The sequence below is a fragment of the Geomicrobium sediminis genome (assembly GCF_016908595.1).
In the GTDB taxonomy this organism is placed as follows: domain Bacteria; phylum Bacillota; class Bacilli; order Bacillales; family Marinococcaceae; genus Geomicrobium_A; species Geomicrobium_A sediminis.
In genome coordinates, this window is record NZ_JAFBEC010000006.1 from 230,687 (window position 1) to 279,315 (window position 48,629).

Annotated in this window: 52 protein-coding genes (1 of these 52 cut by a window edge); 37 read left to right on the forward strand and 15 right to left on the reverse strand. The window is 41.8% G+C overall.

Features of this window, described 5'->3' with window-relative positions; all coding sequences use genetic code 11:
• The 4 genes from JOD17_RS11705 to JOD17_RS11720 form a co-directional block, all read left to right on the forward strand.
• Positions 1 to 419 carry the 3' portion of a hypothetical protein gene (locus tag JOD17_RS11705; RefSeq protein WP_204697934.1) on the forward strand. The gene continues 25 nt to the left of window position 1, outside the view, so the window shows 419 of its 444 coding nt (coding positions 26–444); its start codon lies beyond the left edge, outside the window; its stop codon occupies positions 417 to 419.
• Between the two features lie 5 nt (positions 420 to 424).
• A complete protein-coding gene (locus JOD17_RS11710; protein ID WP_204697936.1) occupies positions 425 to 616 on the forward strand; it encodes a hypothetical protein in 192 nt (63 codons plus the stop codon).
• A gap of 89 nt (positions 617 to 705) precedes the next feature.
• Positions 706 to 2,264 (forward strand): IS3 family transposase gene (locus JOD17_RS11715; RefSeq protein WP_204697938.1). Its coding sequence is split into 2 segments (ribosomal slippage): positions 706 to 1,339 and positions 1,339 to 2,264, totalling 1,560 coding nucleotides; the frame shifts between segments, so codons are not numbered across the junction.
• Between the two features lie 142 nt (positions 2,265 to 2,406).
• Positions 2,407 to 2,859, forward strand: coding sequence for a VanZ family protein (locus tag JOD17_RS11720; RefSeq protein WP_204697940.1), 453 nt, complete (start codon positions 2,407 to 2,409; stop codon positions 2,857 to 2,859).
• Here the strand turns inward: JOD17_RS11720 and JOD17_RS11725 are convergent.
• Positions 2,841 to 3,467 carry a TVP38/TMEM64 family protein gene (locus JOD17_RS11725; protein ID WP_204697941.1) on the reverse strand — a complete coding sequence of 209 codons (627 nt, stop codon included), beginning with the start codon at positions 3,465 to 3,467 and terminating at the stop codon, positions 2,841 to 2,843. The two genes, JOD17_RS11720 and JOD17_RS11725, sit on opposite strands and share 19 nt — an antisense overlap.
• A gap of 79 nt (positions 3,468 to 3,546) precedes the next feature.
• On the opposite strand from JOD17_RS11725, the gene JOD17_RS11730 reads away from it, so the two are divergent.
• Positions 3,547 to 4,215 carry a peptidylprolyl isomerase gene (locus tag JOD17_RS11730; protein ID WP_338028788.1) on the forward strand — a complete coding sequence of 223 codons (669 nt, stop codon included), beginning with the start codon at positions 3,547 to 3,549 and terminating at the stop codon, positions 4,213 to 4,215.
• A 50-nt stretch (positions 4,216 to 4,265) separates the two neighbouring features.
• On the opposite strand, the gene JOD17_RS11735 is transcribed toward JOD17_RS11730, so the two are convergent.
• Positions 4,266 to 4,823: a TetR/AcrR family transcriptional regulator gene (locus JOD17_RS11735; RefSeq protein WP_204697942.1), complete on the reverse strand. Its 558-nt coding sequence runs from the start codon at positions 4,821 to 4,823 to the stop codon at positions 4,266 to 4,268.
• A gap of 86 nt (positions 4,824 to 4,909) precedes the next feature.
• Here JOD17_RS11735 and JOD17_RS11740 point away from each other — a divergent pair, with 86 nt between their 5' ends.
• On the forward strand, positions 4,910 to 6,121 hold the full coding sequence (locus JOD17_RS11740; RefSeq protein ID WP_204697943.1) for an MFS transporter: 1,212 nt from the start codon (positions 4,910 to 4,912) through the stop codon (positions 6,119 to 6,121).
• 60 nt (positions 6,122 to 6,181) lie between these two features.
• Positions 6,182 to 7,282 carry an oxidoreductase gene (locus JOD17_RS11745; protein ID WP_204697944.1) on the forward strand — a complete coding sequence of 367 codons (1,101 nt, stop codon included), beginning with the start codon at positions 6,182 to 6,184 and terminating at the stop codon, positions 7,280 to 7,282.
• Positions 7,283 to 7,297: 15 nt separating this feature from the next.
• Here JOD17_RS11745 and JOD17_RS11750 read toward each other — a convergent pair whose 3' ends face one another.
• On the reverse strand, positions 7,298 to 8,194 hold the full coding sequence (locus JOD17_RS11750; RefSeq protein ID WP_204697945.1) for a hypothetical protein: 897 nt from the start codon (positions 8,192 to 8,194) through the stop codon (positions 7,298 to 7,300).
• Entirely contained in the window at positions 8,191 to 9,372 is a 1,182-nt protein-coding gene (locus JOD17_RS11755; RefSeq protein ID WP_204697946.1) for a PstS family phosphate ABC transporter substrate-binding protein, read from the reverse strand. The genes JOD17_RS11750 and JOD17_RS11755 overlap by 4 nt, the downstream gene beginning before the upstream one ends.
• Positions 9,373 to 9,491: 119 nt before the next feature.
• Here JOD17_RS11755 and JOD17_RS11760 point away from each other — a divergent pair, with 119 nt between their 5' ends.
• Complete coding sequence (locus JOD17_RS11760) at positions 9,492 to 10,262, forward strand: GTP pyrophosphokinase (protein ID WP_204697947.1); 771 nt, start codon at positions 9,492 to 9,494, stop codon at positions 10,260 to 10,262.
• 17 nt (positions 10,263 to 10,279) lie between these two features.
• Here the strand turns inward: JOD17_RS11760 and JOD17_RS11765 are convergent, their stop codons facing one another.
• The gene (locus tag JOD17_RS11765) at positions 10,280 to 11,827 is read right to left on the reverse strand and encodes a Na+/H+ antiporter NhaC family protein (protein ID WP_204697949.1); all 1,548 of its coding nucleotides are present in this window, start codon (positions 11,825 to 11,827) and stop codon (positions 10,280 to 10,282) included.
• 160 nt (positions 11,828 to 11,987) lie between these two features.
• Here JOD17_RS11765 and JOD17_RS11770 point away from each other — a divergent pair, with 160 nt between their 5' ends.
• The 6 genes from JOD17_RS11770 (at position 11,988) to JOD17_RS11795 (ending at position 17,141) form a co-directional block, all read left to right on the forward strand.
• The gene (locus JOD17_RS11770) at positions 11,988 to 13,028 is read left to right on the forward strand and encodes a threonine aldolase family protein (protein ID WP_204697950.1); all 1,041 of its coding nucleotides are present in this window, start codon (positions 11,988 to 11,990) and stop codon (positions 13,026 to 13,028) included.
• Positions 13,029 to 13,033: 5 nt separating this feature from the next.
• Positions 13,034 to 13,468, forward strand: a complete 435-nt coding sequence (locus tag JOD17_RS11775; RefSeq protein WP_239575486.1) for a DinB family protein — start codon at positions 13,034 to 13,036, stop codon at positions 13,466 to 13,468.
• Positions 13,469 to 13,479: 11 nt separating this feature from the next.
• Positions 13,480 to 14,097, forward strand: a complete 618-nt coding sequence (locus JOD17_RS11780; protein WP_204697952.1) for a futalosine hydrolase — start codon at positions 13,480 to 13,482, stop codon at positions 14,095 to 14,097.
• Positions 14,094 to 14,930 (forward strand): 1,4-dihydroxy-6-naphtoate synthase, encoded by an 837-nt coding sequence (locus JOD17_RS11785; RefSeq protein WP_204697953.1) that lies wholly within the window; start codon positions 14,094 to 14,096, stop codon positions 14,928 to 14,930. Before JOD17_RS11780 ends, JOD17_RS11785 begins: the two co-directional genes overlap by 4 nt.
• Before the next feature lie 495 nt (positions 14,931 to 15,425).
• Positions 15,426 to 16,277: a putative RNA methyltransferase gene (locus tag JOD17_RS11790; RefSeq protein ID WP_204697954.1), complete on the forward strand. Its 852-nt coding sequence runs from the start codon at positions 15,426 to 15,428 to the stop codon at positions 16,275 to 16,277.
• 321 nt (positions 16,278 to 16,598) lie between these two features.
• Complete coding sequence (locus JOD17_RS11795; protein WP_204697955.1) at positions 16,599 to 17,141, forward strand: 5' nucleotidase, NT5C type; 543 nt, start codon at positions 16,599 to 16,601, stop codon at positions 17,139 to 17,141.
• A 157-nt stretch (positions 17,142 to 17,298) separates the two neighbouring features.
• On the opposite strand, the gene JOD17_RS11800 is transcribed toward JOD17_RS11795, so the two are convergent.
• Positions 17,299 to 18,372 (reverse strand): M24 family metallopeptidase, encoded by a 1,074-nt coding sequence (locus JOD17_RS11800; protein ID WP_204697956.1) that lies wholly within the window; start codon positions 18,370 to 18,372, stop codon positions 17,299 to 17,301.
• A gap of 104 nt (positions 18,373 to 18,476) precedes the next feature.
• Between JOD17_RS11800 and JOD17_RS11805 the strand changes: the two genes are divergently transcribed.
• The 5 genes from JOD17_RS11805 (at position 18,477) to JOD17_RS11825 (ending at position 22,752) form a co-directional block, all read left to right on the forward strand.
• The gene (locus tag JOD17_RS11805) at positions 18,477 to 18,680 is read left to right on the forward strand and encodes a hypothetical protein (RefSeq protein ID WP_204697957.1); all 204 of its coding nucleotides are present in this window, start codon (positions 18,477 to 18,479) and stop codon (positions 18,678 to 18,680) included.
• A gap of 69 nt (positions 18,681 to 18,749) precedes the next feature.
• The gene (locus tag JOD17_RS11810) at positions 18,750 to 19,601 is read left to right on the forward strand and encodes a sulfurtransferase (RefSeq protein WP_204697959.1); all 852 of its coding nucleotides are present in this window, start codon (positions 18,750 to 18,752) and stop codon (positions 19,599 to 19,601) included.
• A 72-nt stretch (positions 19,602 to 19,673) separates the two neighbouring features.
• On the forward strand, positions 19,674 to 20,210 hold the full coding sequence (locus JOD17_RS11815; RefSeq protein ID WP_204697961.1) for an N-acetylmuramoyl-L-alanine amidase family protein: 537 nt from the start codon (positions 19,674 to 19,676) through the stop codon (positions 20,208 to 20,210).
• A gap of 494 nt (positions 20,211 to 20,704) precedes the next feature.
• Positions 20,705 to 22,351, forward strand: coding sequence for an AMP-binding protein (locus JOD17_RS11820; protein ID WP_204697962.1), 1,647 nt, complete (start codon positions 20,705 to 20,707; stop codon positions 22,349 to 22,351).
• A 74-nt stretch (positions 22,352 to 22,425) separates the two neighbouring features.
• A complete protein-coding gene (locus tag JOD17_RS11825; protein WP_204697963.1) occupies positions 22,426 to 22,752 on the forward strand; it encodes an SCP2 sterol-binding domain-containing protein in 327 nt (108 codons plus the stop codon).
• Between the two features lie 26 nt (positions 22,753 to 22,778).
• Here the strand turns inward: JOD17_RS11825 and JOD17_RS11830 are convergent, their stop codons facing one another.
• A complete protein-coding gene (locus tag JOD17_RS11830; RefSeq protein WP_042359720.1) occupies positions 22,779 to 23,204 on the reverse strand; it encodes a CBS domain-containing protein in 426 nt (141 codons plus the stop codon).
• Positions 23,205 to 23,374: 170 nt separating this feature from the next.
• On the opposite strand from JOD17_RS11830, the gene JOD17_RS11835 reads away from it, so the two are divergent.
• Positions 23,375 to 24,460: a nitric oxide synthase oxygenase gene (locus JOD17_RS11835; RefSeq protein ID WP_204697964.1), complete on the forward strand. Its 1,086-nt coding sequence runs from the start codon at positions 23,375 to 23,377 to the stop codon at positions 24,458 to 24,460.
• Between the two features lie 11 nt (positions 24,461 to 24,471).
• Here the strand turns inward: JOD17_RS11835 and murB are convergent, their stop codons facing one another.
• Positions 24,472 to 25,383: a UDP-N-acetylmuramate dehydrogenase gene (gene murB / locus JOD17_RS11840; protein ID WP_204697965.1), complete on the reverse strand. Its 912-nt coding sequence runs from the start codon at positions 25,381 to 25,383 to the stop codon at positions 24,472 to 24,474.
• Between the two features lie 237 nt (positions 25,384 to 25,620).
• Here murB and JOD17_RS11845 point away from each other — a divergent pair, with 237 nt between their 5' ends.
• Entirely contained in the window at positions 25,621 to 26,727 is a 1,107-nt protein-coding gene (locus JOD17_RS11845) for an NAD(P)/FAD-dependent oxidoreductase (RefSeq protein WP_204697966.1), read from the forward strand.
• Between the two features lie 70 nt (positions 26,728 to 26,797).
• Here JOD17_RS11845 and JOD17_RS11850 read toward each other — a convergent pair whose 3' ends face one another.
• Complete coding sequence (locus JOD17_RS11850) at positions 26,798 to 27,478, reverse strand: universal stress protein (RefSeq protein ID WP_204697967.1); 681 nt, start codon at positions 27,476 to 27,478, stop codon at positions 26,798 to 26,800.
• Between the two features lie 605 nt (positions 27,479 to 28,083).
• On the opposite strand from JOD17_RS11850, the gene JOD17_RS11855 reads away from it, so the two are divergent.
• From JOD17_RS11855 to JOD17_RS11890, 8 genes are all read left to right on the forward strand, one after another.
• The gene (locus JOD17_RS11855) at positions 28,084 to 30,504 is read left to right on the forward strand and encodes a Na+/H+ antiporter subunit A (RefSeq protein ID WP_204697969.1); all 2,421 of its coding nucleotides are present in this window, start codon (positions 28,084 to 28,086) and stop codon (positions 30,502 to 30,504) included.
• Positions 30,491 to 30,913: a Na(+)/H(+) antiporter subunit B gene (locus tag JOD17_RS11860; protein ID WP_204697970.1), complete on the forward strand. Its 423-nt coding sequence runs from the start codon at positions 30,491 to 30,493 to the stop codon at positions 30,911 to 30,913. Before JOD17_RS11855 ends, JOD17_RS11860 begins: the two co-directional genes overlap by 14 nt.
• Before the next feature lie 2 nt (positions 30,914 to 30,915).
• Positions 30,916 to 31,254 carry a Na(+)/H(+) antiporter subunit C gene (locus JOD17_RS11865; protein ID WP_204697971.1) on the forward strand — a complete coding sequence of 113 codons (339 nt, stop codon included), beginning with the start codon at positions 30,916 to 30,918 and terminating at the stop codon, positions 31,252 to 31,254.
• Positions 31,247 to 32,731: a Na+/H+ antiporter subunit D gene (locus tag JOD17_RS11870; protein ID WP_204697972.1), complete on the forward strand. Its 1,485-nt coding sequence runs from the start codon at positions 31,247 to 31,249 to the stop codon at positions 32,729 to 32,731. The genes JOD17_RS11865 and JOD17_RS11870 overlap by 8 nt, the downstream gene beginning before the upstream one ends.
• Before the next feature lie 13 nt (positions 32,732 to 32,744).
• Positions 32,745 to 33,221, forward strand: coding sequence for a Na+/H+ antiporter subunit E (locus JOD17_RS11875; RefSeq protein ID WP_042359723.1), 477 nt, complete (start codon positions 32,745 to 32,747; stop codon positions 33,219 to 33,221).
• Positions 33,221 to 33,502 (forward strand): Na(+)/H(+) antiporter subunit F1, encoded by a 282-nt coding sequence (locus JOD17_RS11880; protein ID WP_169966102.1) that lies wholly within the window; start codon positions 33,221 to 33,223, stop codon positions 33,500 to 33,502. Before JOD17_RS11875 ends, JOD17_RS11880 begins: the two co-directional genes overlap by 1 nt.
• Positions 33,483 to 33,878: a Na+/H+ antiporter subunit G gene (locus tag JOD17_RS11885; RefSeq protein ID WP_204697973.1), complete on the forward strand. Its 396-nt coding sequence runs from the start codon at positions 33,483 to 33,485 to the stop codon at positions 33,876 to 33,878. Before JOD17_RS11880 ends, JOD17_RS11885 begins: the two co-directional genes overlap by 20 nt.
• A gap of 155 nt (positions 33,879 to 34,033) precedes the next feature.
• Positions 34,034 to 35,941, forward strand: a complete 1,908-nt coding sequence (locus JOD17_RS11890) for a 5'-nucleotidase C-terminal domain-containing protein (RefSeq protein WP_204697974.1) — start codon at positions 34,034 to 34,036, stop codon at positions 35,939 to 35,941.
• Between the two features lie 37 nt (positions 35,942 to 35,978).
• On the opposite strand, the gene JOD17_RS11895 is transcribed toward JOD17_RS11890, so the two are convergent.
• From JOD17_RS11895 to JOD17_RS11905, 3 genes are all read right to left on the reverse strand, one after another.
• Positions 35,979 to 37,163: a CynX/NimT family MFS transporter gene (locus JOD17_RS11895; protein WP_204697975.1), complete on the reverse strand. Its 1,185-nt coding sequence runs from the start codon at positions 37,161 to 37,163 to the stop codon at positions 35,979 to 35,981.
• A 71-nt stretch (positions 37,164 to 37,234) separates the two neighbouring features.
• Positions 37,235 to 37,840 (reverse strand): alpha/beta hydrolase, encoded by a 606-nt coding sequence (locus JOD17_RS11900; RefSeq protein WP_204697976.1) that lies wholly within the window; start codon positions 37,838 to 37,840, stop codon positions 37,235 to 37,237.
• Positions 37,841 to 37,902: 62 nt separating this feature from the next.
• Positions 37,903 to 38,337: a MarR family winged helix-turn-helix transcriptional regulator gene (locus JOD17_RS11905; protein ID WP_204697978.1), complete on the reverse strand. Its 435-nt coding sequence runs from the start codon at positions 38,335 to 38,337 to the stop codon at positions 37,903 to 37,905.
• A gap of 171 nt (positions 38,338 to 38,508) precedes the next feature.
• Here JOD17_RS11905 and JOD17_RS11910 point away from each other — a divergent pair, with 171 nt between their 5' ends.
• The 6 genes from JOD17_RS11910 to JOD17_RS11935 all read left to right on the forward strand — a co-directional run bounded on the left by JOD17_RS11910 (position 38,509) and on the right by JOD17_RS11935 (position 44,512).
• Positions 38,509 to 39,414, forward strand: coding sequence for an aldo/keto reductase (locus JOD17_RS11910; protein ID WP_204697980.1), 906 nt, complete (start codon positions 38,509 to 38,511; stop codon positions 39,412 to 39,414).
• A 17-nt stretch (positions 39,415 to 39,431) separates the two neighbouring features.
• A complete protein-coding gene (locus JOD17_RS11915; protein WP_204697982.1) occupies positions 39,432 to 40,724 on the forward strand; it encodes an amidohydrolase in 1,293 nt (430 codons plus the stop codon).
• A gap of 91 nt (positions 40,725 to 40,815) precedes the next feature.
• The gene (locus tag JOD17_RS11920; RefSeq protein ID WP_042359729.1) at positions 40,816 to 41,130 is read left to right on the forward strand and encodes a c-type cytochrome; all 315 of its coding nucleotides are present in this window, start codon (positions 40,816 to 40,818) and stop codon (positions 41,128 to 41,130) included.
• A gap of 110 nt (positions 41,131 to 41,240) precedes the next feature.
• Complete coding sequence (gene tatA / locus JOD17_RS11925; protein WP_042359730.1) at positions 41,241 to 41,462, forward strand: twin-arginine translocase TatA/TatE family subunit; 222 nt, start codon at positions 41,241 to 41,243, stop codon at positions 41,460 to 41,462.
• A 306-nt stretch (positions 41,463 to 41,768) separates the two neighbouring features.
• Complete coding sequence (locus tag JOD17_RS11930; RefSeq protein ID WP_204697984.1) at positions 41,769 to 43,154, forward strand: LLM class flavin-dependent oxidoreductase; 1,386 nt, start codon at positions 41,769 to 41,771, stop codon at positions 43,152 to 43,154.
• Positions 43,151 to 44,512 carry a sodium/glutamate symporter gene (locus tag JOD17_RS11935; protein ID WP_204697985.1) on the forward strand — a complete coding sequence of 454 codons (1,362 nt, stop codon included), beginning with the start codon at positions 43,151 to 43,153 and terminating at the stop codon, positions 44,510 to 44,512. Before JOD17_RS11930 ends, JOD17_RS11935 begins: the two co-directional genes overlap by 4 nt.
• A gap of 38 nt (positions 44,513 to 44,550) precedes the next feature.
• On the opposite strand, the gene JOD17_RS11940 is transcribed toward JOD17_RS11935, so the two are convergent.
• Positions 44,551 to 46,002 (reverse strand): gluzincin family metallopeptidase, encoded by a 1,452-nt coding sequence (locus JOD17_RS11940; protein ID WP_204697986.1) that lies wholly within the window; start codon positions 46,000 to 46,002, stop codon positions 44,551 to 44,553.
• 140 nt (positions 46,003 to 46,142) lie between these two features.
• On the opposite strand from JOD17_RS11940, the gene tatC reads away from it, so the two are divergent.
• Positions 46,143 to 46,868 (forward strand): twin-arginine translocase subunit TatC, encoded by a 726-nt coding sequence (tatC, locus tag JOD17_RS11945; protein WP_204697987.1) that lies wholly within the window; start codon positions 46,143 to 46,145, stop codon positions 46,866 to 46,868.
• A gap of 107 nt (positions 46,869 to 46,975) precedes the next feature.
• On the opposite strand, the gene JOD17_RS11950 is transcribed toward tatC, so the two are convergent.
• On the reverse strand, positions 46,976 to 47,167 hold the full coding sequence (locus tag JOD17_RS11950) for a hypothetical protein (protein ID WP_204697988.1): 192 nt from the start codon (positions 47,165 to 47,167) through the stop codon (positions 46,976 to 46,978).
• A 21-nt stretch (positions 47,168 to 47,188) separates the two neighbouring features.
• Positions 47,189 to 47,530 carry a hypothetical protein gene (locus tag JOD17_RS21315; RefSeq protein ID WP_239575458.1) on the reverse strand — a complete coding sequence of 114 codons (342 nt, stop codon included), beginning with the start codon at positions 47,528 to 47,530 and terminating at the stop codon, positions 47,189 to 47,191.
• 396 nt (positions 47,531 to 47,926) lie between these two features.
• On the opposite strand from JOD17_RS21315, the gene JOD17_RS11960 reads away from it, so the two are divergent.
• The gene (locus JOD17_RS11960) at positions 47,927 to 48,511 is read left to right on the forward strand and encodes a TetR/AcrR family transcriptional regulator (protein WP_204697989.1); all 585 of its coding nucleotides are present in this window, start codon (positions 47,927 to 47,929) and stop codon (positions 48,509 to 48,511) included.
• The last annotated feature ends 118 nt before the right edge of the window (positions 48,512 to 48,629 follow it).

A 48,629-nucleotide genomic window follows, 5' to 3' on the forward strand; every position in this document is an offset into this window, starting at 1 on the left:
CCACACACGAGCGCACGTTAACGTTGCGCGGTGGGTTTTACCTCATGTTGCTTGGGCTCGTATTCGTTTTGTTGACGCTGCTTAACCCAGTGTATGTACAAACCGACGCACTCTTGTTTTTACTAGGTAGTTACTTTCTGGTGATGGGTTCAATCTTCTTTTTGATTGTTGAGCCGTTATCTACACCAGAGCGAAAGGAATTACGTGCGCTCAACATTGTGAACGCGTTTGGTCTAGTTCTTACGATTGTATTATTTGTGTATCATACGATGACGTTTCAGGTGACAGGGTTTGGTATTACGGTAACGAGTTTACTCGTTCTTTTATGGATAGCTGCTTTTATGCTCATCCGCCGTCAAACTCATAACAAAGAAGAGTACATGAATGTTGAACGACAAGATCAAAGTGAAAGCAGGTGAGTACGATGAGTAGCTTTAAATATGAACTTGTGAACTTTACGCGAGAAGGCATGGAGCTTAAGAATACGTGGATTCGGATGTCTGAACAAGAGAAGTCGATGGCAATGAAAGATTATCCGTTTGATAAGCCCTTTGAAGAAGTGATTGACGATTTAATTCGTTGGCGTGAAACGCTCGATAAAAATGATAATTTGTAGAAGTAAAAACCGATCACTCTAAATGATATGCTCCCCAAAAGGTGGACAGATGAAATAAAAAATCTGTTTACCTTGAGGGGAGTATTTTTATGGCGAAAAGTAAGTTTACTGCGGAAGCAAAGTATGAAGTCATTCAAGCCATTGAAGAAGGCTATTCAACGATAAAAGAAGTCACGGAACAATATGGGATTAGTGTAGCGACCTTTAAACGTTGGAGACGAAAGTACGAGCACCTCGGTTTGGAAGGTTTACAACCTGCAAAGGGTCAAAAAACATACACCAAAGAGATCAAAAGACAAGCGGTTCATGAAGCTCTCTCTGAGCACTATTCATTGACGGAAATTGCCATCCGTTATGCCATCTCAGATCAATCCGTTTTACGAAAATGGATCCAGCAGTATAATGGTCAAAAAGGCGAGAAATCCACGGGGAAAAGAGTGAATCGTCCAATGACCAAGGGAAGAGCAACGACACACGAAGAACGGATCTTTATAGCGAAAGATTGTACCGAGAGTAATAAAGACTATCAAATGATCGCTGAACATTATAACGTTTCCTACCAACAAGTGTACCAGTGGACGAAGAAATACGAAGAAGGGGGCGAAGATGCTCTTCGTGATCGGCGTGGGAGAACAAAGACCGAAGAAGAACTCACACCTAAAGAAAAAGCGGAATTACAGACGAACAAGCTAAAGAGAGAAAATGAACGGTTACGTGCGGAGAATGCGCTCTTAAAAAAGTTGAAGCAGATCGAAAGGAGGCGAAAATAAGTGAAGTTCGTTCGGAAGATATCTATTTAGCCATTCAAGAGCTTCACCAATCCGAACACTTCTCGATTTCCTTATTATGTGAAGTTGCGGGTAGAGCTCGCTCGGCTTACCATAAATGGAAGAGCCGAAACCCTTCGGCCAACGAACAGTTAAACCAAACGATTCTGGATGAAATGAGTAAGCTCCATGAAGGTGTCAAGGGCATTTATGGTTATCGTAGGATGACGATGACGATGCGAAGAGTTTTCGAGATGCCTTTAAATGAAAAGCGGATCTATCGGTTAATGGGCCTCGCTGGGATGCAATCCGTGATCCGGCGAAAGAAAAAGCGCTATGTGAAGTCAAACCCGCAACACGTCGCTGAAAATGTGCTGAATCGGGAATTTAAAGCAGACCATCCAAATGAAAAATGGGTCACTGATGTCACCGAATTAAAATATGGTTCATCTCAAAAAGCTTACCTTAGTGCCATTCGGGATTTGTACGATGGGTCGATTGTAAGCTATGTCTTAAGCAGGGCCAACAACAATCGATTAGTCTTTGAAACATTGAATCAAGCGATCGAATCCTCCCCTGAAGCCAAGCCACTTCTACATAGTGACCGTGGCTTTCAATACACTTCACATGGATTCAAACGACTGCTTCAAGAGGCAAAAATCAAACCAAGTATGTCACGCGTGGGAAGATGCATCGATAATGGACCGATGGAGTCTTTTTGGGGAACGCTAAAATGTGAGAAGTATCGATTACATAAGTTCCAAACGTTCAATGAACTCAAACAGGCAATCGATGATTATATCTATTTCTATAACTGCGAACGCCTACAGAAACGATTAAACGGCCTTACCCCTAAGGAATATAGGAATAAAGCCGCTTAACCTATTTTTATTATTTCCACTGTCTACTTGACAGGGGGCAGTTCAAAATGATGGAGAGGTCGGTTTGTCTTTTGTCCATGTACATGAGTTGAGATTGCCAAGCATAAGCTAGAGTACAATCTCATTCGTGGAGTGGGTAAGTATGAGTCGGAGTTTTGTATGGATCATGTTTAGCCTGTATATAGTGGCTGTTCTGTATATTACGATGTTTGCATGGAACTACGGGGCTTCATTAGGTCCTGATGGTCCTGGTGGAAGGCATTACAACCTCATTCCATTTCGAAGTATCTATCGAATTGGTGTGTTTAGTCCTGATGTTATTGATCCGATCAAAATTCTAATTGGAAATGTTCTTCTGTTCGTTCCGTTTGGGTTTTTTGTACCTTATCTTTTAAAGAAATTACGATCACTTTGGAAAGTGATCGTAATTAGCGTTTTGTTCTCATTAAGTATTGAATTGTATCAGTTCACCTTTACGTTTCGAGTGGCGGATGTGGATGATCTGATCTTAAATACCGCAGGTGCAATCATTGGCTATGGTTGTTATCGAATCTTTACGTTTACTCAAAAACGTGTTCATGTTTTCAAAGTGTAGCGTACGAAGAAACGGTAGCCTGCATAGACGAGTAAAAGGAACAATCCATAGAAAATTGCAACATAAATAAGGCCGATAGGGTTCGTGACGATCGTGCTCCCTACCGTTGCAAATAGAATCATAGAAGGGATTTTCCCAATCGATGAGGCAATTGTATACGTAAGAAAACCGACGCGACTTAACGCACTATAGACGTTCACGATAATAGAAGGGACGATTGGAATGAGTCGTGTTAAGAAGATCGTCATAAAGGCGTTACGCTCAAATAACAAATTGAGCTTAGAAAGTGTCGTATAGCGATTTAGAATGCGTTGACCGAGGTCTTGATAGCCATAACGAATAAAGACAAACATGACGATTGAAGCAAGTGAAGATCCAATCCAAGTAACGAGACTACCAAGGTAAGGTCCATATATAGCACCTAGTATTCCTCCGATAATTGGGTAAGGAATGACTGGGAATAAGGAAAGTAATGTCGCAATCAATGCGGTGAGTAGAATTGATTCTGTACCGCCTGCATCCAGCCAAGCAGCGAACGATTCACCATATAAAAGGGCTACTAAGAATAGAGTTAAAAGTACGATAAAAACTAAAATTTTTCGTAACATGCGGTCACCTCACGTTTATTCTATCAAATTTTTGATAGAATAGATGCGTACGATCTAATGACAAATGAGGGTGAGTAATGTGCGGAAAAAATGGATGCAAGTAATGGGGATCGCGCCATTGTTGCTACTTGCGGCTTGTGGTAATGCAGATGAAGAAGGTGTTGATGAATCCTCAGATGAGGAAGACGTTGCACAAGATGAGATGGAACAAGATGAGAATGATGAAGCGACTGCTGAAACGGACGCCGAAGTAGATCGCAGTGACGCGATTGAGGCAGTTATGGTTATGGAAGATGGCGGTGAGGTTGTTCTCGAGTTGTATCCGAACAATGCACCAGCAACTGTTGAGAACTTCGTTGCGCTAGCAGAAGACGGTTTTTACGATGGTCTAACGTTCCATCGCATCGTCCCGACCTTTATGGTTCAAGGCGGGGACCCTGATGGGACTGGCCAGGGAGGGGCACCAGATACGATCCCTGGGGAGTTCGCTGACAATGATTTTGACAACCCGTTGAATCATACAGAAGGTGTGATCTCAATGGCAAGAACACCAGATCCAAATTCAGCGAGTTCACAATTCTTCATTATGGTCGGTGATCATCCATCCCTTGATGGTGATTATGCTGCATTTGGGGAAGTAATCAGTGGAATGGAAGTGGTTGAAGAGATTGCTGCCACTGAGGTCTCTGGAGAGACACCTGTTGAAGGTGAAGTTCCAGTTATTGAGACCATTACAATTGAATCGTAACGAACATGAACTCATAGGTCGAGCAGGCCTATGAGTTTTTTGTCATCAAGTTATAAACTTCGCAAGATCAGCGAGGCTGCTTTTCGGTACGTTTTTATACGGTCTTCGATGGATTCTTCACTCATATAAATCTCAACCCCGGTAAAAAAAGCTCCAGCTAAAAAGCTAATCTCAGCAGGGTCCTCCATTGTCCATTCACCTTGCTCATGACCGAGTCGAAGTAGATCTTCAAAACAACGGTTGTATTGATCATTAATTTCGATAACCTGATCATAAATCTCTTTGGACACAGCCATTCGTGCATAGAATTCCCCAGCAGCAACGCGGAGAGGATCATAAGCATCTTTTTTGGCGTTATAATCCGCAAAAGCAAATAGCTTCTCCTTCGCCGTCGTATAATTTTGTTCTTCTTTGTGCCATTCATCGGACCACAATTGATTGTCTTCTTTTAGGATTCTAAGGAATAAAGCGTCTTTGTTTTTGAAATGATGATAGAGATTACCTTTACTACTGTTCGAAGCTTTTACAATGTCATTCATTGACGTTTCTTTATAGCCCTTTTCGATAAAGAGCTGTTTCGCTGATTCGATAATAATTTTTTCTTTCATAAAATCTTCTCCTTGACGGTATTCGATTTCTGTCATATAGTATAGACCGACCGTTCGGTCTGTGTAAAGAGTAAGGAGTGAAAATAATGCCTGAAGAAATGCCTTTAATGCGCAATCGTACATTTGTATTAATGTTCATCGCGGGTATTTTTGCTGTTGTTGGTTTTAGTATGTTTTTGACCACTGTATCGTGGTTTGCAGTGACAGAGATGGATTCTGCAATGGCAGTCGGTTTAGTATTAATGGCAGCGACCATTCCCCGTTTAGTTATGATGGTCTTTGGTGGGGTTGTCGCTGATAAATATAAAAAAACGACGATTATGTTTATTACGAACCTAACTCAAGGGGTTCTTTTATTTGTTTTGTACTTGTTTGTGGCAAATGACAATTTGACGTTAACGATTCTATTAATTTTAGCAGGTCTATTTGGTATGCTTGACGCTTTCTTTGGACCAGCAAGTACGTCGCTCATTCCGAAGATTGTTGCCAAAAAACAATTGCAACGTGCCAATGCCGTTTTTCAAGGTGCAGACCAAATTTCATTTATTATCGGTCCAATCATTGCAGGGTTAATGATGGAAACCGTAAGTATTGCGGGAAGTTTTCTCGTTGCTACAATTCTTGTGTTCTTCTCAGCGATCTTTATATTCCCACCGCTCATTAAAGAAGCGGCTGTCGGGGAGAGAATTTCTCAAAGTCCATTACAAGACTTGAAAGATGGTTTTCATTATGTCCGTAGTTCGAACTTTTTACTAATCGGACTTGTCGTCTTAATTACCTTGAATTTCTTTGTGTTCGGTGCGCTTCACGTCGCGATACCTCTTCTTGTTGATACACATGGTGGTTCACCATTGAACTTGAGCTTTATGGAAGCAAGTCTTGGGATCGGGATGCTTCTAGGAAGTGTGATTCTTGGTGCGTATACGATTAAGCGGCGTCGTGGTGCGATGACCTTATATGGTTTACTCGCTTCTCTCGTCTTGTTTATCATTTTTGCACTCGTACCAAGCTTAACGTGGTTGACGATCTTTATCTTCTTCATCGGTTTCTCAATGGTGTTCGTCTATATTCCGTTCTTTACGGTTGCTCAGGAGAATACAGATGGCCATATTATGGGTCGAGTGATGAGTATTATTTTTCTAGCTATGAATGGGTTTGACCCAGTTTCATACGGTCTTGTGACTGGACTCGTTGCAACAGGCGTATCTGTTCAACTCGTCTTATTCGGTCTTGGTGTTGCAGGGTTACTCATTTGGTTCATCGTGTTCCTACGTGCAAAGCAGTTTAGAGAGGTTTAAAAGAATATAGAATCAGGTAAGGGAGTAGTAGAACCTTAACGAAAGCATAGGTGATGAGTAGTGTCCAAGTTATTCGATCAAGGAAAGATTGGTAATCATATTCTAAGCAATCGATATATTGTTGCGCCGATGACGCGTGTGAGCGCCGAAGAAGACGGAACGCCGAATGAACGAATGCACAAGTATTATGAGCGTTTTGCAAAGGGAGGCTTTGCTGCAGTTATTACTGAAGGAGTCTACCCTGATACGATGCATAGCCAAGCGTATCGTTACCAAGGTGGTCTAGCGACTGAGAAGCATGCAACTGCATGGGCACCGATCGTTAAAAGCGTCAAAGAGCATGGTGCTTTAATGATTGCACAGCTTATGCACGGTGGTGCACAAACACAAGGAAACTATTATACAGACGAAACGGTCGCTCCTTCGAAATTCTCGCCACCATCAGATAAGGTCGAAGTTTACTACGGAAGTGGACCATTCCCTACAGCAAAAGCGTTAACGGTTGAAGAAATGAAGCAAGTACGAGAGGGATTTGTGCAGTCAGCTCTTTTCGCACAACAAGCAGACTTTAGTGGCGTAGAGCTCCATGGCGCAAATGGTTACCTACTCGATGAGTTCTTGTCAGAAGTAAGCAATCACCGAGAAGATGAGTACGGAGGCAGTGTGTTAAACCGTGTTCGGTTTTTAAAAGAAATTATTGCCGACGTTCGTAAAGCGGTTGGTGATACGATGATGCTCGGTATTCGGATCTCTCAACTCAAAGCAACAAACGGTTCGTACAAGTGGCCAGGTGGCGAAGAGGATGCAAAGATCATTTTTAGCGAACTCGGGAAAACGAGTGTCGACTATATCCACATTTCTGATGATGATGCTTCTACACCTGGATTTGGAGAAGGTACGAAAACGATGGCAGAAGCAGCCAAACACTATAGCAACAAGCCTATTATTACGTGCGGTGACCTAGGTGATCCAAAGAAAGCATCGCAAGTTCTAGAAAAAGACCAAGCTGACTTTATCGGGATTGCTAGACAAGCACTCGCAAACCCAGATACACCAAAGCGTGTACAAAATGAACAGCCGCTCGATGAGTTTAATGGTAAAGAAGTTATGACACCGCAAGCGTATGTGAAGGATTTTGAACTTAATTATGAGGAAGAATAAAAAAAGCAAAGGCCTTTATGGTCTTTGCTTTTTTTCGAGTTGAACGCTAGTAATGATGTCAGGTACAGAATCGTTTCGTGCATAAAACGTTAGTCGATGCTCGTCATCTTCATAAGTAGCTGAATGTACGAGCATTTCATGATCATACGAGAGGCGCACGGGTCCGTACGCTGCAAAAACATCATCAAAAACGCTGTGAACGCCAACACCAAGTTTTGTTTGAGCACCACTTACTGAACTATAAATACTCGTCACATCGTTATTGCTCGTCACAATCGTTAACTGTCGATCCATGGCTTCATCTATCGTATCCGCATAAATGCGTGTTCCTTGTGACCATTCTTCATCTGGAATTTCAACTAAATGATCGTATGTTGTGATCTCTTCATATAAGGAATAGGATCCTAATGTATGCCCTGTATGTTGAATAGATAATACGGGATTTGTGACGTAGCTTGTGATCATAAGTGATGTTGCAATCATCAGGATACTTCCGACGCCCACTGGGATCATTCGAAATCGTGTAAACGTCGTAAAATAGACAGAACAGACGAAAGCAACGATTGGAATTGTAAATAAGCTACTTAGCATAAATAAATCAATGGAATAGTAAGGATCATAGGCAGTCAATGAATAGACGTACACACCAATCCCCGCCATCATTAGATACGAACTACTTCCTGCCATAGCCATCGCTAGGCGCTTAGCGGTCGGTAAAGACTGCCATTGACGGCGAAACAGCAACCAAACACGAACGCTCATGATGACCCCAACAAAGGCCCCAATTAGTAAAATGATCGGAAATAAGAAGACCGCCAATAGAATCGAAGTTAGCGAAACGATGATAAAAAGTACAGCATTTGCAAAAAACAAACTTAGAGATCTGATCATCGGTGTTCGCATCCGATTCATTGTTCCAATTCTCCTTCAACGAGTGGCACATAACCTGTTTTTTCAATCAGTTCCTGTCCCTCGGATCCTATCATCCATTCAATTAGTTGGTGCACTTCCTCTGTTTCTTCTCCTTGACGAGTGATGGCATAAAAATCAGCTGTAATCGGGTACGTCCCAGCAGCAATGTTTTCTTTTGACGGTTCAATGTCATTCACTTCAAGTAAGCGAATTCCGTCTGTTTTGTTCATTTCTGTCACGTAATAACGAAATGAGAAACCGAGCGCGTTTTGGTGATTTCGGTAATCCGATGTTTCTTGTAAGATGCCACCCATTCCGCTGATTAATTGTTCTGATGGTGGCTCCATTAGAACACGGTCACCCATTAGTCGTTGCAAAGCGGTTTGAGAGCCGCTCCCTTCTGATCGCTGAAAGGCTCGTATCCTACCATTCGCCGTGCTTACTTCATTCCAATTCGTTACCTCTCCTGCGTAAATATCTTGAATTTGTTCAAGTGTCAGGGATTGAACGTTTTGCTCTTGATTTACAAAAAAGACAAACGCTTCTCGCCCAATTGGTGTTAATTCAAATTCTACGTTTTGTTCTTCGGCTGTTTGTCGTTGTTGCTCTGAAGGTGCTGGAGTGAAAATAATATCAACGTCGCCGTATAGAAGGCTATCAAACGCGGTCGGTGTATTCGTCATACGTACAGCGCTTGAGTGTAAATCATACGTTGCTTCTGGGTAAACCGCTTCTGCGAAAGCAGCGTAAACCGGATAAAGAGCTGTTGAACCGTCTAGAACTGGAAGGTTTTGCTCAAGTGACAACGAGGATTCTTCCTCTAATGTAGCAAGTCGATCGTTATTGTTAAATGGCTGGTAAATCGAGACGTCCACTTCACTGTCTGAAATGGTCTCGAGTTGTGCAGTTTGATAAGTATTAAATTCGAAAATTCCGATGATTGCAAGTGCGATTACGAGCGATGCACCAAGCCCAATCCATCGAATTCTTGAGGTGAATAGATCAAAATACGTACTGATCGTTAATGCGAGAAATAGGACCATTGCTCCTGAAAATACATACCAATAAACAAGCGCTTGCCCCGTAACTAGAAGCAGAATGCTACCTATGACAGTAACGAGAAATGTTAAAAATAAAATGCCAATGACCGCCATAATCTTAGTAAACAGCTGTCCCATAGTGTCCTCCTCATCCCTCGTAAAGCACTCTAAGTGTAGTGTTTGGTGAAGCATGCGTCAATAAGGAAGTTGAACTTTCTAGAGGAGAACATTATTCTAGTAACAGGAGGACGAGCTAAATGGAACATTCACAACAGACATTTCCAGTCGACCCAGCTGTTTTAAAGAAAATGAAAACTGAACTTACTCGGTTTATGATGACGTACAAATTCGCATTGGATGAGATGGATACGAAAATTAGCATACTGCAAGAAGAATTCCAATATGTTCATGATTACAATCCAATTGAGCACATTTCAACGCGATTAAAGTCACCAGAAAGCATTCTAGAAAAAGCACAACGAAAAAAATTACCGTTAAACTTGGCAACGATTCGTAATGAATTAAACGATATCGCAGGCATTCGAATTAATTGTTCGTTTCAAAAGGACATTTATGAAATTAAAGACATGTTAAGTGCACACCAAGACTTGCGTGTCGTTGAAGTGAAAGATTACATTAAAGCCCCAAAAGAGAACGGGTACCGCAGTTTGCATTTGATTGCTGAATTACCGGTTTATATGTCCGATCGAGTTGAGCATGTCGCGGTCGAGATTCAGATCCGTACCGTAGCGATGGATTTTTGGGCGAGCCTTGAGCATAAGATCTTCTACAAATTTGGAGAAGTCGTACCGAACGACATGCGCCATGAATTAAAAGAAGTGGCAGATATTGCAGCACAATTAGATACGCGCATGGAAGGTCTTCATAGAAGATCTGAACAGCACAAGGAACAATACTATGCGCGTGAATCGATGAAGTCCCTTCAAGTCGATCAAAAACAGTTCGCTTTACCTGAACGGTTGCTACAAGCACTCTCAAACATAGACGAAACCCCGAAGGACAGTTAAGTCTTTCGGGGTTTTTATTATTCTGGTGTATAGCTAGGGATATTTTGTCCCCAAAGTTTGGTTAACGTATAGGCGGCAAGTGTCGTTAAGACAAGACCTGTGAGTAGGGCAATCCACCATGTACCGGTAACACCAGCAATAAAGAATGAGATGATCCCGGTAATTCCAACTGTAATCGCATATGGAAGCTGTGTGTTAACGTGGTCCATATGGTCACTGGCAGAACCTGCAGATGACAATACTGACGTATCCGAGATCGGTGAACAGTGGTCACCGAAGATCCCTCCACTAAGAACAGCAGCAATAGCTAATGGCAATGCAATATCCATTGAAACAGCAAGTGGAATGGCAATTGGAATCATAATCGCAAATGTTCCATAAGAAGTTCCGGTCGTGAATGCGATAATTGCTCCTGCAATAAAGATAAGAACAGGGAATAACGCCGGTGTTAGACTGGATTGTTCAGCGAGCTGTACGAGGAATTGGTCGGTTCCAACTTCAGCAGATACTGAACCGATAGACCAAGCGAGAATTAGGATAACAAAGACGAGCATCATGCCTTTAATCCCTTTCATCACAAGGTGAATCGCTTCTATAAATGTGAACATTTTCTGAGACACACCCATTAGTAAGGCAACGATAATTGCTGCAAATGCAGCCATCAGGATCGACATACCACCGTCGGCTTCACCAATCGCAACGACAAAGCTGTTTTCAGGATAGTTCCCTGTCCATAAGAAAAGTGGTGGAATGAGTGCAAGTAACACGAGCATTGGTACAACTAGGTTACGAACTTTTGGTGTGTCAGTAGCCGGTTGAGCAGCTGTGATTTCATCTGCTGCTGGAGGTTGTCCACCATCACGAATGAGCTTCCCTGTTTTTACAGCACGTAGCTCAGCTTTTGCCATCGGGCCATAATCAAAACGTAAGAAAATAACGATAAAAACAGTAAAGATGGCAAGGATCGCATAATAGTTAAATGGAATTGTAGCAAGGTACATGAGGTATTCGCTTTGGTCAATGTCCATGCGAACAAACTCAGTTCCGATCAGTCCCATAACGTAGACGACCCATGTTGAAACAGGTACAAGCAGGCAAGTCGGTGCAGATGTGGAATCAACAATATAAGCTAATTTCTCACGAGAGATGCGAAGCTTGTCTGTAATTGAACGCATCACGCTTCCGACTGTAAGTGCATTAAAGTAATCATCAATAAATAGAGAAATTCCTAACAATCCCGTTGAGGCTTGAGCCCCTTTACGTGAACGAATTCGATTCGCGAATGCGTTGGCAAGCGCTTGAGCGCCCCCTGTCGTTTGGAAAACAACAATTAAAACACCGAATAGTCCACAATAAATTAAAACATTGGCGTTCCATTCATCGCCAAGTGCTGGAATAATGAACTGCTCAAAGCTAGCATATAACCCGAGCAATGGGTTCCAACCATTTATCATCGTCGCGCCGACAAACACACCAGCAAACAATGCAGGTACGACGTTACGTGTAAGGATTGCAAGAATAATGGCCACAACTGGTGGCAAGAGTGCAAGAATACCAAACTCCATACGCGTGACTCCTAACTATCATTTTTGTCCATTAGTGCATTATAAACGACAACGACTCAAGATGCACGACAATCTTGATGGATAGCAGAACCTTCCTAATTAAGCGCAGATTTTACTGATGATTTTGAGTATAATGAGTACAAAAGTGAGGAGGGTTTCGATGATTGATTTAAGAAGTGACACAGTGACAAAGCCAACAGAATCGATGAGAGTAGCGATGGTCGATGCAGTTGTTGGTGATGATGTGTATGAAGAAGACCCAACCGTGAACGATCTTGAAGAATATACAGCAGAGCTTTTAGGGAAAGAAGCAGCGCTTCTCGTGACGAGTGGAACACAAGGTAATCAAATTGCAGTGCTTGGCCACTGTAATTTAGGAAACGAAGTCATTATGGAGCAAGAAAGTCATTTGTTTCATTATGAAGGAGCAGCTATCTCAGCGTTTGCTGGTGTTCAACCACGTACCGTATTAGGTGATCGAGGGTTTATTGCCCAAGCAGAGCTGGAAGCAGCGATTCGTTCTGAAGATGTCCATGCACCAGAGACCGGACTCATTTGTCTGGAGAACACACACAATCGCCACGGTGGAGCAATCATTACACCTGAGCAAACGAAAGAAATGACCGACGTTGCAAAGCGTTACGGCATACCGACACACTTAGATGGGGCAAGGTTGTTTAATGCGAGTGTTGCTTTAGGTGTCGATATAAAAGAGTTATCAGAGCCATTTACAAGTGTGCAAATTTGCTTGTCTAAAGGTCTTGGTGCACCGATCGGTTCCATCATCGCAGGAGACAAAGCCTTTATTAAGAAAGCACGAAAATGGCGTAAACGTCTTGGCGGTGGAATGAGGCAGGCTGGAGTAATCGCAGCGCCAGGTAAGATCGCCTTAACGAGTATGGTTGAGCGGCTGAAAGACGATCACACTCATGCGCAGTTTATCGCAAAAGCGGTGGAAGAAATAAGAGGATTATCTGTGGGCAATCAAGTAGACACGAACATTGTTTTACTCGATACGACTCAGTTATCATGTACCGCACAAGAATTTGTGAACCACTTATATACAGCTGGTGTAAAAGCGAACACGTTTGGCCCTCAAACCGTTCGTTTGATTACTCATAAAGATCTTTCTCAAGTAGAGATCGAGAAAGCGATTGATACGCTGCGTCAAGTAGCAAGCTATTTCGAAATGGAGGCATAATTGTGATGACAGAAGAGGGATATGTGTATGCAGCATCACTAAATGATGAGCTCACACACGTTATTCCAACCGAATCGTATGATACAATTTTAATTGAAAGCTTAGGGACGCCAAGGCAGTGGTTTCACCATTTAATACGTGTACGAGAAGTATACCGAAGGTCTTTATATACAGGTGAAGTCGTCTTTCCTGGTAAACCAATTCCAGATGACATTGACGTAACAACAATGTTAAAAGCAAGCAGTGAGCGTTTAGCAGAAGCGTTTATGTATTCAGAGCGGATGTCTGTGAAGTTTGGTGGCAAAACGATGTCAATCTCTGAGCTGATTTCGACTGCCATTCAACATGAAGGAATTCATACTGGACAATATTACGTCGCACTAAAACACGCTGGGTTCGATGTGCCAAAGCGTTGGCAAGAGGATTGGGCAATGAGTTAGGAGAGAACCAAATGCGCAAAATTTTAATAATGACTGCAGTTGACGCTGAACGAGAAGCGGTAAAAGCAGGGATTCATGAAGGTGTAGATGTGACGGTTGAGCTTGCGGGTGTAGGACCTGCACAAGCAGCAGCTCGTACTGCCATTCAACTAGCTAAACAAAACTACGACCTTGTAATTAACGCAGGCATTGCAGGTGGGTTTAGAGAGAAAGTACAATTGGAAGACATTGTCGTCTCAACGACCATTCAGGCGGCAGATTTAGGTGCTGACACAGGAGAGCAATTTATCCCGGTTGAAGAGCTTGGATTTGGCTCCTCAAGCATTGAATGTTTAGAAAATGAAGTGGATCGCTTTGCCGAACTGGAGAATGTTTTTACAGGTAGAATCATTACGAAATCGACGGTAACAGGTACAGATGAAGAAGCCAAGCGATTGCAAGTAAGGTATGACGATGCAGTTGCAGAAGGAATGGAAGGCTTCGGGGTTGCGACTGCAGCGAAAGAATTTGGCGTACCGGTCCTAGAAGTTCGTGCCATATCGAATTACATAGGAAAACGCGAGCGCGAAAAATGGAAAATCAAAGAAGCATTAGTTTCATTGAAACAAGTGATGGAGGTTGTACGATGAAAATTGCCTATTCACCATGTCCAAACGATACGTATGTGTTTCATGCACTCACACATCAGCTTATCGCAGATACGCCAACGTTTGACGTCTCCTATGCTGACATTGACGTGACGAATACGTGGGCGATTGAAGGCGACCCTCATGATCATGATGTGATGAAGATTTCTTTTGCGGCACTTCCATACGTGTTAGATGATTATCAATTGCTATCATGTGGGGGAGCGCTCGGGCGTGGGTGTGGACCACTTTTATTAACGAAAGAAGAGACAAGTCCACAAACACTAGCAGAAAAGCGTGTAGCAGTACCAAGTGATCGCTCAACGGCATACATGTTGTTTCGACTTTGGGCGCGTCAGAAAATCGATGCTAACATTAAAGAAATTGTTGTGATGCCGTTTCATGACATTATGCCAGCGGTACAAGCGGGAACCGTTGATGCGGGTTTAGTCATTCATGAAGCGAGGTTTACTTACCAAGAATATGGTCTGCACAAGCTCGTCGATTTAGGCGAGTGGTGGGAAGAAGATACAGGCGCCCCCATTCCATTAGGGGCGATCATTGCGAAGAAAGGACTAGATCATGAACAGATTGAGTCTTGGATTCGTCAATCCGTCGACTATGCTAATGAGTATCCCGAGTCTTCGAAAGACTATGTCATGGAACATGCGCAAGAAATGAGCGAAGACGTCGCACGTTCTCACATCGATCTGTACGTGAACGAATTTACGAAAGACTTAGGGGACGATGGTTACAAAGCGATACGCGAATTGTTGCTTCGGGCAGCGGATGAAGGAATCGTTCCTAAGCCAGATTTAAGTGAGATCAGCCGGTAAAGAAATGCAGAGTTGTAGTGGCTATGCTTGTCGCGGACATTGTCTCCGTGACCTTATGCTTACGCTACTGCGGCAGCATAAACCACGTTTGTATGTTGGGATTTTGCTCTGAGATTAACGATCAATCATTAAAATCCCAACATAAAACTTCGAAATCGCCACATAAAAGCGTATATGATGGGATTTTGCATCGAAGTTGAAGATAAAACGACCAAATCCCCACATACACGGCCAGTTCCCCTGTACCATCGAACCCGAACAAATCCATTAGCCTAAAAACAAGCCTTTCTCATAGTCGATTCCTTATGGATGACCATCCTGACCATGTGTTGGTATGAGGTACCCTGTTCAGTAAGAACGGTTACACCTTGATTAGAATACTAGTGAACAAGTATGTTCTGTTCCCAGAAGCTCTGGTCATTGATGACTGAGTAGTTCCTTAATTTACGAAAACATATGATATGATGATTTCAAACGTTTGAACGAAGGTGAACCATGAAGAAAATAGACATTGCAGCAGAGCTATATAAAAAAAACGCTGAGCTTTTTCGCTGTCCCGTTTGTCTTGAAAAAGTTGAGATGCAAGAAAGAAGTTTAGTATGCAAGCAACAACATTCTTTTGATCTTGCCAAAAAAGGGTACATTCATTTGCTCAAAAAGCCAATGGACAGCGATTATACGAAAGAGATGTTTCAGTCAAGACGATCGATCTATGATGTAGGGTTGTTCCAGCAAGCCTTAGATGAAATGGAAGCACTCATCACTACACATGTAGGGAAAGAGGAGCTAAATATTCTTGATATAGGTTGTGGAGAAGGTAGCCATTTAAGACGGATCATCGAGAAATTCCAAACGAGCGTTGGTGTAGGGCTGGATTCTTCGAAAGAAGGAATTGCACTCGCGACAAGTCAAATGGACCGCCTATTATGGACTGTTGCAAATGTAGAAGAACTACCAATTGCAACGGGGTCGATCGATGTTGTTCTAAACATCTTCTCACCACTGAATAGCCGTGAGTTTACTCGGGTTCTAAAGCCTGGTGGAGTCATTATTAAGGCGATTCCTGGTAAGAGGTATCTACAAGAGTTACGAGATGAATTGTACGGTGAAAAAGGGCGGTCATTGGATACGACAGATGCCATAACGAACTATGCAAAACGGTTTGAAGTATTGGAACATCGTTCGGTTAGTCAACAGGTTGAAGTGAAGCGGGAGTTTATACCAGCTTTAATTGATATGACACCTGCATCATGGGACGCGACTGACGAACAAAAACAAGCATTATTAACGTTTGAACAATTGAATGTAACGGTAGATGTAGAAGTATTCATTGCAAAAATAAATTGACATTGAGAATCATTTTCAATATGATAGACATACGGGGTGAATACTTAGGTTTATCGATATGAAATTTATGAACGTGCAAGCATAACATGAATGAGGTCAAATTGACTTCAATCGATCGCGTTGTTCATGAAGTGAGTCATGATGAATCGAAATAAACACAGTACGTCTTAGTGATGGCTGTATACAATAAAGTTCCTATCGAGTATTCGGTAGGAGCTTTCTTTTTTTGTAAATGTTGTTAAGAACAACTAAACATTGAATCAATTAATATATCTGTTAAAGAAGATCAGATACAATAGAAGGTGACGGAGGGTGATAAAGATGAAACAAAGAATAGCCTTTGATATGGATGAGGTCATGGCAGATCTCATTTCTGAACTGCTCGAGCGCTACAATGAGCGTTTTGAAGACACGTTGACCGTTCAAGATTTAAAAGCACAAAAACTTCGAGCGGTGCGTCCGCACCATACGAAAGAAATCTATGAAATTCTACAAGAACCAGGTTTCTTCGCATCGCTTAATGTGATGCCAGATGCCATTGAAGTCATGAAAGAGCTACATGATCATTACGAAATCTTTATTGCAACAGCAGCCATGGAAGTTCCGACTTCGTTTTCGGAGAAATTCTATTGGTTGCGCGAACACTTTCCATTTTTAAATCCACAAAATTTCGTCTTCTGTGGTGACAAGAGCATTATTCATGCCGATTACCTCGTTGACGACCACCCCGATAAGCTGGAGTCGTTCTCTGGTGAAAGCATTATGTACACGGCGTTTCACAATGTCAATGATTCAAGGTTTAAGCGCGTAGACAATTGGCAGGAATTACGTGCGTTCTTTTTACCTGCAACGGTTAACAGCTAAAAGATTATAATTAGGCGACAAGTTGTACTCGCTGGAAGGCATAGCTTTTATTGAGCTATGCCTTTTTGTGTTATCGATTGAGCTAATCGGATGCATTCTTGCTAACTCATTAAAAAACTCCGTCCAACGCAATGGACGGAGCATTATAAGCTTCTATTTATACGATTTGTAAGTTTTTCGGGTATTGTGTAAGAACGAGCGGGCCGTTATTTGTGACAATAATGTCGTCTTCAATACGTACACCAATATCTTCGAGTAGATAAATACCAGGCTCAACGGTTAACGCCATACCTTCTTGGAGCAGTTGGCTGTTTTTACCGTGCATGGAAGGTTCTTCGTGTACTTCAATGCCGAGCCCGTGGCCGAGTCGATGAGTGAAGTACTCTCCATAACCTGCTTGTGTAATGAGGGAGCGAGCGGCGTCATCCGTGTCTTGAATCGGTGCATCGACGACACATGCGTTAATGCCAGCAACGTTTGCAGCAAGAACGGTGTCGTAAACTTCTTGATGTTCTTTCGATGGTTCACCGAAGAAGACCGTTCGCGTAATGTCAGAAGCGTATCCCTCATAATAAACACCGAGGTCCATTAAGACAGCGTCGCCACGTTTTAATGGGGTTGTACCTGGGCTGCCGTGTGGGTCTGCTGCGTTTTTGCCGAACAAGACGACAGGATCAAAGCTCATTTTCGAGATGCCTTCTTGTTTTAATCCAGATTCAATGGCTTGAATAATCTCCAGTTCTGTTACCCCTTCTTTAAGGGCGGCAACACCGAGCTCTACTGCTCTGTCAGCGTAATGAGCGGCTTTTTGTAGCAACTCAATTTCTTCTTCGTTCTTTTGGAGGCGCATGCCAAGCAATTCGTTGTCGATTGACGTCGTTTCGATGTTGCGATGCGTATTGGTAAGTTTACGTAAGCGAGCGACCGTTACGTGTTCTTCTTCTATGGCTAAAGAAGTAAGGGTCGGGAATTTATCAAATGGATTTTCGGTATCATCATACCCGTTAATATCATGTGCCCACCCTGCTGCTCTTGCTAAGTTCATTTCCATGTTCGGACAAATGATCATTGGCTTTCGACCGTCAGAGAACAAAAGTAAGCCTAAGAAACGTTCTTTCGGATCACAGTAAAAGCCAGTTAAGTAAAAGACATTCGCTGTCGATGTGACGAGTACAGCGTCTAAGTTTTGTTGTTGTGCAAAGGTTTCAAGTTGTTGTAGTCGAGTTTGCAAAATCTGTCACCTTCTCTTTTATTTTCTTTAAGCGTACTAAAAACGTGAACTTTCAGCAAGTTCATGCTTGCTTAAAAAATTGAAAAGTTAGATAATAAAGAGGGGTGTTCACACTGCGCAGAATTGGCGAACGACTGTATATGTCTGGCATGGGTCTCGGTGCAGTAGCAGTAGGTATCGCATTTTTTTCTATGCTTGAGGCTCCCGGGACACAAGCGCATTGGAGTTTAGTCATTATCATTCTTATTGCTGCTGGTGTAAGTTTTAGTGGATTGATTTTACAGAATAACTTCAAGGATGAAGCTTAAGCACTACCTGTTAACGGGTAGTGTATTTTTATATACAATTACTAACTAATTTAAAAAGAGGGATCGTTGATGAAGACACAAGACATCGTAACAAAAGAATGGTTACATGAACACTTGTATGATAGTCAGATCGTCATTGCAGATGTGAGATTCGATTTAATGGATGAATCGAAGGGCCGAAAAGAGTATACGATTGATCATATTCCAGGAGCAATTCATTTCGACCTAAAAAAAGACCTATCCGATGCGACGAAGCCTAAGCAAGAAGGTGGCAGGCATCCATTACCGGATGTTTTAACATTTGTTAAACTCCTTGAGCGCTCTGGTATTAACGAAGAGAAACATGTCATCGTTTATGATGATCAAAACGGTTCAATGGCAGGGAGGCTCTGGTGGCTTCTTCAGTACGTAGGACAACAACGTGTATCTATCCTTGATGAGAATTATACTGCTTGGAAAAATCAAGGCTACCCGGTGACGGATGCAAAGCCGAAGCTTGAGCCTGTCTCGTTCACTCCGTCAATTCAAGCAGATCTTGTGGCGACGATGGAAGAAGTGAAACAGAAAAAAGACTTAGAAGACGTCTGTCTTGTTGATGCAAGAGCATTTGAACGGTTTGCAGGTCAAGTGGAGCCACTAGATCAACAAGCGGGGCATATTCCTGGTGCGCGGAACCTTTTCTGGAAGGAAAATATTAACGACGCAGGAACATGGAAAACGAAAGAGCAATTGCAAGACATTTATAAGACACTGAAAGAGAAGAAGGAAGTCATTGTCTATTGTGGTTCTGGAGTGTCTGCCACGGCGAACGTCATCGGAATGCGCCAAGCAGGGATCCAAAACGTGAAGTTATACCCTGGTAGTTGGAGTGAATGGTCCTCGTATGATGACAATCCAGTAGGGACAAAAGAAGAAGACTAGTGCCTTTTTCTTATGAATACGTTGTGAATGGGTGTGGATTTCTCTCTTTATGTACTGAAGGGAGATGATCAAATGGTTCGAATTTTTATTGATCCGGGTCATGGTGGGAATGATCCTGGAGCGGTTGCGAACGGTTTAGAAGAGAAGAACATTACGTTAGATTTGTCGTTACGACTTCAAGCTTTGCTAGAAGCCGATGCAAATGTAGAAGTGCAGTTGTCGAGAAACGATGACAGTGATGTTGGCTTATCGGCACGAGCGCAGCTTGCGAATGACTTTGGAGCGGATTATTTTGTTTCAATTCACGTAAATGCAGGTGGAGGAACAGGATTTGAATCGTTTATTTATACGTCAGCACCAACGGAGACGGCCACGTATCAAACGACGGTTCACCAAGCAATAATGCAAGAAATTGATGTCACGGATCGCGGTGAGAAAGCGGCAAACTTTGCTGTTTTAAGAGAAACAATTATGCCAGCAATTCTTACTGAGAACATGTTTATCGATACAGCAAGTGATGCGGAACGGTTAACCGATGATGCGTTTTTACAATCGATTGCACTCGGACATGCGCGAGGCATTGCAGAAATCTTCGGATTAACGATTTAATACGAGAAAAACTCCTCTCAAAGTAGGTATATAGATTTTGAGAGGAGTTTTTTATTGAGAAGACATACGAAGCGTCAAACCCGAGTTGTTCTAGCTATTTCTTCTTGGTTAACTGCTTTTAGAATGTTTTCGATTCATTTCTCTTATTTCTTTATATATAAGTAGAGTCATTGTGACGATTATGCTAAGTAAAATGGTATAAATAGCTTCTAAACTAAGCCCGTACAAAAAAGTATAAAGTATGAAAAAGATCGTCGTAGTCGTTCCAAAAATTAATTTAACATCCATATGTAAAACTCCTTCAGAATTAGTCCATTAGAAAATTACCATCGCTACATATCCATTACAAGAAAATCTTGGTAGAAAGGTGCTCTCGAATTAATGGCCACCTATACTCTTTATCCATCATTACAGTGTAATTGTTAAAAGGAAAAACAGCATTCTTCTAGAACATGTACACAATAACTCTTTCTCTAAAAAGGACGTGAAGCTGGATGGTTGAATTAATTGAGCGAACACTTGGTCAAATTCTTACAGACACAGCAAGCGAACAACCAGATCGAGAAGCACTCGTATATAGCGACCGAGGTTTACGCTATACGTACTCACAGTTTGAAGAACATTGCAAGACTGTGGCGAAGGGGCTGATGAGTCTTGGTATCGAGAAAGGGGAACATCTGTCCATCTGGGCATCTAACATTCCAGAGTGGGTGAGTACACAATTTGCATCCGCTAAAGTAGGCGCTGTGTTAGTCACGGTCAATACGAATTATCGTTCTGCGGAACTTCGTTATTTGTTAGAGCAATCGGATACTACGACGTTACTTTTAATGGACAAATACAAAGGAACGTCCTATATCGATACGTTGTATGAGATTGTTCCAGAACTAAAGACATCCGTTCCAGGTGAGTTGTATTCTGAGGCGTTGCCGCACTTAAGGCGAGTGATTTATCTTGGTGAAGAGCGGTATCCAGGGATGTATAACTGGACAGATCTACTAGAGCAAGCAACTACGGTGAGTGATGATGCGCTACAAAGACGAGTGGATACATTACAACCTGATGAAGTCATCAACATGCAATATACGTCTGGAACGACTGGCTTTCCAAAAGGCGTCATGCTGACTCATCGTAACATCGTTAACAACGGATATAACGTTGCGAATCGAATGCAGTTAGGAAACGAAGATCGTCTTTGCATTCCAGTGCCGTTTTTCCACTGCTTTGGGTGTGTGATGAGTACAATCGCTTGTGTGACAACGGGAGCGACGATGGTGCCAATTCAAGAATTCGACCCTAAAGTGGTTTTACAAACGGTAGAGAAGGAGAAATGTACAGCATTACATGGCGTACCAACGATGTTCATTGCAGAGATGAATGTGGAAGGTTTTGAGACGTATGATTTGAGTACACTTCGCACGGGGATTATGGCTGGATCCAATTGTCCGATTGAAGTCATGAAAGGTGTCGTAGACAAAATGGGACTTAAGGAAATGACGATTGCTTATGGACAGACGGAAGCGTCTCCTGTTTGTACGCAAACGCAAGTCGATGATCCTTTGCAATTACGCGTTGAGACGGTTGGGCGTGCGTTAGCAAATGTTGAAGTGAAGATTGTCCAACCTGGGACAGAGGAAGAAGTGCCGCGTGGAGAACAAGGTGAATTTTGTACTCGTGGCTATCATGTGATGAGCGGGTATTACAACAATCAAGAGGCAACTGACGCCGTTTTACAACCAGATGGGTGGCTTCATACTGGGGACTTGGCCGTGATGGATGATGACGGATATTGTAAAATCACCGGCCGCCTCAAAGATATGATTATTCGTGGTGGAGAAAATATCTACCCGCGAGAGATCGAAGAGTTTCTGTATACACATCCTGCAATCCAAGACGTTCAAGTCGTTGGAGTTCCTGATGAGAAATACGGTGAAGCGGTATCGGCTTGGGTTCTTTTGAAACCGCATACATCGCTTACTGAAGACGAACTAAAAAGCTATTGCTTTAACAAAATTTCACCGTTCAAAGTGCCAAGAGATGTGTACTTTGTTGACGAATATCCGATGACTGCATCAGGGAAAATTCAGAAATACAAGCTGCGTGAACAAGCAATTGCCAAAAGTCAGGATCAAAAATCGTAAGCCCACTCTTTTAAAATGAATGATCATTCAGTACAATAGAGAAAGATGTAACAGTGAACAAAGGGGAGTGGCAGATGGCAACAGAAGAGAAAATCCAACAATTAGCGAATCAAATGAATGAAAATCCTAAGCATATCGAAGATTTAGAAAGACGATATCATTTTGAATTAAAAACCGAAGGGTTATACGGCATTGTATTCAAAGATGGCGTCGTTAAAGTGGAGTCGAACCCGGTTCCGGGCGAGGCGGATTGTGTGCTTAAGATGAGCGATAAGAACTTTCATAAATTGCTCGATGGTGAATGGAATCCTACGACCGCTTACATGACAGGTCAACTTAAAGTAGAAGGTGAAATTAGCCACGCTTTAAAGCTTTACCATACGCTAAAGCAATATCAATAAAAACAAGAAGAGAACATCATGTATATTCAGATGTTCTCTTCTTGTTTTTTGTTAAATAATTGTGATGAGCAGTATTTAATAACGTCTCTTCGTCGTACGATCCCGATAAAGTAACCAGAATCATCCATAACAGGAATGAAGTTTTGGTCGGATGATAAAGCAATAAGGTCTTCCATTTCCGCATTAATGTAAATAGGGATATTTTTAACACGCTGTGGAATGTCTTTTAATCGTAGGTTCATAATGGTGTCTAAAGGTTGCTCGCGGTTATCCATGATGACCCAAAGTAAATCTCCTTCAGTAATCGTTCCTGCATACTTACCATCGCCATTAATAAGAGGAGCGGCAGTGTAACGATGATGACGCATTTTCTCTATAGCCTGTCTAATCGTGGCATCCGGGCTTAAGTATTTCACTTCTTGTTTTGGTAATAAAAAGAAACCAATATTCATGTTGATCACACGTCCTTTATTTGAAGAACTCACTTATATTGTAAGCGATTCATTGAATGCTGTTAAGTACCATTCGTATTCCAATAGAAAATACGACAATAAAGGTGAAAGGTTGCAAGACTTTGTATGTGAATGAAAAGTATGTAAAGATAGGAAAAGTAACGTGAATAATGAGGTGGAAGACGATGATCGAAGATGCTCGTCAATTTCTAAAAGAATATTATGATCAACAATCATCGAGGTACTTCGACGTTCGATTTCAAGAGGTGTCCGATCAAATCGAACAAACTGGTCGTTATGATTTAACGACGGATGAATTGACGTACGCGGCGAAAGTTGCTTGGCGCAATAGTAACCGTTGCATTGGTCGTTTGTTTTGGGACCGATTAACCGTTGTTGATGCGCGAGATGTTCAGTCAGAAGAAGACGTTTTTTCATATTTGTTTCAACACATTGAATCTGCAACAAATGACGGTAGTATACGCTCGATGGTAACAATATTCCCCGAACAGGGGTCACTATACGAAGTTCGTGTTTGGAACCATCAGCTAATTCGCTATGCAGGACATGAACGTGAAGACGGGGTTATTGGTGATCCGGATTCCGTTTCATTTACGAAGTTATGTGAGTCGCTCGGTTGGCAAGGAGAGGGAAGCGACTACGACATTTTACCTCTTGTCATTCAAGTCGGAAATAACGAACCACACTTAAAAGAGATCCCTGCAAATCTTGTAAAAGAAGTGAAAATCGAGCATCAAGACAATGAAATGTTTAATGCGTTACGCCTCAAATGGTACGCTGTTCCAATTATTTCAGATATGAAGCTTACGGCAGGCGGCATTGATTTCCCGGCGGCACCTTTTAACGGTTGGTATATGGGCACTGAAATTGGTGCAAGGAACTTAGCGGACCCTTTTCGCTATAATAAGTTACCTGACATTGCGGATGCGTTCTCATTTGAACGCAATCATGATTCTATGCTTTGGAAAGATCGGGCGCTTGTAGAATTAAATGCAGCTGTACTCCAGTCATTTAAAGATGCAGGAGTAACGATTGTCGACCATCACACAGCAGCAAAGCAGTTTCGCCATTTTGAACAATTGGAAGAAAAATCGGGACGCGATGTGACGGGGGACTGGACGTGGTTAATCCCACCTTTATCACCGGCAGCGACCCACGTATTCCATAAACCTTATGAAGATATACAACGAGTTCCGAACTACCTATATCAACAAGCACCATACAAAAAAGACTAAGCCACTTCGGCTTAGTCTTCTCCAATGATTTTCACTTCAGTATGCAAATCAACGTTGAACTTATTACGTACTGTATCTTGGATGTGTTTAATTAAAGACACATAGTCAGTCGCAGTAGCATTTCCTCGGTTAACGATAAATCCAGCATGCTTTGCTGAGACTTCAGCGTCCCCTACTCGAGTTTGTTGCAAACCACTGTCTTGGATTAGTTTTCCTGCAAAATGGTTTGGAGGCCGCTTGAAGACACTCCCACACGAGGGATATTCGAGAGGTTGCTTCGACTCTCTTAAATACGTTAATTCATCCATCTTTGCTTTAATGGCTTCATAGTCGCCTGTTTCTAGCTTAAATGAAGCTTCTAAGACGATTAGTTGTTCTTTAGAGATAATGCTGCTTCGGTAGGCAAGTTCAAGTTCCTCATTCGTAAGGGTTATTAACTTTCCTTCACGAGTGAGAAGTTTTGCATAATCGAGTACGTATGAAATTTCTCCGCCGTATGCACCTGCGTTCATGACGAGCGCACCACCAACAGAACCTGGAATGCCACAAGCAAATTCTAAGCCGGTTAACTTCTCATCGAGTGCACGACGAGAAACGCCAATAATTGGTGCGCCAGTTTGAGCGGTCACTCTCGTACCGTCAGCCTCAATTGCAGTTAAATGGCTAAAGTGTAATACGATTCCGCGGATTCCACCGTCACGAACGATTAGGTTTGAGCCGTTGCCGAGCAACGTAAGTGGGATTTGTTCTTTGTGTGCAATCGTGACGACAGCACTTGCTTGCTCATACGTTGATGGCAACACAAGATAGTCAGCGATGCCCCCAGTACGTGTATGTGTATAATGTTTTAAAGGTTCATCAACGAGTATGTTAGTTTCAGGTAATGCTTGTTGTAACGCTTTATAAATTGAAGTAGACGTCATGTCATTCACCCTTTTGTATTCAATGCCCTTTTAGTGTTAGATTGTGGGCGTAAGCCTATCTTACATAATAGCAAGGCTGAACCCTTTTTAAAAGAGAAAAGTAACCGCTCATTTAGTCTATGTAGATGGACGTATAGCGGTGCGTATGATCACAACCTTAGACGTTATTGTAGTCAGAAGGGTCACATTTCAATCATAATAAAAGAGATATCATGACTGTAATTAGGAGGAGAAAGCATGTCAATTGCAATAATCGGCGGTGGAATTATTGGCACGAGCATTGCGTATCATCTCGCTCATCACGGTGAAAAGGTTACAGTAATTGATGATCATCGATCAGGTAGAGCGACAGATGCCGGTGCGGGAATTGTTTGTCCTTGGGTAACAAAGCGAAATAAAAACACGCCAGGATACGAGCTTTCAACACGAGGAGCTACGTATTATGAAACATTACAAAAACAGCTTGAAGCAGAGGGTTTTGGCAATACAGGTTATAAAAAAGTCGGAACGCTTGCGATTTCAACCGATGATGATTACTTATCACATTTAGAAGACGAGCTTTCAAAAGAGAAGGAACGAAACCAGAGTATCGGAACGTCAGAGCGCTTAAGTAAAGAACAAACGAAGGAGAAATTTCCGCCATTACATGAACATTATGAATCATTGTTTGTTGGTGGAGGGGCGCGTGTAGACGGCAGGAAGCTACAGCTTGCGATGCAACAATCTGCACAAAAGCTTGGAGTGAAATGGGTGAACGGTACAGCGAAGGTTAATAGTGCGAAAGGTGAGGATCCAAAACTCGAAGTGAATGGTGAAGTCTATATGCCAAATAAAGTGATCGTTGCATCTGGAGCATGGCTTGAGGAGCTTCAATTACCAGTAAGACCGAAACATAAAATTCGTCCGCAACGTGGACAAATTGTTCATCTGAAAGCCCATGGTCAAGAGACGAGTGATTGGCCAATCATTCAACCAGAGTCCAGTTATTACATTTTGTCATTTGAAGATTCACGTATCGTTGTAGGAGCGACGAGAGAAGACGGTAAAGGATTTACCGAACAAATAACTGCAGGTGGACTGCACGAGGTGCTGTCAATAACTTCTGAATTGATCCCAGAAGCCGATCAATACGAATGGCTCGAGACGCGAGTGGGATTTCGCCCCATTAGTGCGGATAACAAGCCGGTTCTCGGACCACTGGATAAGGAACGTACATTTTATGTGGCAAATGGTTTTGGGGCGACAGGTTTAACGATGGGGCCTTATGCGGGTAAGTTGCTAGCCGACTTAGTACACACAGATCAATCCGAAATGGACCTCCGAGCGTTTCATCCCGATGCATAAAAAAACCAGGTTGACCTTGTGAACTGTCCCTATCAAGTAGAGAGGGCAGTTCATGTAAGGTTCCTGGTTTTTATTGTTCTTTCTTAAGGAAGTTTTCAGAAGGTACGACTTGATCATCCGTTACGTGGACTTCAAGCATCTTGTTATCCTTCATAAACTTAAAGATTCCATTGTTAAAGTCCGTCCCGACTTCTTTAAAGAAGATGCCTTCATAAGAACATTTAACTGAATGATTAAACGTGAGTTCGTATCCAGATTCGTTCTCAGAACGAATCAAGTAAGCTCGCACACCTTTTTCAAAGTGTTCTTCTTGATAGTTCTTAAGCCCGCGTGTTACGGCAATGATATGAAGATCGACAAACGGTAGTTCTTTTAGCAAGGTGTTAATTAAAGAACCTTTTGTGATCTCTTCCCAACGACTTTTCGCCGTTTGACCAATGATTACTTGTGTAACTTGTTTTTCGCGTGCAACTTCGGAAATAACTTTTGTTGGTGGTCGTTTTTCATTGTCTTTAATAATAAACTCTGAAGCGTTGACTTCTTTCGCTAGTTCTTTCCAATAATCAACATATTGGCTCTTTTCATGATCTAACTCATCTAATGGAGAAGAGTCAACGGTTAGAATGTAAAATGGACAGTTTAACTTCTGTGCGATTTTAGCCCCTCTTCGAATTAAACGTTCGCCGTTAGGGCCGTGATAAACGCAAACAAGCAAGCTTTCGTCCATTTTAGCCTGAATTGCTTGATCCATCTTTTATTCACCTCTACGAATGGGGGCAAAAGGCCGCACCATAATTCTGCATAGTATAGCTTACTCCTGTTTGTTTTAGGAGTCAATTGGTCTTACACATATTTTTAAAATTTCCTAGTTAATGAAAGAAAATACCTGTAATTAATGGTAATTTTATGTGCTTAACATATGATTCAATTGTTACAATTCATCAACAAACTACCTATATAAAAGCAAGTTACGTGCATTGCTGTTATTTTTATTATATACTCTGTATGACATATGCATAGGCAACCAATCTGCTTTGTGTTTGAGCAGATGTTTTGCAATGATACTATTGTTATGAGTACAATTGTTATCGTGTGAATTGAAGTAGAGTGAAAAGAAACGAGGTCTTGAACCTCTCAGAACGCATTTCGTAACCCGTGTCTTTGTGTGAGAAAATTCAGACGATTTGAGTTCTGCCTTAATCTACCCGGAATTATCCCCGTTCGTTTTTCCATTCCAGCTAATAATTTCGAGAGTTGTTTTTCTCGTAATAAGCGTTTTTAAATTCGGGAAAGTTAATTGCATCGAGAGTTTTTGAGCGTTTACATGAATAAAAGTTACAAGGAGGTTTTAGTTCATTGTCTTGGGTACATTTAATGATCGTTTTACCTTTATTATTTGCTGTATTAATACCTCTACTATATAAAGCTTTTCCGAGAATACATACAGGGTGGTTTGTATTAGTCGTTCCTGTCGTCATTTTTGGTTACTTGGCAACTTATTTGCCAATGCTAGCAAACGGTGAAACAGCGTTGTATGAGATACCTTGGATCCCGTATCTCGATATTAATTTTACAGTATTCGTGGACGGGTTAGGGTTGATCTTTGCACTTATTATCTCCGGGATCGGTGCACTGGTCATTATCTACTCAATTTATTACTTGTCTAAAGCACGAGAGGCGTTACACAACTTCTATGTATATCTTATGATGTTTATGGGAGCGATGCTTGGGGTTGTCCTTTCTGACAACATGATTGTACTCTATTTGTTCTGGGAACTTACGAGTATTTCATCATTCCTACTCATTGCATATTGGTACCAAAGAAAGCAATCAAGGTTTGGTGCACAAAAGGCGATGCTGATCACTGTACTTGGTGGTTTTGCAATGCTTGCGTCCATTATTATGATTCATAATATCACTGGAACATTTAGCATTCGAGAAGTCATCGCTCAAAGTGATTTGCTCGTACAACACGACTTGTTCTTGCCTGCAATGTTACTTCTATTGCTTGGAGCATTTACGAAATCTGCACAATTTCCGTTTCATATCTGGTTGCCAGATGCGATGGAAGCACCAACACCAATTAGTGCTTACTTGCACTCTGCAACGATGGTTAAAGCAGGGATTTATCTTGTTGCACGGTTTACACCTGCGTTTGGTGGGACACCAGAATGGTTCTGGATCGTCACTTTTGTCGGTCTATTCACCCTAATCTGGGGATCGCTTAATGCTGTTAAACAACGCGACTTAAAAGGATTACTTGCTTTCTCAACGATAAGTCAACTCGGTTTAATTATGTCATTGCTTGGTATGGGGTCAGCTGCACTGTACTTCAATCCAGGTGATCAAGGTGTGCAGTTACATGCATATGCTGTGCTTGCAGCAGTGTTTCATCTTATAAACCATTCGACATTTAAAGGTAGCTTGTTTATGGTTGTCGGGATTGTCGACCACGAAACAGGGACTCGTGACATGCGTAAGCTCGGTGGGCTTATGACCATCATGCCGGTTTCATTTACACTAGCTGTCATCGGAAGCTTATCAATGGCTGGACTACCACCGTTTAATGGTTTTATTAGTAAGGAAATGTTCTTTACTGGAACGTTAAATGCCGCGAACTTAGATATCTTCAATATGGCAACATATGGTGCAATCATTCCAATTGTTGCTTGGGTTGCAAGCGTATTTACGTTTATTTATAGCATTATTCTCGTCTACCGAACGTTTCTTGGGAAATATCAGCCAGAACGTCTTGAGAAGAAAGCGCATGAAGCACCACTTGGAATGCTTATTCCGCCTTCAATTTTAGGATTTCTCGTATTGGCGATTTTCTTCTTCCCGAATGTGATTGGTGACTATGCGTTAAAGCCGATGGTCGCATCAATTATTCCTTCGGCAGCTGGGGTCTTTGATGATTATACAATTTCATGGTGGCATGGATTTGTACCAGAGCTATTTATGACGATGGCAGTTGTTGCATTAGGTTTAATCCTCTTTGCGACGTTAAATCGCTGGATTGGGCTCTATAACCATATGCCGCAATGGATGCATTTGAACAATTGGTTCAAGCATGGTCTTAGCGGGATGGAACGTGGATCACACAAAGTGATTGATTGGCACATGACGGGCTATATTCGCGATTATCTGATGTACATCTTTATTACGATTATCTTAATCGTCGGTGGAAGTTACTTCATGTTGAATGATTTCACACTGTACACAGACAACTTAGCGTCCATTAACTTGTTTGAAATAGTACTAGCCCTCGTCTTGCTTGGATCGACAGTGTTAGTGATGGCGACTCGCTCAAGATTGACAGCTGTTGTGTCTGTCGGTGTGTTAGGTTATGTTGTCGCGTTATTCTTCATCATTTTACGTGCACCAGACTTAGCTTTAACTCAGCTTGCGATTGAGACGGTATCTGTTGCGCTTTACTTGTTATGTTTCTATCACTTGCCAAAATTAAAAGGTCGTGGTGAAGAAGAAGGCGAGAAGTTTAAAGTAGGTAACTTTATTATTGCTCTAGGAATCGGTTCACTTGTGACGTTACTTGCTTTAAGTGTGAATGGCTATAACTTATTCGAACCTATTTCAACCTACTATGGTGATAGCTATGACCTCGCTGGTGCAGCGAACATGGTTAACGCAATTCTCGCTGATTTCCGTGCGTTTGATACGTTCCTTGAGATTTTCGTCGTCGCGATTGCAGCTCTTGGAGTGTACGCACTCGTTCGATTACGTTTAGAAAAAAGGGGGGGAACGGATGAAAGTCAATGATGTAATTTTGCAGACGGTAACGAAGATTGTTGTTTTCATCATCTTTACGTTTGCCTTTTACCTCTTTTTTGCAGGACATCATGATACAGGAGGAGGCTTCATCGGAGGGCTTATGGCTGCATCTGCCCTCGTTCTCCTCTACTTGTCTTATGATATTGATACGATCTCTAAAGCGATACCGATTAACTATCGCACATTAATTGGGGTTGGGGTTTCTGTATCTACGCTCACCGGTATAGGATCAATTTTGCTCGGTTACCCTTTCCTCAGTCATACGTTTGAGTACGTTGATTTCCCGTTTTTCGGGGAGATTGAGCTTGCCACATCTGTTCTCTTTGAGTTTGGTGTACTGTTTACAGTTGTTGGTGGGACGCTCACAATTATTTTGAGCATTAGTGAGGATGTATAACTATGGAAATACTAATGTCTATTCTAATAGGAGTCCTCATAACCGCTGGTACGTATTTGGTTATGTCAAGAAGTTTGCTAAGAATTATTTTAGGTACTTCCGTTATTGGTCACGGTGCATTACTCTTATTGCTTACAACCGCCGGTCTAAAAGAAGGGGCACCGCCGATTACGAATATTGAGGCGCTCACATACGCCGACCCTCTTCCGCAAGCGTTAATTTTAACAGCAATTGTGATTAACTTTGCAACGACTGGCTTTTTCTTGGTGCTGGCGTATCGAGCGTACAAAGAACTAGGAACAGACGATATGGATAAACTAAGGGGTATTGACGATGAATAATATTATTATTTTATTATTGCTAATTCCACTCCTTACGGGCGTCCTACTAATCTTCCTTAGAAATCGCATCTCTGCCCAGCGTTGGTTAAGCATTCTCTCATTGTTGGCTGTAGGGGTCATCGCAGCGATTATCATTCAACGTGTCTTGAATGAAGGCACGATGACATTAGATCTAGGGGGCTGGGAGCCGCCTTACGGGATTGTTCTAGTCGCTGACATGTTTGCAATGTTACTCGTTTTTACAACAGTGATTGTTGGAATTTGCTGCTTGTTATACGGGTTTCGAACGATTGGAGAAGAACGAGAAAAGTTTTACTTTTATACGTTTGTCCAATTTTTACTTGTCGGTGTAATGGGGTCATTTTTAACAGGAGATTTATTTAACCTGTTCGTATTCTTCGAAGTGATGTTGTTATCTTCGTACGTATTAATTGCACTAGGCGGGAAGAAAGTTCAGCTCCGTGAATCGATTAAATACGTACTCGTTAATATCGTATCATCGATGTTGTTCCTCATTGCTATTGCGTATTTATACGGGATGCTTGGAACGTTGAATTTTGCACATATGGCAATTCGTGTATCAGAAGCAGGACAAGATGGTCTTCTAACGACAGTCGCGATCTTTCTAATGCTCGTATTTGCAATAAAAGCTGCATTACTCATGTATTTCTGGTTGCCAGGTTCATACGGTGCACCACCGATGGCAATTGCAGCCCTTTTTGCGGCGCTTTTAACAAAGGTCGGGATATACTCGATTTTCCGCTTGTTCTCGGTTGTATTTCCACACCAACCAGAGATTACACATCAATTGCTCGCCTGGCTCGGTATATTGACGATGATCATCGGTGCGATTGGGGCCGTTGCACACTGGAGTCTTAGAAAAATACTGGCTTACAATGTTGTCGTCGCAGTCGGATTTATGATTGCAGGCTTTGCAGTCTTTACGACAACAGCGATCGCAGGCTCGGTATTCTACTTGATTCATGATATGTTCGTAAAAGCGCTCCTGTTTATACTCGGTGGAATTATGATTGGGTTAACGGGTACAGATAAACTTCGTGAAATGAGTGGGATGATTCGAAACCATGCTTCACTCGGTTGGATGTTCTTTATTGCAGCGCTTGCGCTTGCAGGGGTTCCACCACTAAGTGGCTTTATCGGAAAGCTTCTTGTTTTACAAGGGGCGATTGGTGAAGGGTTCTATATCATTGCTGCGGTAGGTTTAATTACGAGCCTTATGGTTCTTTACTCCGTCGTCAAAATCTTTATCAATGGATTTTGGGGTGAGAACCAACTGACCGTTGAAGATGAGAAGATGTCAACGAAAGGAACACTTCTTCCGAGTGCAATTCTTACAGTCATTGTAATCGGAATGGGGCTTGGAGCGGAGTTTGTGAACGTCTACATTATGGAAGCTGCTGAAGTCATTAACAATCCTTCCTTGTACATTGACGCAGTAATGCCGAACGGGGAATAAGAGAGGTGAGAGCATGCCTGTACAAATACTATTAAATTTATTTATCGCAGCGCTTTGGATGTTTTTGCAAGATGATTGGAGTATAAGTACGTTTACACTAGGTTATTTGCTCGGCCTCTTACTCATCTGGATGACACGCAGGTTCTTTAACGAACCGTTCTACCTGAGAAGGATTTGGGCGCTCATTGCGTTGTTAGTTTTATTTATCCGTGAGTTAATTTCTTCGAGCATTTTAATTACTAGACAAATCTTACGTCCGAAACTGAATATCACGCCAGGGATCTTTACATTAGAAACGACACTAGAAACCGATTTAGAGATTACAGTGTTAGCATTACTCTTAATGCTTACTCCTGGTTCAGTCGTTATCGAAGTTTCAGAAGACGGCAAGACGTTTTATATGCATGCCATGGACATTCCAGATTCAAGTGACATGGCGTTACGTTCCAAAGATAAGTTTGAAAAAGCGATTATGGGGGTTACTAGATAATGTTTGATCTTATTTTATTGATCTCGTTGTTGCTAATCTCCTTCGCCATCTTGGTTGCTTTGTATAGAGTCTATAAAGGTCCATCAATGCCAGATCGGATTATTGCCCTTGATTCAATAGGAATTAACTTAATTGCTTTGATTGCGGTGTTCTCAATCTATATGCGTTCAACAGCCTATCTCGAGGCAATTCTATTGCTTGGTATTCTTGCCTTTATCGGAACGATTGCATTTTCGAAGTTTATTGAGAGGGGTGTAGCAATTGAACGAAAGCACGATTGAGGTTATTGTCTCTATTTTAGTGCTTATTGGTGTGGCATTAGCACTGATCAGCGCTTTTGGTTTAATCCGCTTACCAGATGTTTACACCCGTTCACACGCAGCGACGAAAAGTGCTACTCTCGGTGTTCTCGTAACGATTATAGGCGCGTTTCTTTTCTTTGGATTATCCGAAGGGGTATATAGTGTGCGGTTAATCTTAGGTATTGTATTCGTGTTCCTTACTGCGCCTGTTGCAGGGCATCTCATTTGTCGTGCTGCGTACCGTTCTGGTGTTTCATTGGCAGAAGAAAGTGTGCAAGACGATCTTGAACCAATTCTTGGTAGTGAAGAAGAGCGTCGGGCAAAAAATAAAGAACGACACCATCGTTCATCGTAATTAAGGATTTTAGACCCGCATTCAATGCATAGAATGTGGGTCTTTCTTATAGAATTGTAAGTTTTACTTAGTATTCTTGTTAAACTTCCTGCACGACTCTTGTCGCATTTGCTCAGTTTGCTACGATGAAAGTAATTCTATAGGAGGTGGGTAACATGAAGAAGTTTTGGTTAGCAGCCTTACTTACAGTGCCGATGCTAAGTATTCCACAGCTTGTTGAGGGTTCAGAAGTGAAACGAGGGGATTTCCTCAAAAAAATGATGGATGAAATGGACATTGAAGTAGAACATTATGATACGTCCACACTTGCTTTTGAAGATGTAAGTGAAGAATATGCTCCGTATGTAACTGCAGCAGTGGAACTTGGAATTACAACAGGACGTACGGACACTCGCTTTGGTACAGAAGATCCGGTAACGCGGGCACATGCATCGTTATTTATGACTCGTGCCATGAACTTAGAGGCAGATGACTTATCAACGCTTTTGCAATTTGAAGATGTTTCTGAGACGAGCTTTGCGAGTGAGGCTCTAGCGACGGTGGCACAGTACGGTATTATGACTGGTTATACAAATGGTTACATGCGACCGAATCAAAACATAGCTCCTCACCAAGTTGATGCGATTCTAGAACGGCAAGACAACTACTTTACGAAACGCTCAATCGTACATACAAATGATATGCACGGAAGAGTGATGCAAAACGATGATGAAGGTGTCATGGGTCTTGCAAAAGTACATACAATCTATGATCTCATTAAGCAGCAAAGTGAAGACGTGCTCCTCGTCGATGGCGGAGATACTTTCCATGGTACAAATCATGTGCATTATACAGAAGGGCAAGCAATGGTTGAACTTATGAATCATATTGGCTTTGATGCGATGGTTGCTGGGAATCATGAATTTAATTATGGGTATAATCGACTATTAGAATTAAGTGACTCAGCAGACTTCCCAATCCTCGCAAGTAATGTCATCGTTGATGAAACAGGGGAGCCTTTAGTTGAGCGTTATTCGATTGCAGAACTCGCTGACAAAAAAATCGGTTTTGTTGGCATTACAACAGAAGATACACCCATTCGAACGCATCCGAGCAATGTTGAAGGGTTAACATTTTACAATGATGTAGAGATTGCCAAACGTGAAGTTAAAGCAATGGAAGACAAGGTTGATCATGTTGTTCTGTTAACGCATTCAGGTCATTCAGTAGATCAAATGTTAGCGGAAGAAATCGATGGTGTTGATTTAATTATTGGTGGGCATAGCCATACAGCCATTGAGCGGCCGTATTATCATGATCAAACATTTATCGCCCAAGCCCACGAACATACGAAAGCAGTTGGAGTTGTGAATCTTTACTATTATGAAGATGAACTTGCATCGATGAACGGTCAATTAATTCGTGACACTAATGATCGCTTTGAACCCCATCCAGAAACGGAAGAACTCGTACAGCAATATGTTACTGAAGTTGATGAGGCATTGAGTGAAGTAATCGGCTCTGTTGATACTCGTCTTGAAGGGGACCGAGAGGTCGTCAGACGTGAAGAATCGAACTTAGGTAACTTAATTACAGACGCGATGCGCCAACGAACAGATGCTGATGTAGCAATCATGAATGGGGGAGGAATTCGAGATAGTATCGAAGCGGGTGATGTGACAATCCATGATGTGATGAATGCGTTCCCATTTATCAACCTCGTTGAAGCACAAGAGATGACAGGAGATATCATTGTTGAAGCGTTAGAACAATCGCTTAGTGTTTATCCTGAAAGTAATGGTGGATTCTTACACGTTTCAGGAATGGAGGTACAATATGACCCTGAGGCCGCTCCTTATGAGCGTGTAACATCCGTTGAGATCAATGGCGAACCATTAGACACGGCAAAAACGTATCTCGTTGGAACCAACGATTTTCTAGCAGCTGGTGGAGACGGCTATTCGATGTTTGAAGAACAAGAAATTGTTTTATCAACGGGTGAGTTGTTAAGTGAGATTCTAATTGAGTACATTCGCTCTGGGGAAGAAATTCCTGATGTTGAGGGAAGAATTGCACAACAATAAAAAAAAACGATGAGGGCACTCCTCATCGTTTTTTTTTTTAGATCAATTTGTTTCGGCTAGCGAACAAGCCTACAAGTAGTAAAGCTATCGTAAGAATAAGGAAGAGCATATACGTAAGTTCTGGTAGCTGAATTGATTGCAATAAAAGCCCAAAACCAATCGGTCCGATTGTTGCAAACAAATAGCCGGCTGCTTGAGACATGCCAGAAAGTGAAGCCGCATCTTGGGCGGTTTGCGTTCGCAGTGATAAGAGTAGAAAGGATAAACTAACAGCGCCTCCTTGGGCAATGCCGACGAATGCAATAAATAGTCCGGTCGCAAACAAAGAACTGTTAAAGAAAATCAGACCGAGAAAGCCAGTAGCATACAGCACACCTAATGTGAGTACGATCTTTCGTTGATCGTAAAGACGAGCACCGATAATTGGAACGATAAATGTTGCAGGGATGCCAAAGATTTGCATCCAAGCTAAAAAGAACCCAGCTTCAGTTGCGTTAAAACCGTTAAGCATTAATAATTCAGGTAACCACGTAATTAAACTATAGAAAAGAATCGATTGTAAACCCATAAAGGCGGTCACTTGCCATGCAAGCTTTGAGTGCCAAAGCTTTGTGGCGGTTGGTACGGTCTTTATTTGGTTTTTCGTTTTATATTGCAGTTGTGGTAACCAAAGGATGAGTGCTAAGAAGGCAGGAACAATCCAAATAAATAAACTTACATTCCAGCCAAGACCAAGGTTTAAAGCAAGTGGAACGCTCACTCCCGAAGCGATCGTTGCAAACACAGCCATAGACGTCATATATAAGCTCGTGAATAACCCGACCCTTAACGGAAATGTCTTTTTTACAAAACCAGGAATTAAGACATTACATAAAGCAATCCCAATGCCGACCAATGCGGTACCAACAAAAAGAAGCACGTTCACTGGCATGAAACGAACGATTATTCCTAAAATTAAGAGAATAAGGCCAACAAAAATCGTTCGCTCAAGACCAAACGTTCTTGATAGTTTTGGAGCAAAAAGAGATAAAAGTGAAAATGAAAGTAAAGGAAGTGCCGTCATAAAACTGATTTGAACATGTGATAAATGAAGATCATCACGAATCATCATAAGTAACGGTCCTACACTTGTAATGGCAGGTCGTAAATTGAGTGCAACGAACAAAATTGCAATGACTGCCAAAACATAAGGAGCACGTTTCGTTGGTGTTGTATTAAGCATGTTATCCTCGTCATGTTTTTCTTCATTGTAACATGAAACCGCCTACTCAAATGTTGAGCAGGCGGCATTGATTAAAAGGTCTTATTAAACCAATTGATGGCTTCGCCTAATTCTGATTGAGTGAGTTGATGCCCACCATTTTCCCAATGTAAGGTCACATCCGCTCCGGCTTCTTCTAACAAGCCGTTTAGTTCTTCTGTTTCCTCAGGACGACAAATTGGGTCTTGCTTTCCAGCTCCGATAAAGATCGGTGTATCGTTAAGAGAGGGAAGTGTAACGCCTCTTCTTGGTACCATTGGATGATGAAGACTAGCTCCTTTTAGTGAGTTCTCATAATGGAACAATAAACTCGCAGCAATATTGGCTCCATTTGAATATCCGACAGCGACGATGTTGGAACGATCGAAGCTGTATTCTGTAGCGGCATGATCAAGAAATTCATGCAGCTCCTTCGTACGGAAGACCAAATCTTCTTCATCAAATACGCCTTCCCGTAGACGACGGAAAAATCGAGGCATACCATTTTCAGATACGTTTCCACGAACACTTAATACCGTCGAGTCAGGTGCGATCATTTTCGCTAATGGAAGCAAGTCGTTTTCGTCGCCACCAGTACCGTGTAAGAGGAGTAAAACAGGTGCTTGTTCGTTAGAACCTTTTTGAAAGATGTGTTTCATTGTGATCACTCCTTTAACTATAATTGTTGTTAGTGTGCTCATTCATTACGATCATGATGAGTCTAAACTGACGATGAATCACTTTTATGAAGTCGTCTGAGTAAACGTAATAACTCTTTTTGTTCGTCGGTTGATAAGCTGGCAAATTGGTTCATTTGAAACTCTTCTTGCATAGGTACAACCTGATGATACAACGCTAACCCTTCTTTTGTTAACGATAAATACTTTGTTTTCCATTCTTGTTTGCGAGTAATCAGTTCACGAATCTCCATCTTCTTAACAAGGTGTGTAATGTTACCTTTCGTTACAATAAGCTTTTCTGCTAAGTCTTGTTGTGTAATGGGCTGATGAGCACCGACTTGCACGAGTAGATCGAATTGTGCAGTGGAAAGGTCATAATCATCTAAGTTCTTGTTCGTTTGACGGATGTTGTGATTGTAAAAGCGCGCGAGTCGAAACCATAGCAATAACGCAAGGCGGCGATCTGTCTGCTCCATACACATGTCTCCTTCAGTTGTTATCAGTATAATCATAAACTGAATGGGCATGCACATTCAAGAATTTTGCATGAGACGATGAGTTAAATTCGTTTTACTGCACATGAGATGTATGATTTACGACCATTTCGGGTACAGGATGAATAAGAAACTATTGTTGGAGGGATAACCTTGAATAGACGAACGCTAGGTAAATCAGAGATTGAACTTAGTGAGATTTCATTAGGTACGATGAGTTTACCTAAGGACTCTACACAATCAAAACGAATTATTGAAACAGCTATGGAAAAAGGAATTAACTATTTTGATACCGCGGACCTCTACTCCTTTGGTGAGAATGAGCGAATGGTCGGAGAGTTAATTAAGGAAAGAAGAAGTGACTTAATCCTTGGAACAAAAGGTGGGAATCACTTTGAGGAAGGAAAAGACGGATGGTTTTGGGATCCGTCAAAAGCATACTTAAAAGAAGCTTGTAAAAATAGTTTAAAGCGTTTAGGAACGGATTACATCGATTTGTATCAACTTCACGGTGGAACAATCGATGACCCAATCGATGAATCCATTGAAGCATTGCAAGAATTAAAGCAAGAAGGATACATCCGAGAATTTGGAATTTCATCAATACGACCGAATGTTATTCGAGAGTACCTTCAATCTGGGATGGCGAGTGTGATGATGCAATATAGTATGCTCGACCGAAGACCAGAAGAGGAACTTTTAGAATTACTTCACCAAAACGGAATTGGTGTTCTCGTAAGAGGTGCAGTGGCAAAAGGATTGCTTACAGACCGAGTAGAAGAAAAAGTCAGTGAAGACGGGTTTCTAGGTCATAGTAAGGAACGCATTTTATTTGCGACCGATGCTCTACGTGCCATTAGTGATGTAGCAACACCGTCACAAGAAGCGATTCGATATGTACTCCGTCACCCTGCGGTCACTTCGGTCGTAGCCGGTGCAAGCACTGCAGAACAAGTGCTAGAAAACAGTGTTACATCAGAACTAGGTCCCCTCTCGGAAGAAAATTATGATAAATTAAAGAAAAGTGCTGCCATGATTTATTACGAACAGCACCGTTAATGCTGAGGAGTGGAACAATGGAACGATGGTTAGATGAATTAGAACCGAAACTGATTACGTGGAGGCGACATTTTCATAAATACCCTGAAGTCGGTTGGACTGAATATGTTACGACAGCAAAGATTGTAGAAGAGCTTGAACGACTAGGTTTTACGTTATATATAGGAAAAGATGCCGTAGATTCATCTTCTAGAAGCGGCGTTCCAAATGCTGAACAATTAGAAGAAGCTGAGCTTCGTGCGAAAGAACACAACGTTCCTAAAGCGCTCATTGAGAAAATGAGCGGGGGTCATACGGGTGTTGTTGCCCGTCTGGATACTGGAAGAAAAGGACCGCATACCGCATTGCGTTTCGATATTGATGCACTGCCAATTTTTGAAGCTACTGAAGACCATTTCCCGAAAGCAGAAGGATTCCAGTCGATTCATGATGGGTTTATGCATGCTTGTGGGCACGACGGGCATACGAGTATTGGTTTAGGTGTTGCTCACTATTTGTATAGCCATCAAGATGAGTTGTCTGGAGAGTTTACGCTGTTATTCCAACCCGCAGAAGAAGGCAGTCGAGGTGCGAAGGCCATGGTTGAGAAAGGGTGGTTATCGAATGTTGATCACTTTCTTTCCGGACATATTGGCATCTCGGATGAAGAAGTTGGACTTGTAGCTGCCACTACTGAAGGATTTTTAGCGACGACGAAATTCGATATTACCTTTAAAGGAAAAGCGTCTCATGCAGGTGCAAAACCTGAAGAGGGAAAGAATGCATTACTATCTGCCGCTAATTTCTCACAACATGCCTACGCAATTCCAAGGCATAGTGCTGGAGATACTCGGGTAAATATCGGCACATTGGAAGCGGGGTCAGGTCGTAACGTGACAGCCGACCATGCCTTTTTACGTGGTGAATCTCGTGGGGAAACAAAAGAATTAGATCGCTATATGTTTGCACATATTAAGCAAATCGCACAAGCTTCTGCAGATCTTTATGGAACGACAGTTGAGATTGAAGAAGTTGGACAAGGCACAACTGCCGAGTGCGATCACGTATGGATTGAGCGCCTAGAAGAAGTTGCACAAAAGTACGATACGATTAATAAAGTACTTCCTAAACTTGCAATAGGTGCTTCTGAAGATGTGACTCATATGATGCGATCAGTGAAAGAAGACGGTGGTGAAGTGACGTATATGATTTTCGGGACACCACTTAAAGAAGGACATCATCATCCCCAGTTTGATTATGAGGAAAACGTATTAAGAGTAGGGGTTTTGGCTGTAACAGGTTTACTTGAAAACTTGCATTGTAAAGATTGAGTAACCACGTGAGCAAAGTATTGTTTGATTTGACAAATTTATGCTAAGATATGTAAGCAATCTATGCGATTTTTGAGGAGGAAACAAAGGAATGAAGAAATTCTTAATTATGATGGCTGGTTCTGCTATGCTACTTGCTGCATGTGGCGGCGGGGACGATGCTGGTGAAGAAGGCGAAGAAACAGCTGGCGGTACATACGACGCAGAAGCAGCTGCAAGCCTATATGAATCAAACTGCTTATCTTGCCATGGAGATCAAGGTTCAGGTGCATCAGGTCCTGAAATCGCTGGTATGGATGTTGACTCTGTACTTGCAGCGATCGAAGAAGGTCCTGGAGGCATGCCAGCTGATATCGTGACTGGTGAAGAAGCAGAGAATGTAGCTCAATACGTTTCTGAGCAATAATGTACGTAACCTTCTATTTGAGATAGAAGGTTTTTTATTTGGAAAAAATGATGTACTGGAATAGTATTCTTACAGAAAATGGGTACGCTAGGGACAAGGAGGTGATGGACATGAGTCCATTTAATGTTGGGATTCCTAGTTTGATTTTAATTTTGTTGCTTGCCATCTTGATCTTTGGACCCAAAAAATTGCCGGAGATTGGTGGGGCATTTGGGAAGACGATTACCGAATTTAAACGGTCAACGAGTCAACTCATGGATGATGAACCATCTTCTACACCGGCACAACCGACTAAAATTGAATCGAACCCTACAGATGATTCTAAAGCTTAATCGGTGGCTACGATCATAATATCGACAAAAAGGTGAGTAGGTAACAAGTCTGTACTCACCTTTTTGCGTTATGGATAAGTAGTTATTTTATCAAACATACATTGAAAGGGGTACTTCAGTCACGTTCTGAAAAATGTTGTATTTAAATTTTCTATATATATTGACAATTAAATTAAGAAGTCGTAACCTATTGAATAATCACCACCTCACTTTTAGTCATTTTTACTGTTTCGGATCGAAGCAGTATTCTTTTTATCCATTAAACCGACTATTCAAGTGAGTATTATATGGATAGGGGTGCCTGACATGACTGAGCAAAGAAAAAGAATGTATTTAAATGCGTTTGATATGAACTGTGCAAGCCATCAATCCCCTGGATTATGGGCTCATCCAGATGATCAAAAATCAACTTCTTATAAGACGGCTGATTATTGGATTGAGTTAGCGAAAACGCTAGAGCGTGGATTCTTTGATGGGATTTTCTTAGCGGACGTGTTGGGGACATACGACGTATACAAAGGATCTAGAGATACAGCGATCGAACATGGTGTACAAGCGCCTGTTAACGATCCGAGTTACCTTGTGCCTCTTATGGCTTCAGCAACGAAGCACTTAGGGTTTGGGTTAACGGTGTCGACAACGCATGAGAATCCGTATATCTTTGCGAGGCGCATGTCCACACTTGATCATTTAACAAACGGCAGAATCGGTTGGAACATCGTGACAAGTTACTTAGAAAGTGCTTCAAGAAACATTGGGTTAAAGCAAGTGAAGCATGACGAACGTTATGAAATTGCTGAAGAATATTTAGAAGTGGTATACAAGTTATGGGAAGGCAGTTGGGAAGACGATGCAGTGCAAAACGATAAAGAAAATCGAAGGTTTGCAGATCCTAGCAAAGTTCATGACATCAATCATTACGGCAAGCATTATGAAGTGCCAGGAGCACACTTATGCGAGCCTTCACCACAACGGACTCCCGTCTTGTTTCAAGCTGGTGCATCAAAACGAGGGAAGCAATTTGCATCGAAGCACGCCGAGTTAGTATTTATAAGTGTACCGGAAGATTATCTTGCGAAACGTTACGTCGACGAGCTTAATGAGGAACTAAACCTTGCAGGAAGAGATCGCAGTGAAGTGAAAGTTCTGTCCTTATTGACGCCAATCATCGGTAAAACGAAGGAAGAAGCTGATGCTAAGCGTGAGGCATACAGAAAATTTGTGAGTCATGAAGGCAGTCTTGCGCTGATTGGTGGTTGGACTGGTATCGATTTTAGTGGCTACGAGAAAGAAGATAAAGTGGAATACATTGAAAATGAAGCGATGCGATCTTCTATTGCAAGCTTTACGAATCAAAATGCTGACGAGTGGACAGTCGGAGAATTTTCTGAGTTTGTAAGTATCGGTGGTCGCGGGAAAGTGATTGTAGGTACAGCAGAAGAAGTGGCAGATCAAATGCAAGACTGGATGGAGACGACGGGTGTGGACGGATTCAATATCGCCTACAGCGTTTCACCTGGAACATTTGAAGAATTTGTTGATGATGTGGTTCCGATTTTGCAAGAGCGTGGGCTTGTAAGAACGTCTTATGAAGAAGGAACGTATCGAAACAACCTCTTCGGCTATGATCAACTTCCTGAGCACCATGTCGGGCGTACGTACCGGCAGTTGAGTGCTGAGATTAAACAATGATGGAGCAAGTGACGTTAATAGACCTCGTCTTTGATTTTGGTTTGTTATCGTTGTTACTACTGATTGGTGTATGGCTAAGATCGAAAGTAAAAGTCTTGCAAAAGATGTTTTTACCAGCTGGACTTATTGCGGGAGCGCTCGCACTTGCATTTGGGCCAAACGGATTTGGGATTTTGCCGTTTTCTGATGCGATTGCAAGCTACCCTGCGATTTTCTTAGCACTCGTGTTTGCTGCGATTCCACTTGGAGCAGCCAAAGTATCATTCAAAAAAGCTTCCAAGCGTATTCGCAACATGTGGATCTACTGTGCTTTTACGTTCTTAGCGGTGTATGGAGTTGGACTATTGTTTGCTGACGTTCTATTGCGACCGCTGTTCTCAACACCTGAAGGATTTGGATTTATGCTCGGTGTCGGGTTTATAGGTGGTCATGGAGGTGCAGCTGCGCTAGGACACTCCTTCCAAGAACTCGGTTGGGCAGACGCTACGTCATTAGGTTATGCATCGGCAACTGTCGGCATGTTAGTTGCGATTATCGGTGGCATGATGATTATTAAGCGAGGGACAGAGCAGCGTCACGGTACGTTCGTTACAGATTATAAAAGTTTGCCAAATGAATTGCGAACGGGACTGATTGAACGGGACAACCGTAAATCACTTGGAGAAATTACATTTTCTCCAAATTCGGTTGATCCATTGCTCGTTCACATTGCTTTTTTAGGTGGTATTTTACTCATTTCTTATGTTCTTCAACAGTTCGTCACGGTTATATTCCCGACAGTTTCGATTCAACTGTTTATTTTCACGCTACTCGTCGGGTTACTCGTTCAAGTATTTCTACGTAAATCGAACGCAGACCAGTATGTCGATAAGCGAACCGTTGATCGAATTAGTGGGACGAGTGCAGATTTAATTGTCATCTTCGGTATTGCTTCCATTAACTTAGCGGTCGTAGGTGCTTATGCAATTCCGCTCGCAATTCTATTAATTTTCGGCATTGCATTTATGTACTTTTGTTACCGGTTGTTAGCGCCTCGCGCTTTCGAGGATCATTGGTTTGAGAATGCGGTGTTCAACTGGGGTTGGACGACGGGAACAACAGGTCTTGGCATTACGTTGCTACGAATTGTTGACCCTGAAGTGAAGACGACAACATTACAAGATTACGGGATTGCTTATCTTGGGATCATTCCGTTTGAAATTCTAACGATTGCCATTGCTCCAGTGTTTATCGTCATGGGATATGGCTGGGTGTACATTATTGGCGCTCTAGCCTTTAGTTCGGTGCTTATGTTTATGGCATTTTCACGAGGATGGTTTTACAGAGAATCAAAGCAGCCCATTCTATCAAAAGGATAAAAAACCCGAACCGCAACGTTGGCGGTTCGGGTTTTTTATTAGTTTTGGTACAACGGAACAAATCGTTCTTCCATTACTTTCAAGTAAGCGGAGAGGTCGTCTTGTTTACATAATGCTTGTGGAGAGAACGGACCATCTACGTTGTAGGCGTTGTTTTGTAACCAAGACTTCACGTCTTCGTTTTGCCAGCTCTTCGTCTCTTGGCTTAGCTTTTGGTACATGCTTGCTGCATTCATATAACTGAGTAGCTCAAAACCGGGTGCCCCGAAGCTACCAGTAGCAAAGTTGTCTTCTTGTAAGATGCCGCCTAAGTCGTGAGGGGTTAACAAGCTTAGGTGTTCCCCGGATTTTTCAGCCCAAATGTTCTGCAATTCTTTGGTCGCTACTTCACCGTTAATGACGGCTTTTTCAATTTCATAGCGCATGAGCAGGTGAAGGGGCTGCATAACTTCACTTGCTTCAGATTTAACAATTGTAAAATCAACCGCGTTGATTGCTTCATAAAACTGTTCATACGATACGTGATCTAATGTTGGAGAGAGGCGTTTTTGAATGTCGGCATAATTCAGTTGCCAGAAGCCGTCACTCTTCCCGATGAACTTTTCGAATAACAAGCGATGAGCAAGTTTTGTTGATGGATCCGTTTCTCCTTGAAGAAGCGTTTCGTAGTTTTGTGAAAAGCTTGCTTCTCCTGCTTCACTGAACATTTTCGGGAATACATTTCTTAGTTCTGAAGCAGCAAAAGGAAAAGCAACTCGAACATCATCTGGTTGGATGGCAACGGTCATTGAAGTATGACCAGTATCCATTCGACCCGCTTCAAAATCAAACCCTAATTGCTCTAGTCCATTATGAAGAATCGACTGATGTGTTGACGCATCAACATCTTCATAAAGAAAACCAGTTTTGATTTTCTTATCAGAACTTTTGGCGTATTGAACGATCGGCGTTAATTCTTTTTTAATTCGTCCGAACCATTGATCGAGTTGTGCCGTCGTTAATCCTTCTTGACGAAGTCCTAGAATAGCGTCATAGCGGTTCGATGTATATCCGAGTTCATCAGCAAGATCCATTTGCCAGATGACAAAGCGATCAAAGAGCGGTCGAAAGTGGGAGAAGTCATTTTTTTGTCTCGCTTCTTGCCATAGTGCAGGCGCTTTGGCTGCCATTTTCTCATAAGAAGTGTACAGTTTTCTCGGGATTTTATTAAGTCTTGTACTTTCTTTTTGCAAATAGAGAACAGTTGGACGCATTGCTTCTGGAACTTCTTCAATGACGACTTCTTGAAGAAGTGTTGCGTTTGTTTTGTTGGTCATTAGTGTATGTGTACGCTCTGCAAGTTGGCCCATCACGTTTGCACGTGTATGTAGCCCTTTTTTGGAACCGTGAGTATAATGGTCCCATTTTAATAAAGAAGCGCTATGTTCAAGAGTCATTAATTCACTGACGAGGTTGAGCAGTTGTTGATGCTCCATTTTTGTTGCGGTCATAAGTTGTAACATCCTTCCAATAGTTGAGTTCATTTCCAGTTTTTACGTAAATGAGGATAACTATTCCTCATTTCGTATGTCAATAAAGAGAGATGGGTAAGTTATGAGGAGACTGATTGAACGTTTGGAGGAATTGAACAATGTCTCAAACAGAATCACTTGAAAAACAACCGGCGTTAGAACACATCACGGTGCTAAGAGGAGCGGTACTTCGCTCACTGTTCGTGTATGCATTTATCTTTATTGTGCTGTTTTTCGCATTGAGGCTTTATATGGATCTCTTAATAGGAGATCGAGAGCTTGTGATGCTTGGCCCATTAGATGCCATCAAATTGTACTTCACACTTGCAGGAGTATTAGGGTTAGGCTTTTGTGCACCTTATTTGGCTTTTGAAGCTTGGCGTTTTGTAAAGCCTGCCCTTAGCACAAAAGAAGCAAGTATTTTGTTCCAATACATACCGGCGATTTTTGTTTGTTTTATCATTGGGCTTTGCTTTGGTTTTTTTGTTATCCATCCGTTAGCATTTGCGTTCTTAACTGAACTTGGAGAACTCCATTTCGACATGATGATTACGGCTTCGGAATATTTCTCCTTTGTATTAATGGCAACTCTTCCAGCGGGCTTTTTGTTTGAGCTTCCTTTAATTATTATGGCACTCACATCTTTTGGCTTGCTCAACCCATACTCACTAGGAAAAGTCCGAAAGTATGCTTACTTTGCTTTGCTATGTATTTCTGTACTCATTACGCCACCTGACTTTTTAACAGATATTCTTGTTGTGATTCCATTCATTTTACTATATGAACTTGGAATTGTCTTAGCAAAGGTCGTACACAAACGAAAAGCACAAGTGCAGGCTGTATAGAGAAGGCGATCTTGTGGACAAAACAGAAAATTGCCTAGTTATTCACTATGTAAGTGAACGACTGGGTAATTTCTTTATGTAGGAATTCGGTCTAATGCCCTTGTAGCTTAATCACTTCTATTTGGTTTTAACACAGACGTGCCGATAATTCCTGCGATTAAAATGATGATTGACGGGACAGAGAATTGATCAAAAAGCTCATCTCCAGGAAATGATGGAAAGGCATCGAGCTGGGAGACTAGGCGAAATACGGTAAGAATAATGCCGATGATTAATAGAACGTTAAAGAACTTATACATGATCATGCGCCTCGCTTCTTCTTATCTTTTTTTTTGGAAAACGTACGTAGCAGAGACAATCGTATCGACGACGAGTATGATTCCCCAAATCATAGAAACGGAATGAAAGGTTTGATTCTCGTACGGTGTTGCTTCGTAGCTTTCGCTACCTATCCAATCTAAATCAGTAACATAGTTGGCAGATTCATAAATGTCTAACCCGCTCAATCCGAAGAACAGCACTTGTACACTTAGAAATACAGTGACATGTGTCATCCATGTCAAAAGATAATGCTTTGCTTGGACAGTCGGATCTTTTTGTCTTGCCATTTCTTCGTAGTCTTTTGTTGTTAACAGACGAGCAGCATCAATCTTCTTTCGCATCCAACGGTCTAACCGTTTAAAATCGTGGAATCCAAATGTCAGTGCATAGAGTACGAACAAGGAAACGATGATTTGAAAAGCAGCAATTTCACCTGTAAGTGCAAATACATACCATGCAAGTACAGCCTCAAATCCTGTTAATGCAATAAAAGCGATAATAAACCCTATTGATAATTGCGGTTTTTTTAGTTTGTATCAACTATATCCGAATAACAATAAGCACAAAAAACTGATGATCTCGATCGCAATAAAGATTTCCCACTGGTAATGAACCATGAAGTCATTCATAACAACACCCCTTTTTAACTCATGCGAATTAAATAAAAGATAACACGTCGTGTGTGCATAAAGCAATTTTTTAATTCGGTTGAATTAAAAAGATGTTATACTAAGTACATGCCAAAAATTGTAGACCACGAAAAACGAAAACAAATTATTGCAGAAACGACTTGGAAGTTGATCAGTAAGTACGGAATTCAGCATGCAACATCGAGGAATATTGCAAAAGAAGCGGGGTTATCACAGGGCGCTTTGCGGCACTATTTTTCGAAACAAGAAGGTCTGTACGTGTTCGCATTAAACCTCGTGAAAGAACGATTTATCTCACGATTAGAGAGGGTGAATGAAAAGGTATTAGCACCGATTGAAAAAGCGGTTGCTTATTTACTAGAGTTTGTACCGACGAATGAAGAAACTCGACTTGAAATGGAAGTGTGGTTCGCATTTGTAGCTTATGGAAAGACGCAAGAAGACTTTGACCTAGATCATGTCGGACTTGAAAAAGGTGTAAAAGATGTGATTGTCTTTCTTCGAAAAGAAGGTTACGTATTGAATCACGATCCAACACTTGAAGAAGAAAGCTTATATGCCTTTATTAACGGAATGGCATTAAACTTGTATCTCGAACCAAGCAAAATCAATCGAGATCAAAGTAAAAAGATGATCACTCATTATGTTCAACGAATGATTCAGGCAAACTAGAAACGCACACTCTTTTTAAAAAAGGTAGTGACCCCAAAAAGTTAGAGTTTGTTAAACAGCTGATTGGCTGGTTGATGTTCGATATTGAATCGGACTTTGACCAGCCAGTTTTAGTTTT

What these genes read in the sequence shown, in the direction of transcription:
- JOD17_RS11770 (WP_204697950.1), top strand. Translation starts at nt 11,988, where the DNA reads ATGATTGATTTAAGAAGTGACACAGTGACAAAGCCAACAGAATCGATG.
- JOD17_RS11835 (WP_204697964.1), top strand. Translation starts at nt 23,375, where the DNA reads ATGAGGTGGAAGACGATGATCGAAGATGCTCGTCAATTTCTAAAAGAA.
- JOD17_RS11820 (WP_204697962.1), top strand. Translation starts at nt 20,705, where the DNA reads ATGGTTGAATTAATTGAGCGAACACTTGGTCAAATTCTTACAGACACA.
- JOD17_RS11810 (WP_204697959.1), top strand. Translation starts at nt 18,750, where the DNA reads ATGAAGACACAAGACATCGTAACAAAAGAATGGTTACATGAACACTTG.
- JOD17_RS11825 (WP_204697963.1), top strand. Translation starts at nt 22,426, where the DNA reads ATGGCAACAGAAGAGAAAATCCAACAATTAGCGAATCAAATGAATGAA.
- JOD17_RS11870 (WP_204697972.1), top strand. Translation starts at nt 31,247, where the DNA reads ATGAATAATATTATTATTTTATTATTGCTAATTCCACTCCTTACGGGC.
- JOD17_RS11740 (WP_204697943.1), top strand. Translation starts at nt 4,910, where the DNA reads ATGCCTGAAGAAATGCCTTTAATGCGCAATCGTACATTTGTATTAATG.
- JOD17_RS11880 (WP_169966102.1), top strand. Translation starts at nt 33,221, where the DNA reads ATGTTTGATCTTATTTTATTGATCTCGTTGTTGCTAATCTCCTTCGCC.
- JOD17_RS11760 (WP_204697947.1), top strand. Translation starts at nt 9,492, where the DNA reads ATGGAACATTCACAACAGACATTTCCAGTCGACCCAGCTGTTTTAAAG.
- JOD17_RS11815 (WP_204697961.1), top strand. Translation starts at nt 19,674, where the DNA reads ATGGTTCGAATTTTTATTGATCCGGGTCATGGTGGGAATGATCCTGGA.
- JOD17_RS11920 (WP_042359729.1), top strand. Translation starts at nt 40,816, where the DNA reads ATGAAGAAATTCTTAATTATGATGGCTGGTTCTGCTATGCTACTTGCT.
- tatA (WP_042359730.1), top strand. Translation starts at nt 41,241, where the DNA reads ATGAGTCCATTTAATGTTGGGATTCCTAGTTTGATTTTAATTTTGTTG.
- JOD17_RS11960 (WP_204697989.1), top strand. Translation starts at nt 47,927, where the DNA reads ATGCCAAAAATTGTAGACCACGAAAAACGAAAACAAATTATTGCAGAA.
- JOD17_RS21315 (WP_239575458.1), bottom strand. Translation starts at nt 47,530, where the DNA reads ATGCGAAAGAAGATTGATGCTGCTCGTCTGTTAACAACAAAAGACTAC.
- JOD17_RS11845 (WP_204697966.1), top strand. Translation starts at nt 25,621, where the DNA reads ATGTCAATTGCAATAATCGGCGGTGGAATTATTGGCACGAGCATTGCG.
- JOD17_RS11935 (WP_204697985.1), top strand. Translation starts at nt 43,151, where the DNA reads ATGATGGAGCAAGTGACGTTAATAGACCTCGTCTTTGATTTTGGTTTG.
- JOD17_RS11755 (WP_204697946.1), bottom strand. Translation starts at nt 9,372, where the DNA reads ATGGGACAGCTGTTTACTAAGATTATGGCGGTCATTGGCATTTTATTT.
- tatC (WP_204697987.1), top strand. Translation starts at nt 46,143, where the DNA reads ATGTCTCAAACAGAATCACTTGAAAAACAACCGGCGTTAGAACACATC.
- JOD17_RS11940 (WP_204697986.1), bottom strand. Translation starts at nt 46,002, where the DNA reads ATGACCGCAACAAAAATGGAGCATCAACAACTGCTCAACCTCGTCAGT.
- JOD17_RS11875 (WP_042359723.1), top strand. Translation starts at nt 32,745, where the DNA reads ATGCCTGTACAAATACTATTAAATTTATTTATCGCAGCGCTTTGGATG.
- JOD17_RS11890 (WP_204697974.1), top strand. Translation starts at nt 34,034, where the DNA reads ATGAAGAAGTTTTGGTTAGCAGCCTTACTTACAGTGCCGATGCTAAGT.
- JOD17_RS11710 (WP_204697936.1), top strand. Translation starts at nt 425, where the DNA reads ATGAGTAGCTTTAAATATGAACTTGTGAACTTTACGCGAGAAGGCATG.
- JOD17_RS11905 (WP_204697978.1), bottom strand. Translation starts at nt 38,337, where the DNA reads ATGGAGCAGACAGATCGCCGCCTTGCGTTATTGCTATGGTTTCGACTC.
- JOD17_RS11900 (WP_204697976.1), bottom strand. Translation starts at nt 37,840, where the DNA reads ATGAAACACATCTTTCAAAAAGGTTCTAACGAACAAGCACCTGTTTTA.
- JOD17_RS11930 (WP_204697984.1), top strand. Translation starts at nt 41,769, where the DNA reads ATGACTGAGCAAAGAAAAAGAATGTATTTAAATGCGTTTGATATGAAC.
- JOD17_RS11860 (WP_204697970.1), top strand. Translation starts at nt 30,491, where the DNA reads ATGAAAGTCAATGATGTAATTTTGCAGACGGTAACGAAGATTGTTGTT.
- JOD17_RS11765 (WP_204697949.1), bottom strand. Translation starts at nt 11,827, where the DNA reads ATGGAGTTTGGTATTCTTGCACTCTTGCCACCAGTTGTGGCCATTATT.
- JOD17_RS11795 (WP_204697955.1), top strand. Translation starts at nt 16,599, where the DNA reads ATGAAACAAAGAATAGCCTTTGATATGGATGAGGTCATGGCAGATCTC.
- JOD17_RS11830 (WP_042359720.1), bottom strand. Translation starts at nt 23,204, where the DNA reads ATGAATATTGGTTTCTTTTTATTACCAAAACAAGAAGTGAAATACTTA.
- JOD17_RS11790 (WP_204697954.1), top strand. Translation starts at nt 15,426, where the DNA reads ATGAAGAAAATAGACATTGCAGCAGAGCTATATAAAAAAAACGCTGAG.
- JOD17_RS11735 (WP_204697942.1), bottom strand. Translation starts at nt 4,823, where the DNA reads ATGAAAGAAAAAATTATTATCGAATCAGCGAAACAGCTCTTTATCGAA.
- JOD17_RS11750 (WP_204697945.1), bottom strand. Translation starts at nt 8,194, where the DNA reads ATGAATCGGATGCGAACACCGATGATCAGATCTCTAAGTTTGTTTTTT.
- JOD17_RS11850 (WP_204697967.1), bottom strand. Translation starts at nt 27,478, where the DNA reads ATGGATCAAGCAATTCAGGCTAAAATGGACGAAAGCTTGCTTGTTTGC.
- JOD17_RS11895 (WP_204697975.1), bottom strand. Translation starts at nt 37,163, where the DNA reads ATGCTTAATACAACACCAACGAAACGTGCTCCTTATGTTTTGGCAGTC.
- JOD17_RS11865 (WP_204697971.1), top strand. Translation starts at nt 30,916, where the DNA reads ATGGAAATACTAATGTCTATTCTAATAGGAGTCCTCATAACCGCTGGT.
- murB (WP_204697965.1), bottom strand. Translation starts at nt 25,383, where the DNA reads ATGACGTCTACTTCAATTTATAAAGCGTTACAACAAGCATTACCTGAA.
- JOD17_RS11775 (WP_239575486.1), top strand. Translation starts at nt 13,034, where the DNA reads ATGACAGAAGAGGGATATGTGTATGCAGCATCACTAAATGATGAGCTC.
- JOD17_RS11780 (WP_204697952.1), top strand. Translation starts at nt 13,480, where the DNA reads ATGCGCAAAATTTTAATAATGACTGCAGTTGACGCTGAACGAGAAGCG.
- JOD17_RS11720 (WP_204697940.1), top strand. Translation starts at nt 2,407, where the DNA reads ATGAGTCGGAGTTTTGTATGGATCATGTTTAGCCTGTATATAGTGGCT.
- JOD17_RS11785 (WP_204697953.1), top strand. Translation starts at nt 14,094, where the DNA reads ATGAAAATTGCCTATTCACCATGTCCAAACGATACGTATGTGTTTCAT.
- JOD17_RS11915 (WP_204697982.1), top strand. Translation starts at nt 39,432, where the DNA reads ATGGAACGATGGTTAGATGAATTAGAACCGAAACTGATTACGTGGAGG.
- JOD17_RS11950 (WP_204697988.1), bottom strand. Translation starts at nt 47,167, where the DNA reads ATGTATAAGTTCTTTAACGTTCTATTAATCATCGGCATTATTCTTACC.
- JOD17_RS11725 (WP_204697941.1), bottom strand. Translation starts at nt 3,467, where the DNA reads ATGTTACGAAAAATTTTAGTTTTTATCGTACTTTTAACTCTATTCTTA.